This is a genomic window from Bacillus sp. FSL R5-0422, from assembly GCF_038610765.1.
Taxonomy (GTDB): Bacteria; Bacillota; Bacilli; order Bacillales; family Bacillaceae; genus Bacillus; species Bacillus pumilus_O.
This window is the reverse complement of record NZ_CP152014.1, coordinates 344,421-402,091: the sequence shown is the minus strand read 5'-3', so window position 1 is coordinate 402,091 and position 57,671 is coordinate 344,421. Positions and strand designations below refer to the sequence as shown.

Genomic DNA, 57,671 nt, shown 5'->3' with positions numbered 1-57,671 from the left:
CAGTGATGAAATCTTGATGATCTTTCAATTGGAGTAACACTTGATCGCCGTTTGTCAGCCCTGCTTTCCTTAAACCAGACAGAACCCGTTCTGCGTTTGTGAGTAACTCAGGATAGGTTTGGGTCAACGTGCGCCCGCCTTCTTTAATATAGGTTACCCCGCGATCAGGTGACATAAAGGCTGATCGAATTAGCACCTCTGTCAGTGTGACAGGTGTGCCTTGTTTTTTGATGACATCCCCGCCATACACAAGTGCAGGCGGCTTTTCATGGGCGGATGCTTGCTTTGTTTCGCCCGCATCGTCCTTTGAGATCGATACATTCTCTTGCGCCCGCTGCCGATTAGGAAACAGATCATCTAGGTGATAAGGCGTTTGTTTTTCTGTCTGACTTTCTATGAGAGCAGCCGCTTCCTCTACTCCATCTATAGCTTTCGTACGATCTTCTATCTTTCTCAAACTCTCTTCATCAATGATGTCAATCGAAAGCAGTGCTTCTGTATCGACCGCTCCACTTTCTGTCCTTGGCAAGGAAGGTAATAAGACGAGAGCGGCGGGCACTTCATCAGGATGAAGTACGCCTGTCATCAGATCCTCTCTTGTCAGCGAAGGGTCCTTCGCCTGTGCAAATAGCACAAGCGAGAGGCTGCCTTCTTCATTTTTCTTCGGGATGAATGCACATTCCTTTAGCGGAAAATGAAGCATCATGACCTGTTCTAATGCTTTAAGATCAATTCGTTTTCCGTTGATTCTGACGATATGATTTGCTGCAAGTCCTTTTCTTCTACTCATTAACATCGTTCTTCTCCCCCTACACCCAATCCAAAATCTGAATCTTGTTTTTTTCAGTCCAAACGCCGACATCCCCTGTCGGATATAGGTATTCGCCTGTTTGATGTTTGAATGGATGTTGAATTTTATGCGTTTCCATCCAATCGGCAAGCTCTCCGCATAGTGCCTTGATATCCTCTACACCGATAAAAATATCTCCAGGGAATCCTACCGGCATGAGCTGATGCTCCTCGCTCAGGACATAGATTTCTGTCTCACACGAAGGATCATGCACACCTGAGTAGACCTCTTCTTGATCTGGATACAGCACGCTGACTTGTGCATTTTTCGCCCAATCGGTGATCATCCGCCCTTTTTCTTCATTTGTCACGATCGTGAAGGAAGAGAGTGGTGTCTCCACTTGTTCTGTCATGGCTTCAAGTGTGTGGATCAGCTGCTGCATCAGCGATTGTATTTGTTTTTCTTTATATTGATTGAAGCGGTATGTGACCCGAAGCTCCAGCGTATCTCCAGGGACAGCCACAAGGGTCAAGTCATAGTTTGTTTCTTCATGACTGGCTATGTCTAAGATCCGTACACCATAAGGCTCCACTGATTCAATCGGGTAGTTTTCAAACACGACAATGCTACGAAACAATGATTCTCCATTCGAAATTTGGGTCATCTGCTGAATATCTGGGAGTACGGTATACTCGAACTCTCGCATGTGAAAAACTGTTTCCTGCGTTTGGGTCAGAAGCTCAGCGATGGTTCTGTCTGGTGTGATCGGCAAACGAAGCGGCAAAGTGTTAATAAAGAGCCCTGTCATGCTTTCAACCTCTTTTAAGTCCGCAGGCCGACCAGATACTGTGACACCGAACACGACATCCTCTGAGCCTGAATGAAGGTGCAAGAGCAGACCCCATGCCGCCTGAATCAGCGTGCTCATCGTGACCTTCTGTGTCCCTGTCATTTTCTCCAGCTTATGCTGCATTTCAGGCGTCAGTTTGATACTAATCTGATCAATACCTGCTCCTTCATCCGAAGCTTGCTCTCCGTCTCCTGGTAGTGGTGTGGCTTCCTCTACTCCTGACATGTAATGTTTCCAGAACTCTTGTGCCTTCTCTTGATCTTGCTTTTGCAGCCAATCAATAAAATCTTTATATGGACGCACAGCAGGAAGATTGATCTCTCGTTCATCCACAAGCGAGCGATATATTGAAAGGGATTCCTCAATCAAGCCAAACAGGCTCCAGCCATCAATTAAAATATGATGAAAGCTAAAAACAAACGTACATGTTTTCTCATCACGGTTGAATAAAGCGATACGAATGAGCGGTTCAGCCGCATTTTCTAATTCGAAATCCTTTGAACGATCGGTTTGTAAATACTGCTCAATGGTTTTCTTCTGATCCATTTCACTCAGGTGGCACACATCGTGCTGAGTGAGGTGAAGGCTTCCTTCTGATTGGATCAATTGGACAGGCTCCTTTAGCCCCTCCCAAGCAAATCTTGTCCGTAAAATCGAATGACGTTCCACAAGTAGATTCCATGCTTTTTCATAGGCTTCGCCGTCCGTTAAACCTTCGAGTGTCATATGCACCTGACCAAAATACGCCTGTGATGCTTGATCTAACAGTGCATGAAACAGCATCCCTTGCTGCATCGGAGATAGTGGATACACATCTACCACATTGTCTGGAAGCTCATCTATTTGCTTTTGCGTCAGCTGGACCATTGGAAAATCAGATGGCGTAAAGCCGCCTTTTGCCTCTACACAATGCGTCAGAATGTCCTCCATTTTTTCTTTAAATCGTTCAGGTAACTGACGCACCTCTTCCTCCTGAAGCAGTTCACGATTGATCATAAAATTCATCTGAAGCTGACCACCGATAACGTATCCGTACACATCGATCAAATGCTGTCTTTCTGCTTTTGGATCATGCACATGTCCATTTCGCTCATCAGCTATATACAGATTTGCCTCACCATCTACTTGATCTAGCTGTCCAAGGTAATTAAAGCTCACCTGCGGCGCTACCGTTTTAAGTAAACGTGATGCGGTCATGTATTGAAGTAAGCCATAGCCGATCCCCTTTTGCGGCACAGCTCTTAAGGTTTCTTTGACATCTTTAATTTGTCTCTCAACATCGGTTTGAATAAAAGGAATAAAAATAGGATAAGAGCTTGTAAACCAGCCGACTGTCCGTGACAAATCCATCTGTTCAAATAAATCCTCGCGTCCGTGCCCTTCTAGCGTGATCAGTAGTGGCTTTCCAATCGCTTGCGCAAGTCCTGATAAGAGTAAATCGGTCACTTCTGTTCGGTACGCTTGTGATGCATGCCTTAGTAAAATGTCTGTTTGGTCCTTCGTCAATTGAACAGTAAGGATCTCTGCATGTTCTTCTATATTGAAAAGCGCAGGCGTTTGAAAAGGAGAACCTTCTTCCTCTTGATCGATGATCTTTTCCCAAAACGGAACCTGCTCTTGTAATTGATCGGTTTGTACATATTGATCAAGTGCCTCTGCCCACTGCTGATAGGAAGCGGTTTTCTTTGCAAGCGTGATCTCCTGCCCTGCCGCAACCTGCTTCAACCCGTTTAAGATATCTTCTTGTATGATGCGCCACGATATTCCATCCATCACAAGATGGTGGGCTGCGATGAAGAGTTCAGACGTGTAATCACTTGTCTGAAAAAGAATGGCTTTGATCACTTCTCCCCGCTCTAATGACAATGTTCCTTGACAAGCGCTTGTCTCCATGCGGATTTGCTCTAGTGCTTCTTCGTGAGAAACATCCGTCAAATCAAAGAAAGTGACACAAGGAATAATGCCAGGCGCGCGAATGGTTTGAATCCATGTGCCGTCTACATCTTTTGTATAAATGGCTCTCAGCATATCGTGATGATCGACAAGCTTTGAAAGAACTTGCGTTAACTGTTCGGGTTGTATAGATTGCTTGAATTCAATATGCGCTGATAGATTCCAATAATCTTGATTTGTCATCGATTGCTCAAAGAACCAAGATTGGATTGGAAGCAGACGTGCATCTCCCGTAACAGGTGATTGATCATAAGACACAGATACATCTGCTTTTTTCATAGCGTGTGCCAGCTGTGAAATGGTCTGTTTTTCAAATACATCTCTCGGCTGTATGATATAGCCTTCCTGTGCTAGGCGCGCCACCATTTGTATGACAATAATAGAATCTCCGCCAAGCTCAAAGTAGTTATCATGAACACCGATTGAAGGAGTGCCAAGAAGCTGAGTCCACACTTTTTTCAGCACTCGTTCTTCCTTACTGAGCGCTTGATCTGTCGGTTTTTCGGCTTCTTCCTGTCTCCACACGGGCGGCGGGAGACGCTTTTGATCTACCTTACCGTTTGGCGTGAGCGGCAGTTCCTCGAGCTCTATGAATAGGCTTGGTACCATGTAATCTGGCAATCTATCCTTTAATTTTCGGCGAAGGTCTTGCTGGGTCCAAGTACCTTTTTGGACAAAGTAACCGATGAGCCGCTTATGACCACTCTCGTGCTGATGCGGAATGACCGCACATTCTATGATGTCTTCAACACTCAGCATAGTGGCTTCAATTTCGCCGCATTCGACGCGATGTCCGCGTATTTTCACTTGATGATCGATTCTTCCAAGGCAGTCGATGATGCCATTTGGGAGCCAGCGGCCCATATCACCCGTTTTATATAAACGCGCTCCTTTATGGAAAGGATGCGAGATAAATGATTGCGATGTTTTTTCTTCATCTCCAAGATAACCTAGTGCGAGCCCTGTTCCGCCAACATAAATCTCTCCAATGACACCTTGCGGAACTGGCTGCAGCTGGTCGTCTAATACATAGGCTTGTGAATAAGCAATTGGCCGACCGATAGGAACGGTCGTCTGCCCTTCGTCTAATGAACGAATAGGATGCACACAAGAGAACGTCGTATTTTCAGTTGGTCCATAGCCGTTGAGAAGCCCTTCAGGTAAATACGGCAGTGCCTTACGAATATGAGCAGCTGAGAGCGCATCACCACCGACCAATAATGCATCGAATCCAGATAAAGCTTCTGGATGTTCTTCTGTCAATCGGTTGAACAGCGGTACTGTTAGAAATCCTGTAGTGATCTTGTATGATGTCAGCGTGTCAGCCAGTGTATCCATTGATAAAACCGTATGTCGATCGGTGAGAATCAGCCTTCCCCCGTTTAATAGAGCTCCCCATATTTCATACGTAAAGGCATCAAAGGAGAAGCTGGCCATTTGTAAAATGCGTGTATGTTCATCAAGAGTGACATAATCTGTTTCACACACAAGCCGGATGACTGCTTGATGCGGAATTAAAACCCCTTTTGGCTGTCCAGTTGATCCTGAAGTGTAATTGATATAAGCGAGTCCATCAGGTTTTAGGGCAGCAGGTATGAGCTCTGCTTCTGATAAAAATTCTTCATATCCTTCATCAAGACAAATGATTTCGGTTTGACTGATGGATACCTTTTTCAGCCATTCATTTTTTGTCAGTAACAGCTGAATCCCTGTATCCCTCAGCATATAATCAATGCGTGCATCTGGATATTCGGGATCAATCGGCACGTAGGCGCCTCCTGCTTTCACAATCGCCAGCACCCCAAGGATCATTTCAGGCGACCTGTCGATGAGCAGCCCTACTGGTTCATGCGGCGTCACACCTCTCTGCTGTATGGAGGCCGCAAGCCGGTCGACTTTCTCTTGTAACACGCAATACGTCCACTGCACTCCCCCGAATTCGAGAGCGATGGCTTCAGGTGACTTTCTCACCTGCGCTTCAAACCGTTCCGTGATGAGAAGCGAACCTGCAGGCTGATCTGTTTTACCACCCCATTCATAGAGCAGTTGATGCTTCTCTTTTTCTGGCAGGTAATTCATCTGTCTAATCAGCTGTGATGGATGTTCGCAAATACACTCAAGCAACTGCTCGTAATACCGAAGGAACCGGTCCATCGTATCGTCAGAAAATAAGTCCACATCATACTCCAGTTTTAATTGAAGACCCTCTGCTCCTTCAAAAACAAACAGAGATAGATCGAATTTGGCGGTATCGTTATCTTCAATGGCTAAAACAGATGTCGCTTCCCCCATCGGAGAAGCCTCAAGCGGCAGATTTTGCAAAACAAACATGACCTGAAACAGCGGCTGCTTGCCAGCCTCACGTACAATATCCAGCTCATCTACGACCATTTCAAACGGCACATCCTGATGCGCATAGGCGCCCATAGTTGTATCTTTCACCCGTTCTAATAATTCAGTGAAAGCAGGGTTCCCGCTATGATCAATCCGAAGAGCCAGTGTATTAACGAAAAATCCGATGAGATGCTCCATCTCCGTCCGATTTCTCCCAGCAATGACTGATCCAATCACAAACTCATCCTGTGAAGACAAACGGTGCAGCAATGTAGAAAAGGCGGTCAACAGCGTCATATAAAGGGTACTATCGGTTTTTTTAGAGAGCTCAGCCAGCTGATCTGATAGCGACTTCGCCAGTTGGTATTTTTTCGTTTTTCCCTTGTAGGATTGAACGGCTGGCCGCGGATAGTCATACGGCAAAACCAAATCTTCGACAGGGACTGCAAATTGGTCTTTCCAATAGGAAAGCTGCTTCTCCAGCGTCTCTCCAGTCAAATATTCCTTCTGCCATAAAGCGTAATCCGCATATTGAATCGGCAGTGGTAAAAGATCAGGTTCTCGCCGGTCGATCATCGCTGTATACCATTCAGACAGCTCTCTTGCGGCAATCCCAACCGACCAGCCATCTGACACAATGTGGTGAATGGACATCAGCAGCAAATGATCTCTTTCCGACAATCGAATCAGTTTTGCGCGAAAGAGCGGATCATGCTCTAAGCGGAAAGGTGTGCTTGCCTCTCTTTTTGCCCATTCAGCCGCTTTTTGTTCTTTTTCTTCCTGAGATGTCAAATCTGATAAATCCACCACTTCAAGCTCTGGAAGGGTCATATGCTCATGGATGATCTGAACTGGTTCATCGCCGCTCATTGTAAAGGACGTTCTAAGCGACTCATGCCTTTGCACCATTTGCTGAAGACTGCGCTGAAGCACCTTCACATCTAAAATTCCATTCATCCGAAAGGAAATTGTATTATTGTAAAACGGCAGATCAGGCTGTAATTGATAGAGAAACCACTGTCTTTGCTGGGCATAGGACATCGGAATCTCCTGACCCTTTGCTATTTTCCTCATTTGTACCGCTTTATCCACTTTTGCATGCGAATCAATCCATGACGCTAGTTCCCCCAGTCTCGTATGCTCAAAAAGAACAGCGAGCGGCACATCAAATCCCATTCTTTGTCTCACCGCAGACAGCATTTGTGTTGCCTTGAGTGAATGACCCCCGAGTAAAAAGAAATGATCACCGCAGCTGACATTGGAGACATCAAGCAGCTCGGACCAAATGCTTGCCAATCGTTTCTCCGTCTCCGTTTGAGGCGCTCTGCCCTCGGCATCCTGTCCACTTTCCTCAATGAGTGCTTTGAAATATGCTTCATCAGGCATGCCATCCTCTGATTCTTTCCAGTATTCCTCAGGAAATAGATGGACGGAATATTCACCAGATAGATAAGACTGCAAAGACGTATAAATGGACTGATACAGCCGCTCTTCAATGGCTTTTGTTTTGTCGGTTTTGAAATAGACATACACAGCTTTCTCTGTTCGATCCTCGGCATGAAGCATCTCCTGAATGTCCTGCTTCGACCGATCTAATCCCATATAAATGAGAGGTGCATCTGTCATTAAACATGCCAGCATCGTCTGCAAGCCCGCCCGCTTCGAAATTGGAAGATAGCCTCTTTCTTTTAAGATGCCTTTGATCATCGAACCCTCGCTCATGCCGGTTTCATCCCACATGCTAAAGCTAAAGCAGTACGGCTTCACGGTAGATGTCAGCTTCTGATAACGAGCAAATTGTTCAACGAACTCATTGGCAGCGCAATAAGCCCCTACGGTCATCCCACCCTTTAACGTTCGTGCTGATGAGCTAGAAAGAAATAAAACATTCTGCCGTTTAGAAGCCGCTTCATGAAGGGCAATCGTGCCATATACCTTTGCTTCGTACATCGCATGTAAGGACACAGACGTCATGTCAGCAAGCAGCTCTTCTTGAATGATGCCAGCAAAATGAATCACGCCATGCAGCCTTTTTTCATGAGCCACCTCTTGTCTTGAGATCAGGGCTTCAAGGGCTTTTGCATCCGTCAAGTCCACTTCTTCATAATGAACAGTGCCGCCGCGTGTTTCCGCTTGTTTCTCAAGTGAGGTCAATACGTCTTGCTGATCCGCAGTTAACGCTTCTCGTGCCTTTCTTCCAAGCAGCACGAGATGCGCTTGATAGGATGTCAGAAGATGTTCACTTAGCATTCGTCCTATTCCGCCAAGCCCGCCTGTCAGCACGTAAAGCCCGGAGGATTCAAATGGCGGCGTCTTCCTCTTTTGCTCTCTTTCCAGATGAAGCGGCGTTAAAAGAGGAATATAACGAACACCTTCGCGGTAAGCAGCCACTTGATAGCTTGTATCTTGAGTAAGCTCCGTCATGATCGCTGATGCATGGGAATGGTCAGCCGGTTCTGTTAGAGAAAAATCAAGACACCGCACCTTGATAAACGGCCATTCATGCTGTACAGCTGTCATCAAACCCGCTGTCGTTGCTTTTTCCACATGATGTGTTTGATCTTGTGGTAAATTCATCGCATGAGCGGAGACAAAGGTAATCTCTACAGGTTCCTCATAAGCGGCCATGGCTTTTGTTGTATATAATGCACTCATGCTGCCCATTTTCTGCGCTTCCTTCGCCAATGCCGCTTGAAGTATGTCTTCCTTTTTTGTGTAGTTCCAAAGGTGAATGATTTGTTTCACCGAAACGCCATACGAACGGAGCGTCTCAAAGAGTTGTTCGTAATCTGACGGCCGATTCGGGTGGATGATGAAGTGAGTATGTGTGAATTGTGTGAATGCTTGACCCGGTTCAACCGTAATATAGGTTTGTTCATTGTTTGAGAGGGATTTCAATTGATCTGCCAGCCCTAATGCATCTGCAAAGATCACTGTATCTCCTGCTGTTTGCTTTTCAGTTTTATGAAGCGGAGCGGGTGTCCACTTCTTTTGATAACTCCAATCAGGCAAGGTATGTTCATTTTCAAGTCTGATGTCCAGTTCCTTAATGATTTCGTCGAATTCACCTTCCTGCCATCTCGTTTTAAGCTGGGCCCTTTCTATTTTTCCAGAGCTTGTTTTCGGAAAGGCATGCTTCTGAACAGGAATAATTTTTGATGCAGAAAGACCCATTTTTGTTGCAATATGGGTTTTCATATGCTGGCTAGCCCTCATGATATAAGCAGGCTCATACAGCTTCGGTGTAAAAAAGAGAATCAGCTCATCGGATGCAGATGCCTCCATTCGCACGGAGCACGCTGCCACAAAGCTTGTTTCTACGCCGGGTACTTCCTCTGCCATGGCTTCAATTTCATAGTTGTGATAATTTTTCCCGTTGATGATGATCATGTCTTTTTCTCTACCGGTTAATGTCAGCCTTCCTTCATGCAGAAATCCTAAATCGCCCGTGTGGAACCAGCCCTCTGTTTGAAAAACCTCTTGATTCGCTTCATCATTCTTGTAATAGCCCTTCATTGTCGTCGGCCCTTTGATTTGTACGCTACCAATATGATCTTCTGGAAGAAGCTCATGCTCATGGTTGACGATACGAATCGTGATACCCGGAATCGGTTTCCCCAGCTCTGTAAAGCTGACGGTTCCAGTTTCGCGTGCCTCCGCTGGTCTTAACTGCTCTGTCAGTGACGTTTCCTCAAAGGTCAGAACCCCACTATTTTCATTTCCCCGCTCAATCGCAAAAGAGAAAACAACAGCTGATGAGATTTCTGACATGCCGAATGCCGGTCTGATGACGTCTCCTTTTAAACCGTGCGGAGCAAGCAAGTGTAAAAAACGGTGGATTGTCTTCGGTACGACGGCTTCTGCCCCATTGATCATGCACGTCATAGCAGAAAGATCCCAAGACCCTGAAGAAATGTCTTTCTCATAATCATTGATCATCGCAAATGCGAAGTTAGGTGCCCATGTCTTCGTTGCACGATAGCGGTCCATCCAGTCAAGCCAGCGCAGCGGCTGAGCGATGAAGTCATCTGTTCTTGCCCGAATTTGCTCACAGCCTGTATACACATTGACAAGATGGAACATCACAATGCCGCCAATATGATCTAATGGCATCCAGTCTAATGAGACGTCATCTTGTGTAAACCCATTGGCTGCCACTGTTCCTTTGACATTCGCCAACACACTTCTATGAGAATGCTCTACGCATTTGGGCATCCCCGTACTTCCAGACGTTAAGATAAAAAAGACAGAATCATCGGGCGTGACTGGATGTGCTTCAAGATCTCTTTCTAAAGTAAGCATTGGTTCAACGGCTGCAACACGTAGTTGATCTGTATGCCACAGTAAAGCTAATCCTTGCACCTCATCAATCAGCGAGTCATCCGTGAGAATGAGCGGATGCTCCAGCAGGCTCCAAGCGTGATGAAGCTTCTTCACTGAGGCATTCATTTCCCGATAGGTCGGGGCTGCAGATACAAGTGTTGGGACAAATCCGCCTAATACACATGCCCAAAAAGCTGTGACCATTGCATGATTCGATGAAAATTGAAAGAACACAGGATCTCCTGGCTTAAGGCCTAGTGCCCTTAAGCCCGTCAGAACTCGTTCGGCATCCTCCTTTAACTGCGAATAGGATTGCGTGAGTTCATTTTCACTATTGATGATATAAGTCAGTCCATTTGTTGTTTTGGCTGCCTCAGTTAGAGCGTCCTGCAAGGTTTGAGCTCCTGCACGAACATCTATATCCCCTCCATAGGAAATGGCTGGGGGCATGTCTGCTAAAGCAGGTGAAGCCATTTGCGTCTGTTTCCATTCAACTGCGGCCTCCTGCTCCATGTGATGGTCTAGAAATAAATGAGAGAGGTGATATGGCCGAGGTCGAATGGTTTTTTCACGAGAAAAAACAGCGAAGCGTTCGATTTCGTTGGTTTGTAAAATGATTTTCTGTACATCATGTAAAATCGCATCCATTGATTCATGTACATTCGATTGATTAATGATTGATGGTTTCATATGAGTTCCTTCCCTTTTTTGGCAGGCAGGGCTACCAGTGTGCACCCCTGCCTCATCTAAAGTTTACAAGACTGTTTCTCTATTTTTATGATGGACGATTTCATTAATGAGCTGTGCATTTCGGGCAGCACATTCTTTGTTTTTGAACATGTCCGCATGCTGACCATAACCTTGATATTGTCGATAAGCGCCGGTCGTCGCAGCTTCCCAGTGATCCATCCATTCTGGTATCGCAATGTTTTCTTCGGATTGGATGAAATCAATGTCTGCTTGTATCTCTCCTTGATTCACCCCCTTAACAAAAGTTTCATAGTAAGCCCTCGTTTTTTGAGCAAGCTCGTCTTGAATGAGCTCTGCTTGGGCCAGTTCACTTTGCTTCGACTGATGGACGATCGCTGCGATATCGTCATCAATGGATCGTCCTTCTAAATCGCTTTCTCCTATTTTCATATAGGAATCGATCATGATGACCTTTTCGACGGTCCGCCCTGCTTGTTCGAGTGATTGAACAAGCTCAAAGGCTAGGTAGCACCCGCCTGAGTAACCCATCAAAGTCAGCGGTCCTTCAGGTTGAAGTTGCTGGATATGCTGAACGTATTGTGTGATTCGGTCATCAGCTTCAATAAAGTCAAAGGCAATCATACGAACATCATTGAGCGTTTTTGCGGCTTCCTGATAGATAAAGCCATAGCCTGGTAATGGCGGTAGAGCAAAGACTGTTGGCGTTTGAGATTCATTGAATACAAGATAGCCCGCGGCTTCCTGATCCTGCTGTTGAATATAACGGCTGATTGCTTCAATGGTAGGCGTCTCAAACATCAAGTGAATAGGCACCTGAACATCAAATTCCTTCGACACCTTAGATAAAAGAGACATCGCTTTTAATGAATGCCCGCCACTCTCAAAGAAATGGTCATCTGTGCTGATATCTTCTCGCTCAAGCACTTCTCTCCACATCACAAGCAGCTTTTGTTCTACTTCATTAACCGGAAGCTTCACATGACGGTTTCCTTGAGGCGCCTCTGGCTTTGGTAGCTGACGTTTATCAACCTTTCCATTTGGCGTAAGTGGCATTTTCTCAAGCCTGATCAGTTCATGAGGCTGCATGTAAGCCGGAAGTTTTTCCTTTAATCCTGACTTGATCACATCGAGTTTGTCCTTCCACTCCTCCTCACACGTCATATAAGCGAGCAGCCTTGTATGCTGCGTGTTATGCTGATCAGCTATAAGAGCCGCTTGTTTGACACCTGGATGCATGAGAAGGTGGGCTTCAATTTCTGTCAGTTCAATGCGGTGACCGCGAATTTTCACCTGATCATCGACTCTGCCTGCATACTCAATTAAACCGTCCGCTCGAAAATAAGCCAAGTCTCCTGTACGATACAGCCTTTCTCTCGCAGCGAATGGATGCGTAATAAAAGCTTGTTTTGTCAGATCAGGACGATTCAAATACCCCTTCGCAAGTCCTTTGCCGCTCAGACAAAGCTCTCCGACCATTCCAATCGGCTGAAGCTGCCTGTGCTGACTCAGTATATAAGCACCCGTTTGGTTGAGCGGCTTTCCGATTGGAATCGAACGCATGTCCATCGGCAGAGCCTCATCGACTGGATAATAAGTGGCGAATACTGTTGATTCGGTTGGACCGTACACATTGATGAGTCTGCCTTTCCCCATGACAGCAAAGGCTTTCCTCACATGCTGTACCGATGCCCGCTCTCCTCCGAACAGCACTTTACGCACACTGCGCATCCAGTCGGTGTCTTCATCAACGAGGAGATTAAATAATGCTGTCGGAACAAACATGACAGAAATGTTTTCCCTTTTAATCAATCCCGTCAGCTCGTCCATGTTTAAAATGGTCTCTTTTTTCGGCAAGACAAGCTTCGCTCCGTTTAAAAGTGCGCCATACACATCAAATGTAAAGCCATCAAATACGCTGTTGGATAGGGACAGCAGTGTATCTGTTTCTGAAATGGTTAAGTAGTTCGTATTTTTGACCACCCGGGCAATATTGGAATGGGTCGTCATGATGCCCTTTGGCTGACCTGTTGTACCGGATGTATACATGATGTAAGCCGTATCGTGTAAGCCTGCTTCAAGCGGCAGATTCTCTGAGCTCATCAGTGAAATTTCTTGATCATCTGCAAACAGATACGTACCATCAAACGCAAGTGCTTTCACCTGACTGATAAAGGATGAGTGAGTCAGAAGATGTGTTGCCCCGCTGTCTTTAAGCATGTATTGAATGCGGCTTTCTGGATAATCGGGATCAATTGGCACATAGATTGCACCTGCTTTTAAGACAGCAAGTAGACTGACAATCAGTTCAGACGTGCGGTCAGCTATTATGGCGATAACCGTTTGATGCATGACCCCATTTTTTTGCATATGCCTTGCCAATCGGTTGGCTTGTTCATTCAGCTCCGCATATGTCATCGTGTGCTCACCTGCTGATAATGCGACCGCATTCGGCTGTTTGCGGACATTATGCTCAAACCATTTCGACAAATATAGCTGGTCATGCTCAAGTTCAGGCGCATTCCACTCCTCAAGAATGAGCTGCTTTTCTTGTTTCGTGACAAGTGTAAGTGTATGAACCGATTGGTCAGGATGCTTGATCGCCTCACTCATCAGTAGACTTAGCTGTTCCTTTAACCGTTGAACAAATTGAGAATCAAATGCTTTTTTGTTAAAGGCAAGCTTTAATTGCAATTGTTCTCCTGGTGATGCCAGCAAATTGAGATCATAGTTCGATTTTTCATACACATTCATATTTTCCACAGTAAATCCTAATCGCGCCTCTTGCTCGTCCTTCTTTGCGGTCGGGACGTTTTCAAACACGACGATATGATCAATGAGTGGCTGATGACCTGTCTCTGCCTGAATATCATAAATCGGAATATATTGATGCGGCTCGGCCGCAAGAGACTGCTGCTGCGTTTCTGATAGAAGAGTACGGAATGTCATGTCATCTGTCAGCTGAATTCTTCTTGGGATGACATTGATGAACAAGCCAACCATTTTATCAACGCCAGCCAAATCTGCCGGACGCCCCGACACAACCGTGCCAAACAGCACATCATTTGAACGTTGATATCTGCTCAATAAAATTGACCAGACTGATTGAAGAACACTGCTTAACGTCGCATTTTGCTGGAATGCTAATTCTGATAAAGCAGCCGTTTCTTCCTTACTCATCGACCATTCCATTTCGCCTAATTCATGTTCATTCGTTTGTTTTCTCTGTTCTTTAAAAGTGGATTGTCCATCAAACCCGGCTAATGATTGCTGCCAGTATTGAAGTGATGCTTGTTTATCTTGTTTTTCAAGCCATTGAATATATTCTTTGTACGGCTTAACCGGTTCCAGTTTGTAAGGGATGTCATGCAAAAGGGCATGATACATCGCAAATAACTCCTGCACCACAAGCCCGAAGCACCAGCCATCAAGAAGAATATGGTGATAGCTCCATATCCAACGATAGCTTGTAGGGCTCGTTTGGAAAACAGTTGCCCGCATGAGTGCATCCTTCGAAAGGTCAAATCCTCTCAGCTGATCTTGTTGTTTAAATGTCTCAATACGTACAAGCTGTTCGTCTTCAGAAAGATCCTGCATGTCCACCACATCAAGCGTAAAAGGGCGTTTCTTCAGCACAACTTGGACAGGGCGCTTCACTTTTTCGTGGAGAAATAAGGTACGAAAAATATCGTACCGCTCCACGATGACATTCATGCTTTTCTCAAGTAAGTCATGACGCAGTGTGCCTTTTACGTTCATATCCATTTGCTCTACATAAAAGCCCTTTTCTTGGTGATGGAGGGTATGAAACAGCATGCCTTCTTGCATCGGTGACAGATAATACATATCTTGAACTTGATCCCTTTTAAATGAACTCATCCATTTCATCCTCCCTTCCCGTTTTTATGACTGATCTCATGTTGTTAGGTCAATTTCTCCTCAAGCATGTCAAATATATCGTCCATTTCATCCATTTCAAGGTCACCAGCAGAGAAATCACTTGGCGTAAATTCTCGTTCGTGCTGCGCTAAACAATGAGTCATGATGCATTGTATTTTTTCCTTTAGCAATGCCATGAATTGCTGTATCGTCTCTTCTTCATATTCATCTGAACAATATGAACAAGACAACATGAATCGATTGTGTTGAACAAGGCCACTGAGGTTCAGCTTATAGACAGCTTCTGAATCAGGGCTTGCTTGTCGTCCCATATCATAGGCTGATGGTCCAAAGAGTTCGGTCGTCACTTCCTGATCAATCTGGCCAAGATAGTTCAAGCTGATTTCAGGTTGTACGTGCTGTCCTGACGACTCAGTGAGATATTTTAAAATCCCATAGCCGATCCCTTTATTCGGGACACGACGCAGCATCTCTTTCGTTCCTTTAATCGCCTCAGTTATGCTCTGATCCGGCTTTGCTTTCAGTACGACTGGATACATACTCGTAAACCATCCAACCGTGCGGGAGACATCCAGTCCTGATAAAATATCCTCTCTTCCATGACCTTCAAGCTGCACATGTACATGGGACTCACCTGTCCACTCCTGAACAGCAAGACCGAGCGCACATAGAAGAATATCGTTCATTTCCGTTGTGTACGGTAGATGAATGTCGGTCAAAAGATGCTCAGTTTCGGACTCTGAAAGCTGCATCTGTACTGCTTTTGTTTGCGCAACTTTTCTTTTCGTTACTTCATGATCAACAGGTAAAGTGGTCATTGGCGTCCTGTCAATCTCATTCCAGTACTCACTTTGGCTTTTTAATGGCTTGGACTGTGCGTATCGTTCGATCGCCTCTGCCCATTCTTTAAAGGAGTGGGTTTTGGGCGGCAGGACGAGCGTCTGTCCTTGAGCTACCTGCTGATAAAGAGACATAAAGTCCTCTAGTAAAATTCGGCATGAGACACCATCAATCACAAGATGGTGTGTCACGATGAGTAAGTGATCGCCATCTTTTGCACGGAAACAGATCACTTTCATGAGCGGACCTGTTTCGAGATTCAACTGACGCTGATACTCGTTGGCATAGGTGGAAATGGCTTTTTTCACGTCGTTCTCTTTAGAGACATCATGAGAAATCATCGCGATCGGCTCTGTCAGCTCCCGCTGGTTGTATTGCAGGATGCTGCCATTTTCTTGCCTGTACACCATACGCAGTGCATCATGATGTGAAAGTAATTTCTGCATCACTTGTTCCGTCATCGAAAGGTCAAACCCATTCGGCGCATGAAGCATCATCGAAAGATTCCAATGGTGCTGGTCAGTGAACGTTCGTTCAAAAAACCAGCGTTGAATTGGAGTCAACATGACTTCCCCTTCGACAGGTGATTGGTCGACTTTCAGTTGATCCGCTTCTTCGATATATGGGCGTAATTCCGCAATGGTTGGATATTGGAATAATAGTTTCATATCAAGCTTCCAGCCGGCTTGTGTGAGTCTGCTTGCCATTTGGATGCCTTTAATTGAATCTCCTCCAAGGAAGAAAAAGTGATCGTGAATTCCGACTTGGCTCACGCCAAGCACGTCTTCCCAAATGCCACATAGAAGCGTTTCAACTTCGTCTCTTGGCGCTTCGTATGCTGTTTGGCCCGCTTCCATATTTGGTGCTGGCAATGCTTTTAGATCGACTTTGCCATTTGCCGTCATTGGCAGTTGGTCTAGCTTGATGATCCATGAAGGGATCATATAGTCAGGCAACGTACGTTTTAAGCTTTCTTTTAAGTCTTCTGTTTCATTGTCCGTGATGACATACGCGGCAAGGGCATCTTGATCGCTGGCATCTTTGACCGTTGTCACGACTGCTTCTTTGACATCCGCAAGCCCAAGGAGCTGCGCTTCAATTTCTGACAGCTCAATCCGGAAGCCGCGGATGTTGACTTGATGGTCTTTTCTGCCGAGATAGATCAGTTCGCCATCCTCTGTCCATTTCACCAAATCGCCTGTCAGGTACATGCGCTCACCTGAATAAAATGGATCTGGGACAAAGCGTTTCTCTGTTTCCTCCGGAAGATTCCAGTACCCTCTTGCCAATCCTTTCCCCGCAATCACGAGTTCACCCGGTACGCCTGGCGGCGAGAGGTCATATAACGAACCCATAATATAAAAACGAGTATTGGCAATCGCTTTTCCAATCGGAAGCGTGCCTTGATCTGGGTTGATGATCCCACTGGTCGCCACGACTGTGTTTTCTGTCGGTCCGTAATTATTGACGAGTTGATAAGGAACAGGCTTTACCTGTTTCAACTTGTCTCCCCCTGTGAGTAAGTAACGGAGTGAATGATTGTCCATTGACATAAACTGCTCGCATAGCTGTGTTGGCAGGAACGCAATGGTGATATTTTCGTCATTGAAATACGTATTGAGCTTGATCATATCGAGACGAATCGCTTCATCAATGATGTGCAGCTCTGCGCCGGCGATCCATGTAGGGAACATTTCCCAAATGGAGGCATCAAAGCCAAAGCCGGCATATTTGGCGGTTCGATCCGCATTGGTCACTTGGAAGGCATCATTGTGCCAGAACGCCAGATTCACAAGGGACTGGTGCTCAACCATGACACCCTTCGGCTGTCCTGTTGTTCCAGACGTGTAAATCATATAAGCGAGATCAGTTGGTTTGACATGAACCTGCATTTCTTGCGCTTCGCCTTCTATGGCATCTTCTATCAATAGGACATGACCTGTGAAGGAAGTTGGTGCAGTGAGTCCTTTTTGCATGAGAAGAACCTCTGCCCCGCAGTCTTCCAGCATGTAGGCAATACGCTGGTCTGGATAATCCGCATCAATTGGAACGAATGCCGCTCCTGTCTTGAGAACCCCAAGGACGGCTGCCGTCATGTCAAGGGACGGACGGGTGAGAATACCGACGCGATCTCCTCGTTTTATGCCATTTGAGATAAGCCTTGAAGCGACTGTATTCGCACGGCTGTTCAGTTCTTCATACGTCCAGCTCGTTCCGCAGAAAGTCGCCGCTTTTTGGTTCGGTGCTTCAAATGCTTTAGCCTTGATCAGTTCATGAACGGTTTGATCTGACGGTACATTTAGTACAGGTCCTGACCATTCATTGATCAGCTCTTGTTTTTCATTTTCCGTTAAGATCGAAAGCGATGAAATGGGTTCATTTAGCTTCGCCAGCATCTCGTCTATGATTTGTTCAAAATATCGACTCCAACGCTGAATGGTCTTCTTTTTAAACAGCGCCGTTGCATATTCAAAGCGTACGCCCACTTGGTCCTTTTCTTCGAATATACCGAGCGTTACATCAAATTTTGCATGAACTGTCTCTTGCTGCTTTTGCGAAAGCTTGAGTCCATTTAGATTCGGTAACGTCATGTCACGGTCATCCGTTGTCAGCATGACACTAAACAACGGATTGCGGCTCGTGTCTTTCGGCAGATCTAACTGTGCGACCAATTCCTCAAACGGGAAATCCTGATGTTCATAGGCTGATAGACTTCGATCTTTCATTTTTTCAAGCAATTGTGCTGCCGTTTCCTCGAGCTGCACTTCTTGTCGAAGAGCCAATGTATTGACGAACATGCCTGGAACCCGTTCGATTGCAGCATGCGTACGTCCTGCTGTGACAGCGCCTATGACGATATCTGTCTGCCCAGTTAATTTGGAAAGGAAAATAGCAAATGCCGTTTGCATGACCATGTTCATGCTTACACCTTTTTCAGCCATGAGTGCTTTAATGGTCTGCACCTTTTCAGGAGATAACCACCTATCGACTCTCGCTCCTTCAAATGACTGTACATGAGGGCGAGGAAAATCAAGTGGCAGTGCCAAATCTTCAGGTCGCTCTGCGTATTGCTCCAGCCAATACTGACGCTGTTTCTCGAGCAGCGCTCGTTGCTTTTCTTCCTGCTGCCATACCGCATAATCCTTGTAGTGCAGCTGAACTGGCGGTAACGTCTTTTTCTCATACAGCTCTGCCAATTCCTGAATGAGCAGACTGCGTGTGACACCATCCGCGATGATATGGTGCATATCCATCATGAACACATATTTTTCATCAGAAAGCTTCGCCACCTTTGCCCTCATTAATGGTGCTTGATGTAATGAGAATGGGGTGATGAATGCGTCTATGACAGCGTGCTCATGACCGTTCTCTACTTCAACCACCTCTAACGTAAACGGCACTCGGCGATACACTTTTTGAACGGGTACGCCGTCAATTTCTACAAAGGCTGTACGCAATGATTCATGTCGTTCGATCAAAGCCCCCAGCGCTTCTTCGAGCTGTTTTACATCAAGACTGCCTTCCATCATCAAAACGGCAGGCATATGGTAAGTCACTGCTTCTGGATGCAGCTGTTGCAACACATACATCCGCTTTTGAGCAGAAGAGACAGGATAGAAATCTTGCTTCTCCGCCGTCTGAATGGATGTCATATCCGAGGAAACCACTTTTTCTAAATAAGCTGCCATCGCGCGTATCGTTGGCTTTTCAAAAAGGACTTTGAGCGGCACATGTTTGTTCAGCTTGGCTTGCATCTTCGAAATGAGCACCATGCCTTTGAGAGAATGACCTCCCAATTCAAAGAAGTGATCATGAACACCTATTTGTTCAACTCCAAGTACTTCTGACCAAATATCACAAATCGTCTGCTCAAGTGCCGTTTCTGGTGCTACATGCATCGCACGCTTCATATGCGCCTCGTGCGGAAGCGGTAGGGACTTCGCATCTACCTTTCCGTTTTGCGTGAGCGGGATGTGATCGACTTTGACAAAGTACGTTGGGATCATATAATCCGGCAGTGTCTCCGCAAGCTTTTCTCTAAACGTCAGTGTTCCAATTGGTTCAGGCGCAGTGTAATAAAGTGCAAGCTCTGGTAAACGGGACATATGAAGGACTTTGACATACACCTCATGAATGGATAATCGTACACGTGCGGCATGTTCAATTTCTTGCTTCTCAATACGATAACCGCGAATTTTTACTTGATCATCTATTCTTCCAAGAAACTCAATGTCTCCATTTGCATGCTGTCTGACCAAATCTCCTGTACGATACATCAGCTCTTCAGGAAAATACGGATTTTCTAGAAAACGCTCTGCTGTTAATTCAGGCTGATTCAAATATCCTATCGATACGCCTTCCCCCGATATATAAAGCTCTCCAGGTGCGCCATAAGGAACGAGGCGCTGCTGACGATTGAGTACGAGCGCTCTTGTATGAGCAATTGGCTGTCCGATCATAGAGCGATCCTTCAAAGCGCTCGACTCTTGCTTTGTAATCAGCTTAGTCACAGTCCCAATGGTTGTCTCAGTCGGACCGTAGTGGTTCATGACTGCCACACACGGGTGCTGCTCCATAAATGTCTCCACATACTCAGAGACAATAGGTTCCCCTCCAAGTATGACAAGGCGTAAAGCGTTAAATGCATGATCCTTCGAATCTGCCATCATATGAAATAAGGACGGTGTCATTTTGATATAAGTCAGCTCTTGTTCATCAATGAAACGCATGAGTCGAACCGGGTCTGTATACACATTTTCACGAGGCACATATAGTGTCCCTCCTGCCTTCAAGACAGGGAAAATGCTTGTGTAGCCAAGATCGTATGCATAAGAAGAAAGCAGTGCCGTCCGATCGCATTCTTGCAATGTCACCTCATTTGTCAGCCAGTTCACGTAGTGTGATAGATTACGATGCGTGAGCTGTACACCCTTCGGTTTTCCTGTTGTCCCAGATGTGTAAATGACATACGCCAGTTGATCGGATGATGCTTCCGGCAAATCTAGCGTACGGCTTTGTCGTACTGCCTTTTCAACCTGCACGACCTGAATCGACTTGTGATGTTGATAGGAACTTACAAGAGACTCATTTGTTACGATCACTTGTGCACCTGAATCTTCTAATGTGTAATTGATACGTTCCGCAGGGAAGGCTGGGTCAATTGGTACAAATGCACCTCCCGCTTTCATCACACCAAGCATTGAGACGATGACATAGACAGAGCGATCAAGAATCAGCGCTACAGTCTTTTCTTTCTCGACCCCTCGTACCTTCAGTTCACTGCCGAGCGCATTTGACATGTCTTCTAGCTCACGGTAAGTGAGCTTCCGTTGATCATCCATCACCGCAATGGCGTCAGGTGTTTCCTTTGCCTGACGTGAAAACTGGACATGGAAAGGCTCATGACGATTTGTTTGCACTTCGTCTTTTTTCTCCAACCGCTCTATTTGCTCATGCTGATCAAGAATAGGGAGCAAGCCGATCTGTGCCTCTGGGTGTTGAACCGCTTCACGAATAATCGCCAGAAGATGAGTTCCGAATCTGCGGACCGTCTCTTCTTTAAATAACGCCGCTGCATAGTCAAAGCTCAGCTTTAATGCTCCCTCTCGTTCAAATGCTTCTAGAGACAAGTCAAATTTGACTGTGTGATGCTGGATGGCATAAGGCGAAATGCGCAGGTCACCGAGCTTTAGCGCCGGAACCTCCATGTTCTGCATGTTAAATGACACGCTAAAGAGCGGGCTTCGGGTTGTATCACGATCTAACGGAAGACGGGCAATTAACTCTTCGAGCGGATAGCTTTGATGAGCAAAAGCGTCAACACTCGTTTCTTTTATTTCTTCAAGTAGCTGTAAAAATGTCTTTGTTTGCGCTGGTTTTCCGCGCATCGCAACAGTGTTGATAAACATCCCCGGCATGTCCTGTATATCAGGATGTGTCCGCCCTGCAACAGGGGAACCAACAATGATATCTTCCTGACCGCTATATGTGGCAAGCAGAACTTGAAAAGCAGATAACAAGAACATGTACATGGTCGTATCAGTTTTCTGAAGCAGGTCATGAATCCGCTGAGTCGTCTCTTGATCACTACCAAACATGAATCGTTCTCCTGAAAAATCACGTTCCGCTGGACGTGAATAATCCGTTGGCAGCTCTAATACTGGCAAGTCTCCTTCGAATTGCTTTAGCCAATAGGCTTCATGCTCCTTCTGTTTCTCTGTCTCTTCTTCACTTAACTGCCAGACAGCGTAATCTTTATAATGAATGGCTCTTTCTGTAAGAGCTTCGCCATCATAGGCCTTCGCCAAATCTTGAATAAACGTCTTCATGGAGCTGCCATCTGTAATGAGATGATGTGCTTCCAAGACGAGAAGATGACGGTTTTCACTGACCTTTAACAACTGGGCTCGTAATAAAGGCGCAGCTGTTAAATCAAATGGAGATTGATGTTCAGAAAGAAATGCCTCCGCCTCTTCTTCCTTGATGTGATGAACAGGAAGATCAAATGCCGTCCAATCATTCACTCTTTGAACAATGTCTTCTCCATTCATATGAAAACTTGTTCTTAGAATTTCATGCGTTTGAATCAACTGATCAAACGCTGATTTAAGCCGCTGATATTCGAGTGTTCCTTCAAGCGTTAAGACGATGGGAATATGATAATTCGTGCTGTCTGGTTCAAGCGTCTGCAAAATGTATAAACGGCGCTGAGCTGGTGATACCGGATATTCATCCGACTGCTCTGCTGGTAAAATCGGGTGCATCATTTCTTCTTGACCATCCTGATCGATATATACCGCTAATGAACGAATTGTGGGCTTCTCAAAAATCACTTGAATCGGCACTTCCTTTTGAAGCACCTCTTGGATCTTCGCAGACATCATCATCGCTTTGAGAGAGTGCCCGCCAGCCATGAAGAAATGTTCATCTACTCCGACTGTTTTTCCAAGGAGCTCCTCCCAAATTTGAGCGAGTGCCTTTTCTGTCTCCGTATCAGGCGGAATGATTTCCTTTTTCTCCTGATGCGCTTCGTCCGGCTTTGGTAAAGCTTTTCGATCTACCTTCCCGTTCGATGTGAGCGTAAAAGCATCCAGCTTCATCACATGGTGCGGCACCATATAAGCTGGCAGCTCTTGATTAAATAAATTTCGCACCTCTTCTTCTGTCATGGTCCCTGTGAAGTAAGCCGTGATTTCCTTTTCATCTGAGGAAAACGAATGGACAAGCACAACCGCGTCATCTATGCCCGTTTTTTGCTGAAGCATTGTTTCAATTTCACCAAGCTCAATACGGAAGCCTCGAATTTTCACCTGATCATCTGTCCGGCCGAGGAATTCGATCTGGCCATTTGCGCCATACCGAGCCAAATCCCCTGTTCGATACAAACGGCCTGACGGCTTAAAAGGATCTGCCATGAATACTTGATTGGTCAAGTCTGGACGATTGAGATACCCTCTTGCGACACCATCTCCACCAACATACAGCTCTCCTGGCGCTCCAATTGGCTGTAATCGTTGATCATCATCTAAAATATAAGCCGACGAATGGTTGATCGGCTGACCAATTGGAATCGGACTCGTTTCATCTCCTCTTACTTCGTAAATGGTTGAGATGGTTGTATTTTCTGTTGGACCATAGGCATTTAGTAAAACAAGTGCTGGATGATGCTGTTTCACAAGCTCCGCACTCTTCACATTGATCACGTCACCACCTGTAATTAATGTGGTTAATCCTTTGAACATTTGCGGCCGCTGCTGAGCGAGCTGATTAAATAATCCAGTCGTTAAAAAGAGCTTCGTGATCTGATGTGTTTGGATAAATTGTTCGAATCGATGGATATCCAATAAAGTATCACGATCAACAGGATACAGCGTCGCACCACCCAGCAGTGTGTTAAAAATTTCTAAGGTAATGGCGTCAAAGCTGACGGCGCCTGTATGCGCCATACGATCCGATTTGGTCAAGCCTAATTTGTCCTGAGAGCAAGCCAATCTCACAATATGCTGATGCTCAATTTGAACCCCTTTTGGCTGTCCAGTTGATCCCGATGTATACATGATATACGCCAAGTGAGAAGGAGACGTTCTGACGGATACATCCATGTGTGAGTGATGGGGCTTACTCGTCACATGTACTGCCCTGATCTGCTCAGCAATTGGCGGCGGACTATCAGCATGAAGCAAAATGGTTGCGCCGCTATCTTCAAGCATCCATCGGATTCTCTCCTCAGGCTGGGAAGGATCAATCGGCACATAAGCTGCCCCTGCGTTTAGAGCTGCTAAGATGGCGATCACCGCATCAGCTGATCGGTTCATATACACCGCCACAGCATCTCCTGGCTGTACGCCATTTTCAATAAGACTGCCAGCCAAACGACGGATTTCTTCTCCAAGCTCCTCGTACGTAAATGTTCGGTCGCCTTCAACTAGCGCCAGATGGTCAGGCTGCGCCTTCACACGTTCATTGAACAGCTCAGGAATAGACAGATGCTTCGGATAATCCCGCTCCGTCTGATTCCACGCTTTTATCTGCTGCTTTTCCTCTTCCGTGATACATGTCACGTCATGAAGGCGTGCATCAGGGTTTTGGATGATTTGCTTCATGAGATTGGTCAGATGTTTTGATATGTTTTCAATGACTTTTTCTTCAAAAGCTATGGCGTTGTACTTGATTTTCAATGTCCACGTTTCACCTGGATACACAAGGACGTTTAGATCAAAATTCGTTTGTTCAAATCCGTCCTTTACATCAATGGAAAAACCAAGACGTGCAGACATGGTGTCACCAGACAGCTCCTGATCTAAAGGATAGTTCTCAAACCCAACCAAATGATCAAAGAGCTGCCCTCCAGCAGCTGTCTTCTGCTGAATGTCATAAAGCGGCATAAAATCATAGTTTTCCGCTTCTAGTGCATGCTGCTGAACCTTTTGAAACAACTGCTTAAATGTCTGCTTCTGATCCACTGTCACTCGAACGGGTATCGTATTGATAAATAGCCCTGCCATGCGCTCAATTCCAGATACACTTGGAGGTCTGCCCGATACAACGGTGCCGAATGTGACATCATCAGTTGCATGATAGGTGCCTAAAAGAACGGACCAGACAGCCTGAAACAGATTCGGGGCTGTCACTTGGCATTGTCTTGCTACATTTTGAATCGCTTGTATCGTTTGAGTATCCCATGTAAACGTCCATTCCTGATGATCGTATTGTCCATTCGCATCTTTTTGCTCTAGCAGCCCTTGATGCTGAACCGCTCCATCTAGACGCTCCTCCCAATACCTTTCCGCTTCTTGTTTGTTTTGCTTTCCAAGCCACTGGATATAATCTGCATAAGGCTTCCCCTGTGAGCGATCCGGTGTTCGACCGTTCCGATAAGATTCATAGTAATGAAACAGTTTTTTCATTAAAACACCCATGGACCAACCATCCATGATGATGTGATGGTTGCTCCAAATCAGGTGCCAGTTTGTTTCATTTAGTTGAAAAACAGCGACCTTCAATAACAGATCATTTGTTAAGTGAAATCCTTGCTTTCTCACTTGTTTTTTATATTGATCCAGTGCCTTTTGCTGCTCTTGATGATTCAGATGAGATAGATCCTCTCGATACACATCAAGATGACGTTCAGCTAGTACAACCTGACGAGGCTTTTGTAATTGTTGATAAACAAAGGCTGTACGGAGAATGTCGTATGTCTGTATGAGCTCATTGAGACTTTTCTCAAAAACAGCGTGATCAAACTCTCCGCTTATTCCAAGCTCAAGCTGTGTGAAATAAGAGGAGGAATTAGGGTCTAGCATGGCATGATACAGCATGCCCTCCTGCATGGGTGTTAAAGGATATACCTTTTGAATCTTTTGCTTACTCATATGTCCACCTCTTCGTTTGCTTAAAATATATCCATTAGCTTTTCAAGTTCATCCATCGTGAGATCCTCATCCCCTACATCACTAGGTGTCATCTGGGTCTCCTCCTGTGATACGCAATGTGAGATCAACGTCTTCACATTCTTTTCAAGAAGGTCCTTGAATTGTTCCATCGTACGTTCTTCAAATTCAAGTTGATGATAAGAAATCGTCACATGGAGCATGGCTTGTTCGACGAAACCAACAATATCAAGTGCATGAGGTTTCTCTGATTCTGGACTCAGCGATTTTCCTGAATCCCATGTTGAGCGGCTTAACTCACCGGTGATCTGTTCATCAAACTGTCCAAGATAGTTAAAGCTGATATCTGGCGCGAGATCGAATGAGATAGCGTCCTTCATCTTGTCAGGGGTTAAATATTTTAATATGCCATAGCCGATTCCCTTGTTCGGGATGTGCCTGAGTTCCTCTTTTAAATACTTGATCTGATAAGAAAGATCGTCTGCATGCGACATATCTAGTAACACAGGATACATACTTGTAAACCAGCCAATCGTCCTTGAGATATTAACTGCAGGGAGGATGTCCTCTCTTCCGTGTCCTTCAAGATGAATAAAGTGTCTGTCTTCACCTGTCCACTCTTTCATGGACAATCCGAGGGCTGTCAGCAAAATATCATTGATGTCTGTTTGATATGCTTCATGTACATCTGTCAGCAGACTACGTGTTTCCTCCTCAGACAATGTGAAACGAATGGTCTGTGTATGAAGCATCCGCTGATCCTCCGTCACATGATCCTTTTGAAGGGGCGTAACGGAATGCGCAAGTACCTTTTTCCAATAAGCTCTTTCTGACAGCAACTCATCTGACATCGCGTATTCCGTCAGCTTCTGGGCGTATTCTTGGAAAGAGTGTGTTTTTTCAGGAAGTGTCAGGATTTCCCCGCGCTTCGACTTTTCATAAAGAGCCATAAAATCTTCAAGGAAAATACGCCATGATACACCATCGATGACAAGATGATGTACAGCGAGCAGTAAATGATCCCCTTGATCCGTTCGGAAAATGGCTGGTTTTACTAAAGGCCCTTCCGCTAGCGATATACTAGCCTGCACTTCATTAGCCAGCTTTTCAACCTGCTGAATTTGCTCCGACAGTTCCCCTTGTACTTCTACCACATCAACAACTACCAAGTTTTCTTCGATTTTTCGATGACGCTGGATTACGCGACCTTCTTCGAGTGGATACACCATTCGCAAGGCATCGTGATGAATCATGAGCTGCTCCAACACTTTCTGAACGATCGTTTCATCCAAACCATTTGGTGCTTGCAGCATAATCGATTGGTTCCAATGGTGCTGACTTGTAAAGTTTCTTTCAAAGAACCAGCGCTGAATTGGTGTGAAAATGACTTCCCCTTCGACAGGTGATTGGTCGACTGTCAGTTGATCCGCTTCTTCGATATATGGGCGCAGCTCCGCAATGGTTGGATACTGAAATAATAGTTTCATATCAAGCTTCCAGCCGGCTTGTGTGAGTCTGCTTGCCATTTGGATGCCTTTAATTGAATCTCCTCCAAGGAAGAAAAAGTGATCGTGAATGCCGACTTGGCTCACGCCAAGCACGTCTTCCCAAATGCCACATAGAAGCGTTTCGACTTCGTCTCTTGGCGCTTCGTATGCTGTTTGGCCCGCTTCCATATCTGGTGCTGGTAATGCTTTTAGATCGACTTTGCCATTTGCCGTCATCGGCAGTTGGTCTAGCTTGATGATCCATGAAGGGATCATATAGTCTGGCAACGTACGTTTTAAGCTTTCTTTCAGGTCAATCGTTTCTTCATCTGTAATGACATATGCGGCAAGGGCATCTTGTTCGCTGGCATCTTTGATCGTTGTCACAACTGCTTCTTTGACATCCGAAAGTGCAAGAAGCTGCGCTTCAATTTCTGACAGCTCAATCCGGAATCCTCGGATGTTGACTTGATGGTCTTTTCTGCCGAGATAGATCAGCTCGCCATCCTCTGTCCATTTCACCAAATCACCTGTCAGGTACATGCGCTCACCTGAATAAAATGGATCTGGGACAAATCGTTTCTCTGTTTCCTCCGGAAGATTCCAGTACCCTCTTGCCAATCCTTTCCCCGCAATCACGAGTTCACCCGGTACGCCTGGCGGCGAGAGGTCATATAACGAACCCATAATATAAAAACGAGTATTGGCAATCGCTGTTCCAATCGGAAGCGTGCCTTGATTTGGATCAATAATCCCACTTGTCGCCACGACTGTGTTTTCGGTTGGGCCGTAGTTATTCACGAGTTGATAAGGAACAGGCTTTACCTGTTTCAACTTGTCTCCCCCTGTGAGTAAGTAACGCAAGGAGTGATTGTCCATTGACATAAACTGCTCGCATAGCTGTGTTGGCAGGAACGCAATGGTGATATTTTCGTCATTGAAATACGCATTAAGCTTGATCATATCGAGACGAATCGCTTCATCAATGATGTGCAGCTCTGCGCCGGCGATCCATGTCGGGAACATTTCCCAAATGGAGGCATCAAAGCCAAAGCCGGCATATTTAGCGGTTCGATCCGCATTGGTCACTTGGAAGGCATCATTGTGCCAGAACGCCAGATTCACAAGGGACTGGTGCTCAACCATGACACCCTTCGGCTGTCCTGTTGTTCCAGACGTGTAAATCATATAAGCGAGATCAGTTGGTTTGACATGAACCTGCATTTCTTGCGCTTCGCCTTCTATGGCATCTTCTATCAATAGGACATGACCTGTGAAGGAAGTTGGTGCAGTGAGTCCTTTTTGTATGAGAAGAACCTCTGCCCCGCAGTCTTCCAGCATGTAGGCAATACGCTGGTCTGGATAATCCGCATCAATTGGAACGAATGCCGCTCCTGTCTTGAGAACCCCAAGGACGGCTGCCGTCATGTCAAGGGACGGACGAGTGAGAATACCGACGCGATCTCCTCGTTTTATGCCGTTTGAGATGAGTCTTGAAGCGAAAGTATTCGCCCGGCTGTTCAGTTCTTCATACGTCCAGCTTGTTCCGCAGAAAGTTGCCGCTTTTTGGTTCGGTACTTCAAATGCTTTAGCTTCAATCAATGCATGAACGGTTTGATCTGACGGAACGTCTAGGACAGGACCTGACCATTCGCTGAGCAATTTTTGCTGCTGCTTCGGTGATAATAGCTGCATTTGATCTAGCGATTGATCTGGCGCTGATACCATTTGTTCCAATAGATGAAGGAAAAATTCCTTCCACTTTTCAATCGATGACTGTTGAAAGATAGAAGTATTAAAATCGAACACAAGCTCAATGTGATCAACCGATTCATTTCCAGTTAAGGTCAAATCAAATTTGGCGATATTCTCTTCGAATGGCTCTGGAACAACCTGAAGTCCATCCATCTTTAAATCACGAATATCCGCATTTTCCATTGAGAACACCACATCAAAGATTGGATGACGGCTAGTGTCTCGAACCGTTTGTACTTGGTCTACCAATTCTTCAAATGGGTACAACTGATGGTCATTTGCCTCTAACACAAGCTGATGAACATTTGACGCAAATTCTGCAGCTGTCAGATGTCCTGCTGGCTGTGTTCTAAGTGCCAGCGTGTTCACAAACATACCAATGACAGATTGAATATCAGGGTGAGTTCTGCCCACAATCGGTGAACCGATGATGATATCTTCTTGTCTCGATAGCTTGCTTAAAAGGGTACTGTAGCAAGTAAGTAGCACTGTATACGTCGTACTGTTGAGTGCTCTGACAAACTCATCCAATTTCGTTTTAAGCGGCCCATTGATGGTAAATGAGACGCGACCTCCTGAGAATGTTTGCACTTTTGGTCTTGGCAAATCTTCTGGCAGTGCCAGTACAGGCAATTCTCCTTCTAATTGCTTCAGCCAAAACGCCTCTTCAGCTTCTATTTGTGCAGCAAACGTCTCGCTTTTTGACCAAACCGCATAATCCTTATATTGAACAGGTAATTCCTCTAGTTTGTCCCCTCGATACAACGCTGAAAGCTCCTCAATTAAGATGCCCACAGATGCACCATCTGAAATGATATGATGCATATCGATCAGTAAATAATGGACATTTACGGAAGCAGATACTAGACCTACTCTGAATAGAGGCGCCTTTTCTATATCAAATGGACGGATAAAGTCATTCATCAATTCCTGTATGTCTCGTCCGTTCCCTTCGATTGTCTCAATAGCTACGGAGATGTTTGGTTCAATTCGTTGAACAGGTTCATTCTGAACAAAATCAAAGCTCGTTCGGAATGCTTCATGACGTTGGACAAGCTGTTCAATTGCTTTTTTAAATCGCTTTTCATCAAAAGCACCTTCTAGCTTTAAAGCAGCCGGCATATGATAGCTCTGCTCCGCATCGGTCATTTTCTCCAATACAAACAACCTCTTCTGAGCAGATGTCACTGGATAATAGGTCGCTTCTTCTGCAACCTCCACCCGCTTGATCTCCGTTTGATCCGCTTGATCAACCGCAAAAGCAAACGCCTCTAATGTTGGGAATTCAAATAAAGATTTCAAAGTGAGCTCCACATGCATCTCTTCATACAGCTTGTTCAACATTTTCATGCCGCGCAGCGAGTGACCACCGCATTCAAAGAAATGATCGTGCCTGCCGATTCTCGATACTTCAAGAACTTCCTCCCAAATGCGCGCCACGACACGCTCCGTTTCTGTTTGAGGAGGGATGTACTCATTTACCCCTTGCTCACTTAGATCAGGCACAGGTAGCGCACGCCTATCTAACTTGCCGTTATTCGTCAGCGGAAGTTCGTCTAATTGCATGAAGAATGACGGCATCATGTACACAGGCAGTTCACGCCCTGCTTGCTCGCGCAAATCAGTTAATGAGACGGACCCTTCTGCTGTAAAATACGCACATAATGTGTCATTTGGAGCTGCAATGACGACGGCTTCCTTCAATTGCGGATGGCGAAGCAGCTGATGCTCAATTTCTCCGAGTTCAATACGCTGACCTCGAATCTTCACTTGATGATCGATTCGTCCAATGAATTCAATCTCTCCATTTGACAGCCATCGTGCAAGATCACCCGTTTTGTACATGACCTCACCAGGGCGGAAAGGATTTTCCACGAATTTTTCGCTTGTGAGCTCTTGCTGTCCATAATATCCTTTGACCAGTCCATCACCAGCGACACATAGCTCTCCTGCTACACCTGGCGGCTGCAACTGCCCAAATTCATCTACAATATAAACAGCCGTTTGGCTCACTGGCTTTCCGATTGGAATCGATAACGCCTGCTCCTCAATGTAATTCACTGGATAATACGTTGTGAAAATCGTACTTTCAGAAGGACCGTACATATGAACAAGTGTGCCTTCCCCTACCGTTTCAAGCGCAGTCATGACATGAGGCACAGAAGCACGTTCTCCGCCAAATAGAACTTTTCTGATGTTCTTCAGGCTGTCTTTTTTCATATCAATAAGTAAGTGAAAAAGAGCTGTCGTGATCATTAAAATACTGACTTTCTCCTTCTCAATCGCTCCAGAAAGCTCATTCATGTTTAAGATATGATCCTTTGGCAGAACAATCAGTTTCGCACCGTTTAATAAAGCACCAAACACATCGAACATAAAAGCATCAAATACATAGTTTGATAGGCTCATCACCGTGTCTTCCTGATGAATGGCTAGATAATTTGATTGCTTCACTGTTCTCAAAATGTTCCGGTGTGTCACCATATTCCCTTTAGGTTTTCCAGTTGTACCAGATGTATAGGTCAAATTCGCCAAATCCTCTGGCGATAGACGAATCTTTATATTGCTGTCTGATTGCTGATCAATTGCTTGATCTTCTGTTTCGATGATGGTTCCCTCAAAAGAAGCGAGCACCGAGCGTTGGCGCAGCACTTGATGTGTCAATAAGAATTGCGTACCACTGTCTGTTAAAAAGTGCTTCACACGTTCATCAGGAAAATCAGGATCAATTGGTACATAGACGCCGCCCGCCTTAAGTACAGCTAGAACCGAGAGTACCATCTCATTAGATCGTTCAAAGAATAAGGCTGCTTTCATCCCTCTTTCAAACCCATGTTCACGCAAATAATGAGCTAGCTGATTCACACGGTCATTTAGTTCTTGATAAGAAAGAATGACACCTTCACATTGGAGAGCAGGCTTATGACCGTGTGCCTGCACCTGTGCTTCAAACTGTGTCACAATGGTTTCTTCTGCCGGATAAGGTGTCGGTAACGGATTCCACAAATTCAGTTGAGCTTCTGCTTCTTGTTCAGTGAGTAATCGATAAGATCGAATCGCTCCCTCTGGCGCTTGGACCATCTGTTTCAGCAAATACATATAATGATGCAGCATCTGCTCGGCTGTACTTCGTTTAAATAACGCCGTACTGTAATCGAGGACAAAGGATAACCCTTGATCTGACTCCATCGCTTGCAGCGTTAAATCAAACTTTGCAATATGGAAATTGGTTTCTTCAATTTCAACTTGCATTTCTCCAATATGCTGAGCTGCTCCATGATCTGGCATGAGTGTAAAAACGGTATCAAATAATGGATGACGGCTAAAGTCTCTTGGCACATTCAGTTTTTCAAGCAGTCGTTCAAATGGATATTGCTGATGCTCAAATGCATGCATCGTCTTTTCCTTCACTTGCTCAAGCAACTGCGACATGGTTGCATTTGGGTCAACCTCTGACCGCAAAGCAAGTGTCTGGACAAACATGCCGATCATGTCATCCAGGTCTGCATGCACACGCCCCGACGCCGGTGTTCCAACCACGAATTCCTTTTGACCCGTATACTTCGCAAGCAATGTATAGTAAGCAGAAAGCAGAACCGTATACAGTGTCGTATGGTGTTTTGCCGCCAGGTCCTGTAATTGTCCTTTTAACATTCCATCTATTTCTTTGATCACTCGATCTCCTGCAAATGATTGGACTGCTGGGCGCTGATAATCAGTCAGCAACTGTAAAGCAGGAAGATCACCCGAGAATTCCTGTAGCCAGAAAGCCTCTTCTTTTTGAAAATCTTGTTGTTCTTGCCAAACAGCATAGTCCTGATATTGAAGCTTAAATGGATCTTTGACCGATCCCTCGTAAGCATCCGACAGCTCACGCAGCACTAAATCAATTGAAAGACCATCTGAAATCAGGTGATGCATATCGAAAAAGAGCAGGTGCTCCTGATCATGTAATGACTTCAAGCCAATGCGAAGAAGTGGTGCACACTCAAGGTCAAAGGGTCTGACAAATTGCTTCATATTTTCTTCCATCGTACCGCCTGTCAGCTGTTCGATTTGAAATGAAACAGATGGAGCTACCCGCTGACGAGGAACACCTTTCAATGTATGAAAAGACGTACGCAGCATATCATGACGTGTGATCAGTGTTTCAAAGGCTTCAGTCAGCTTCTCTTGCTGCAGCGTTCCTTTTAACCTCACAACAGCTGGCATATGATATGCAGTGCTTTGCTCTAATTGACTCACCATATAAACGCGCTGCTGTGGAGGTGACAATGGATAATGGTCGAAAGCAGGTGCTTTAGGTATCACTGTTTCAGAAGATGTTTCCGCTTGCTCAATGTAAGCAGCCAAAGCAGCAACGTTCTGCTGTTCAAATAAAATGGACAGCGGCACCTCCACATGAAAATCTCGCTGCACATGTGTGAGTACAGTCATTGCTTTCAGCGAATGCCCCCCTCGCTCGAAGAAAGAATCATATACACCAATCTTCTCTTGGCCAAGAATTTCTTCCCACAGACGGACAAGCTTCGTTTCGAGCTCGTTTCTAGGCGCAGCATAAACAGCTTGAACCGCTTTATCACCTTTTAAGGCAGCAAGTGCACGACGATCGACTTTGCCGCTGACTGTGAGTGGAAATGCATCGAGTTCTTTGAAATAGAGCGGCATCATGTAAGCTGGCAGCTGATGTTTGATAGCGGCTTGCAGCATGTCAACTGACACACCTTCATGACGAGCTTGATAGTAAGCACTTAACGCCTTTTCCCCGTCCGCTTCTTCAACAACAAGTACGACAGCTTGATCCAGTCCATCTACCTGCTCCATCACTGCTTCAATTTCGCCTACTTCAATGCGGTAACCCCTTATTTTCACTTGATCATCCATTCTGCCAAGATAATCAATTGTGCCATCCGGAAGCCATCTGACTAAATCCCCTGTTCGATACATCCGCTCACCTGGAGAAAATGGATCTGCCGTAAATACTTTCTCCGTCAATTCAGACTGTTTCACATAGCCTCGTCCAACACCTATCCCTGCAATGCACAGTTCTCCGGCAGCACCCTGTATCTGTAATTGATCATGTTCATTTAAAATATAAAGACGGTGATGACCAAGCGGCTTTCCGATCGACACATAACGCTGCTGTTCAGAGGATTCGCGCAGTTCACTTAGTTCTAGGCGATGAACCGCCGCATCGACACACGTCTCAGTCGGACCATACACATTCCACAAAGTAAAATCAGGCTCACTCATACGAATCGCTTCGATAAGAGAATGTGCTGCTTTCGCAGGCAATGCTTCTCCCCCAACTAACATATGCAAGAGTGACAGCCCTTCTAATTCAGCTGCAAGTAAAAGCTGCACATGCGCCGGTGTTCCATCTGCTGCTTCAATTTGATGTTTTTTATAATAAGCCGCTAATTGAACACCATTTCTCGTTGTTTCTCGCGGGATGATATGAAGCGTATGCCCAAATAAAAGAGCAGTAAAAATTTGTTTCACCGATGCATCAAAATGGAATGGTGCAAGAAGCGCCATTTGAAGCTCACTCGCCTCTTCATAAATCTCATGATGCAAGGCATGAACCAAATGATGCAGCTGAAGATGTTCAATCATGACGCCCTTTGGCTTCCCTGTTGTCCCAGATGTATAAATCATATAAGCCAAATCCTCTGGTACCGACTCATCTACAAGCTGAGGCAACCGTTCATCATCTAATGCGATTTGCTGCAGCACGACCATTTTTTCCGAAAGGGCATGGTATGTTGAAACGAACGTTTCCTCTGTTAACACAATGGAAGCACCAGAATCCTCCACAATATATTGAATACGCTCCTCAGGTAATGCCGGATCAATCGGTACATACGCACCGCCAGCCTTTAATATGCCGAAGATCGCCACCATCGCCTCTGCCTTCCGATCCATTAGGACAGCAACAGGTACATCACGCGAGACACCTTTCATTTGTAAAAAACGCGCTAACTTTTCTGCCTTTTGATACAGCTCTCCATAAGTAAATGCTCCATTTTCCGCTACAACGGCTGTCCGCTCTGCATACTTATTGGCTGTTTCATCAAACATGTGATGAATCGGCTTTACAGCTGGTTTTTCAAACGGTTTTCTCTCAGATAATTGCAGCAGTTCCTTTTGTTCATCTGGTGGAAGTAAAGGGAGTTTCCCGATTAGCTGATCAGGCTGGGAGACCGCCGCTTCTAGTATGATCAAGAATCGCTTAAACATCTGACTGATTTCTTCTTCGGTGAATACATCTGTACGATAGTCCAAATCAATGGTCAATGTATCTGTGTCCCAGCGGTCCTTTACATGAATGGAAATATCATTCATTCCGCTACCGCTAAAGATCGGTTCAGTAATAAAAGATAGATTCTCTTTTTTCTGCCACTGCATGACCTGGTATTCTAAAGAAATATCAAAAAGGCGTCCTGTAAACCCTTCTCTTTCACGCAAATCATTCATGAGAAGATTGTAAGGGTACTTTTGGTGACGCAAGATCTTCATTTGATCCGCCATGACCTGTTTGACGAAATCAAGAAATGATTGCGACCCCTGAACAGATGCACGCATCGGAATGGTGGAAACAAACATACCAATCATCTTTTTTTCTTTGGCATTTGTTCGGTTGCCCATAAAGGTTCCAAGGACAACATCTTCCATACCGCTAAAACGATGCAAATACGTATAAACGGTAGACATAAACATTGAGAGCATACTGACTTTTTGCTCTTCACAAAACGCACGAAGTTTCTCCTTTAAAGAATCTGGAATATCCCCTGAAAATCGCTCCGCATGTAAACTCATCTCGTATCCTTTATGCGGTTTTAAAGAAGCGAAATCTGGAATATTGGCAAATTGCTCATTCCAAAAAGCTTGGTCTTTTTGAAACCGTTTAGAAGTTTCATAGCTTTGCTCACTCGTGATGTGGTCAACGAAGGAAATCTCCTCAACCGGTGAAATGTCTACTCCGTGCAACATGTCCTGGTATAAGTCGATGATGCGATTTCCCATCAAGATTATGGAGATACCATCCGCCACAATATGATGTGCTTTGCAAAACAGCCAGCACTCTTCATCACTGATTTGAAAGACTGTAAACTCAATCAAGGGGCTGTCAATCAACGGCATCGGCTCACGGATTTGCTCATTCGCCCAAGCCCTCACTTCTTCTTCACTCCAGCCCTTCTCCAAGCGAATCGGCTGCTCTTCATAAGGCTTGATATATTGAACAGGTTCCTCCTGCTCATGTCGATACACCAGTCTCAACCGAAGGGAGTCAGTTTGACGAATGTACATTTGAAGCACGTCAACGACCAAAGATGGATCTAAACCCGATACCGATCTCAATCTGGCGAATCCACCCAAATTAGAAATGCTTGTACCTGGATAAAATCTTTCCGTGTAGAATACTCGCTTTTGCGCATGTGTTAAGGGGTAATAAACTGTATTCATTTTCATCCTCCGCCTCTTCTATGTTTTCTCCACCAATGTGACAATCCTGCACCCTCTATATCAAAAGAACCAAGTCTATTTCATTAAAATAGACAGAATACGGAAAGAAGCCCACCCCGAATAAAACGGAGGGACTCCCATTTTGATTCGGTAACCTGGCGACCATAGTAAAAAAGCAACATTTACCTTAGGACATGGCTTTGCGTCTCTACGTTTCCATAGATTTGCCTTTTTCTTCTTTTCTTTTTAAATATTTTCTATTTACGTCCACTTTATATGAAATTATTGTTTTTTTCACCGAAAAATGGGTGTAAAGATTCATGCGTTATGCCGAATGAATCACATAATAATTTACGATATTTACCGAAAATAACTAATAATAGTTGCGTTCAACCGAAAATAATCGACTAAATACCGCAAAATTTTCATGTTTTTCCTTAAAATTTGCAAATATGACCGAAAATGTAGGATAGAGGTCTCCTTTCACCCTCCACGATTTCTTAAATCTTAAGAACTATATTCCCTAAAAAATTGAAAATATTTACCGTAAAAACAATACAAAAAGAGCTGCCATTTCAAATGACAGCTCCCTTGTTTCTTCATTATATTTACATCACCTTAGACAGGCCAATCGTTTTCTCAATAATGAGCAACGCAATGATAGAAATGATAATAAATATGACAGATATCGCATTGACACTCGGATCAAAGGTTTGCTCAATGTAATTAAACGTCCTAACAGGGATCGTAATCGTTTGAGGAGAGGAAACAAACAAACTGATCGATATTTCCCCAAATGACGTCACGGCAGAAAATACCCCGCCTGCAATTATTCCTGGTTTTATCAAAGGCAGTGTCACTCGAAAGAATGTGCGAATAGGTCCTGCGCCAAGATTCATTGAAGCTAGCTCAAGCCTCGGGTCCAAATTCGAGACACTGACGCCTACTGTTCGAACCACATAGGGAAAGCCAATAATGACGTGACCTATGACAAGTGCCCACAAAGATCCTGTAAATCCCATAGCCGTAAACAAATAAAGCATGGCAATCCCTAACACTACTTGAGGAATCATCAGAGGGGACAAAATGAAGGCTTGAATTGCCTCCTTTCCCTTAAAGGAAAGCCTTGCTAAAGCATACGAAGCCATCGTGCCTAAAAGAACCGTAAGAGGCGTTACGATAAATAGCAACATCACACTGATACGCAGAGACTCCATCCATTCTGGATTCGACACGACCTCTTGAAACCAACGAACAGAGAATGAAGTCGGCGGAAATTCAGGGAAGGCATTTGGACTAAAAGCAGATAAGACGATGACAAGAACAGGTATGGTTAAAAAGAGATAAACCAGTGACCCAGCAGTCCAAATCAGGATGGAAAGCAAGCGATCACCAAATGATTTTTTACGCATGCATCCTCGCCTCCCAACGCTTCAATAGATAGCTTAATAAACTGACCACGATAAGCACACAAACCAATAACGTAAAGGACATCGCTGCAGCAAGAGGCAAGTTATACACCTGCATGACTTGCTGATATATAGACAGCGGCAGCAGCGGTTGCATTCTTCCGCCGACTAAGAGCGGAGTGATATAGCTTCCAGCCGCCAGAGAAAAGACAATAATAGCCCCAGTCACCATCCCTGGAATAGTCAATGGAAAGGTTACATGAAAGAAGGTTCGAATTCGTCCAGCTCCTAGACTCATAGAAGCAGGTCGTAAATGACGATCCATATCAGTTAAGCTCGTCGCGATAGGCAGCACTGCAAAAGGCAGCATGACCTGAACATACGCAATAATTACCGCATTCATATTCCACAGCATAGAGAGCGGCTTCTCAATCACATGTAAATCTAATAACATGCCATTGATCAAACCATTTTGTGAAAGAAGGACAATCCATGCAAAGGTCCGAATCACAACGCTTGTCAAAAGCGGCGAGACAAGTAAGATATAGAAAAATGCCCGCAGACGCGGATGAGGTGCCTTGACGAGCACGTATGCTGCAGGGTATGCCATCAATAGACAAATCACCGTTGTCTGCAAAGCGACCCATACTGTACTTCCAATCGCCTTCACATACGCATCTGTCGTGAACACATGAATATATTGAGAAAAGCTATACGTTTGTAATGTATTCATCATTGAATCCACATCGCGAAAACTAAGGACGAACATCATCACGAGCGGCGCTAGAAGAAATACAACAAGAAACAAACACGCTGGCAGCAGCATGAACCAATGAAATCGCTGATTCTTTTTCTTGATACGCATCACGTATGCACCTTCGAATCTAGGAAAACGATATCTTCAGGCTGCCAATTGATATGAATAGCTTCTCCAGCTTTCGGCAGCTCTGGAAACGCTGCATCAGAAGCATGAACAATCATTTCACCACTATTTAGCCCCACCACCAAACGTAATGAGTGACCAATATAACTGACATCTGTCAGCACGCCTGATACATGGTTAGACTGAATGTCTCCCCGCTCAGAAGATATGTTGATTCTTTCTGGACGGAGCATGAGTAAATGCTTCTCCTTCTTCTCTTGGTGTGCCGCTACCTTTAACTGAACATGCTGCCCATTTGACTGGATTAAATGAGGAACGATAAATGCAGCACTTGCTTCATCATAGACTGCCTCAAATAGGTTCACTTGCCCGATAAATTCAGCCACAAATCGATTGTTTGGCTGGCGGTACACCTCTAAAGGCGTCCCAATCTGCTGGATTTTCCCCTCTCCTAAAATCCCAACCCGATCAGAAAGACTTAACGCTTCCTCTTGATCATGGGTCACGAGAATGGTGGTAATCCCGACATTCCTTTGAATATTTCGAAGCTCTGTCTGCATATTTTTTCTTAGTTTTGCATCTAGGTTGCTGAGCGGTTCATCAAGAAGAAGAACAGAGGGCTGAATCGCAAGCGCCCTTGCAATCGCTACCCGCTGCTGCTGTCCACCACTTAATTGATGCGGCATACGTTTCGCAAACGCCTCTAATTGCACAAGAGACAAACTATCCATTACCTTCTCTTTGATTTCTGCCTTCTTTTTCTTTTGAACCTTTAACCCATACGCCACATTATCAAAGACAGTCAAATGCGGAAAGAGTGCATAGCTTTGAAAAACCATACCCGTTTTTCTTTGATAAGGCGGTAAATTCGTCACATCCTGATCCCCAATATAGACGACACCTTTTGTTGGCTCTAAAAAACCACCAATGATGTTTAATAAAGTTGATTTCCCGCAGCCACTAGGACCAAGAAGGGAGAAAAACTCTCCCTCATTCACCGTAAGACTGACATCGTTAAGAGCAATCTGCTCGCCGAAATGCTGGCTGATATGTTCTAAATGAATTCCACTCATACGATCACCTATTTTCCTCCGCCTAATACTTCGTTCCATCGATTTGTCCAATTGCCCAGCTCCGAAGTTGCTGTTTCGTAATCTACCCAAGTCAGCTTGCTATAATAATTCTCTCCAACCTTGACCTTCCCCTTAATCTTGTCACCGTATTTCACATCAGAATTCGACATACCATAATAAGATTTTTCCGAGAAGGCTTCCTGAGCTTCTTTTCCACTTAAATAGTTTAATAGTTTGTAAGCAGCTTCTTCATGCTGACTTCCCTTCGTTAAAGCCCAGCTCGCAACTGCTGCAACAGCGCCTTCTTTCGGATATGAGAAACCAATATCCATACCTTCTTCTTCAAGTGCGAATACTCGTCCATCCCAATAAGGAACTGCTGCGACGTCACCACGTTCTAACAAGGTTTGAATAGACCCTGGATTATCTGGAAAAGCAGCTACATGCCCTTTTAATTGCGAAAGGCTTTTAAAGGCTTTATCAATATCCTTAGGATTTGATTCTGTCCCCCCTTGAGCATGGACAAGCGCAGAGAAAAATTGTAACCCGGCTGAATAAGTCGGAGATGAAATGGCTACCTTCCCTTTTAACTGACTGCTCCATAGGTCAGTCCAGCTGTTTGGTTCCTGCTTTACGAGGTCTTTTCTATACGCAATTCCAAGCTGACCCATACTAAAGCCTGCTGCATATTGTTTTCCATCAACAGTGAGCTTCTTTTGAACAGAACGGTAAAGCTTTTTGACATTCGGTGCTTTCCCTTCGTCAATCGGTGCAAGAACGTTTGCTGCAATGCCTCTTTGAATCGTATCAGGCTGTAAAATAAGCAGGTCATATGGTGGATTTTTACCATTTGACGCTTTTAATTTTGTAAACCATTCAGAATCCGCACCAGAGACGGTTTGGACTTTAATTCCCGTATCTTTTTCAAACTTTTCAAGAATCGGTTTGATATTCTTTTCCCAATCGCCTCCGTATACGCCAACGATCACAGTCTGTTGCTGTTTTCCTTGATCTTGTCCATTCCCACCGCAAGCTGATAGCAGTAGAATCATTGATAGAACACCTGCAAAAATAGTGATTAATCTTCTTCTCATGATTCATTTCCCCCTTTTTGTCCATCCAAATGACGAAGTGCTTGAATGATATCTTTCTTTGTTAACGGCTCATTTCTATGACTGAAATATTGATGAACTGCATGTTTATAATGTGTACGTTCGTTGGCTGGGTAGGAACGCAGAAGCACAGCAAGTTCGCTACTGGCTTCATCCGTCCATACTTTCTCATAAGCTTCTCTGTGTTCTCCGACATCCCATATCATATGAGCAGGATGATTACCCTTTTCACGAAGCTGATTTGTTTGCTCCTCATCAATTTTCCATTCATTTTGGTCTACATACACTTTAACCCCATATTGTTGCAGCGCTCTTTCTTCGCTTAATAAACCTGCTTCCACTTCATGAAGGACTTTTTCTTTCTCTCTTGCAAATGGATTTCCCCAGCCGCCTCCACTTGGTGATGTCAATTGCACAATATCGCCTTTTTCAAGACGCAAGACATCTATTTTCGGCTGGTCTTGTTTTTCACCTTTTGCCGTGACTAGCTTGACCTCACCGATTGCTCCTGCTCGGCCGCCCATTAATCCCCAAGGCTGAAACTTCATCCGTTCCATACCTCGTGCGGTCACCATGGATTCAGGCTTGAGCATTTCAAATTCCAAACCAATCGCATGTCCGCCTCTGTTTTCTCCTGCTCCACCTGTGTTTGGCAAAAGCTCATATCGATGAACATGAATATCAATATGCTGTTCTAAGCTCTCAATGGGTGTATTCTTTAAAAAGCCAGACGAATGATCAATACCATCTACTCCGTCCGTTCCATTTTGAGCACCACCGCCTCCGCCTAATGGTTCGACAACAGACATTTTCCTACCACCTGTTTGATTATCAGGAACAGAGAGAACAACAATAGCAGATTGACCGGCACCTGCTGCCGGCACCGCCTCAGGTAACAGCTTACCAATAGCACCTAATACGACATTGTACAGCCTCATCGTAATCGAATGCCGAATACCAACAGAAGCCGGGTATTCTGGATGCACTAGCGTCCCTTTAGGGGAAATCACTTCAATCGGATATGTGATTCCTCCATTAATCGGTATAAAGGGATCTTGACTAATAATGTAGTTAATCAACCCTTGATATAGGAAGGAATGCTTCTGACCATTGGTAACAAGGTTAAATGCTGTTTTCACTTGAGGGTCACACTCAGAAAAATCAAGTGTCAGCTGCTTTCCTTTCACCGTTAACTTGACTTTCAACCGGATCGGCACATCCGAGATCATATCATCATCTAAATAGTCAGCGAATTCACTCGTTCCGTCCGGAATGGCTTCAATGACCTTTCCTGCACGAACCTCAGCTTGTTTCAGGAGGTCCATCATTCCTTGTTTCACTTCATTTATTCCAAATTTGCCGATCATTTCTTTTAACCGAATTTCTGCCGTATTCACTGCAGCAATCATCGCATTGATATCCCCATCGTTTAAATGACCAGCTCGGCTGTTAGCTCTTAAAAAAGTACGAACGACTTGATTCTCTTTTCCGTCTTCATAAATTTTCACTGGCGGTATTCTTAACCCTTCTTGATGAACATCTGTCGCTGTCGGTGAAATACTCGAGGGCACAAGTCCTCCCACGTCACTTACATGAACAAAAGACCAAGCATAGCTGACAATTTCACCATCTACGAAAATCGGCTTAATGATATGGACATCTGGCAAATGGGTTGCTAAACCATCTGTCGTATAAGGATCATTTGTGATGATAATATCTCCTGGCTGCATCGGTCCGCTCTCTTCAATCGCTTTTTTAAGACTCAGCCCTAAAAAGATCGTGACACCTACTGTCTTCGGATAAACAAAGAAATCTCCAGAAGGCGTAGCTAACGCTGTCGCAAAGTCAGCTGATTCTTTGACGAAAGTCGTAAAAGACGTCCGTTCAATGACATGTCCCATACCAGATGCAATTGCATTAAAATAACTGCGCATCATCTCAAGCTTTGCTGGATCAGTTCTCATGTAAAGCCGCCTCCCTTGAAATCACCAAGTTCCCTGATGGATCAATGCTGCCTGCCCAATTTGGCAGAATCAATGTTGTCGTATCATCCTGCTCAATGATGGCAGGACCATTCATGACAGAACCCACCGACAAAGTATTTCTGCGATAAATAGCTGCTTCATATTCTTTTTCTTCTATAAAGATTCGCCTGAATTCATGTGGCTTCAAAGATTGTCCACTGCTTTCATGAGCATGTGTGAGAGGCAGCCGCGGCGTTTCGCCTATGACTCGAACTCGTAAATGAGTGAACTCGATGTTCGCCTGATCATCTCTATGACCGTATTGACGTTGATGTAGTTTGTGAAAGGCTTCAACGAGTTGATGGATGTCTTGCTCTTGCTTCAGCCATTCAGCTGATAATGGTAATTCAATCTCAAAGGCTTGTCCTTGATAACGTGCATCTGCCAATAATAGAATGGACGTCTGTTTAATATGCTGAATGTTCTGCTGGCTGAACCAATCAATCGCTTTTCGAGAAAGCACCTCATAATCTTGTTTTAGTTGATCTATCGAGTAGTCTTGTAAGCATATTTTCTTCGACAGTACTGCATCATGAATAAAATCAGCGGTCAGGGCACCTAATGCACATAATGTTCCTGGACTTGGAGGAACGACTACGTTTTTCGCATGAATTTCTCGCGCAAGGAAATTCGCTACAACCGGTCCTGCTCCACCAAACGCTAGTAAACTAAAATCTCTTGGGTCAAACCCTTGCTGTTCCATGACATTGCTTAATTCTGTGTACATATTGGCGACAGCTACTTGAATCAGCTGGTCAGCCGCTTCTTCTACCGTTTTGTTGAGCTGGTTACCAATTGGCTGAAAGGCCTTTTCCGCCGCGGACAGCTGTAGTTGTAAATGTCCTCCGGCAAAACGCTCTTGATTAAGATAACCACATATGAGGAACGCATCAGTTAAGGCGGCTTTCGTCCCCTTACCATACGAAGCTGGTCCCGGATGTGAGCCAACTGATTCTGGTCCTGCTTTGAGAAGCCCGCCCTGATCAATCCATGCAACAGAACCCCCGCCTGCCCCTATTGAATACATTGCAACAGATGGAAGAATGATAGGAAAGCCTGAAAGCTGATTTGACTGAGCCATCGTCGGCTGTCCATTTTGAATAATGGAGATATCTGCACTCGTCCCCCCAACATCAAACGTGATCAGATTGGATTCGTTTGCAGAAGCCGCAATTCTTGCGGCACCAATGACACCAGCTGCTGGACCAGAAAAAAGTGTTTTAACAGGTGAATCTGCTGCACTTTCTGCATCCATTAAACCACCATTTGATTGTGTAATGTATGGAGAAATTGGTACACCTTCTTCTTTCAATCGGCTTTTCAATGTTTGTAAATACTGTTTCACCTTTGGTTGGATGTACAAATTGACAACAGACATCACGGTACGCTCGTATTCTCTCATTTGGGGCCATAATTCAGATGAAGTAAGGACTTCTAATTGTGGATAATGGTGTTTGATATAGGCTTTTGCCTGTAATTCATGAACTGGATTTTGATAGCTATGTAAAAAAGAAATGGCAATACCTGCTAGCCCTTTAGATATGACCTGCTGAACAGCATAATCTAATTGCTGCAGATGGAGAGGTTTTTTGATCGTACCATCGTGTATCAACCTTTCAGAGATTGGATATACATGCTTTCGTGGTATCAATGGTTCTGGCAAACGAGAATTGAAGTCATAAGGAATGGGTAATCTTAAACGTTGAAGTGACAATATGTCTTGAAAGCCTTCCGTCACAAAAAGAGCCAAATCTGCTCCTTTCCTCTGCAACAATGTATTAAGACCGATTGTCATTCCATGTACGAGATATTGGATTTTAGATAAATCAACACCTCTGTCTTTTAGAAGTTTTAGCCCATTGATAATTCCCTGAGCTGGGTCGTCAGTCACTGTGGGTGTTTTGAGTTCAGTCAGCGCCCCTGTTGCTTCATTCATCAACGATAAGTCAGTAAATGTTCCGCCTATATCTATGCCGAGCCGATAAGAGACATCCGCCATTTGTACTTCCCTCCTACAATGTAAATAGAATGATATTTTGATAAATTACGACATTTTTTGATATTTGACTCCATATTATTAAAGCATATCGGTCTAGTCAATTTTATTTTTTTAAAATTTCTGCGTGTTAAATTCTTGAAATTAGCCCAAAAAGCAGTGATAAAGCCATTTTGATAAAGCATAATCTTTTTATGAACTGAAAAATTAAAATTTTTATGAATTTTTACAAATGTGAAAAGCAAGAAAACGGATAAAAAACGTTTTTCGAACTTTAAAAGGCGTTTTTTCAAAACCAGGAGAAATTGGTAAGTAATTCTGCTATACTTCTGTTTACAAAATACGCAAACAAGAAAGAGAGCTAGCATCTATGAAACTTCTTAAAATCATTCTCTTGCTTTTACTGATCGTCGTTGGTGTAGCAACAGGCTATATTCAGCTGGAGCAAAGTAAACAAGAGACGACGAACTCATCTTATGACAAGACGATTCACTTCCCATCAGATCGTTACCCCGAGACCGCGAAGCACATAGAGGAGGCAATTGATGAAGGCCATTCATCCGTATGTACGATTGACCGTGAACATAGCGATGAACAAAGAGAACAATCACTTCATGGCATCCCAACAAAGCGCGGGTATGATCGAGATGAATGGCCGATGGCGATGTGCAAGGAAGGAGGAACAGGAGCTTCAGTCAAGTATATTAGTCCTTCAGATAATAGAGGAGCAGGCTCATGGGTCGGTCATCAATTATCTGATGATCCCGACGGCACAAGAATACAATTTATCATCGATTAACGCCATTTCCCTTTTCTATCTTAAAAAAATTTCCTCGTAACTGCATCCAGGTATTTCAAACATTTTTTTCATGCCGATAATCCTTAAGGAGGTTTATCCTACCTTATACCTAAAGGAGTCAAAAAGCATGAAGAAAAAGGGAAAACTGAGGCTTGGTGCCAAAATTTTGCTGATCTTTTTAAGTGTCATCATCATCTTTTCTGCAATTGTTGGTTATGTGGTGAATCGCGAAATGACAGAAAACATCAAGCACATGGCCACTGAAAAAGCAAAAGGTGATTTAAAGCTAGGCTATGCCTACCTAGATGAAAAAGTAGCAGGCTCGTGGCAGATAAAAGATGGAAAGCTGTACAAAGGGAATACCCAAATCAATGATCATGATACATTGGTCGACCATTTAGCAAAATACACCGATGATACGATCACAGTTTTCCAAGGAAATACCCGTGTCGCAACGAATGTCATGTTAAACGGCAAACGAGCTGTCGGTACACAAGTTTCACCAGAAGTGAAGGCCACTGTATTAGATCAAGGTGAAAACTATTACGGCACAGCAAATGTTGCTGGGAAAGACTATCAAACGGCTTATATGCCAATCAAAAATGATGCAGGTGAAACGATCGGTATTTTTTATACGGGCGCCAACCAAAGCATGATTTCACAAATGCTTCAGTCATTCTACATTCAATTTTTCATTGTTCTGTTGTTAAGCTTAATTGTTGCTGTGATCATTATTTCTATTTTTACGAAGTGGATTCAAACCCGTCTCAAGCGCATGGCTTCTGCCATTAAGAGTGCAGGAGAAGGCAATTTAACCATCAATGTGACAGATACAACAGGCGATGAACTGTCTGATTTGGCTAATCATTTCAATAAGATGCGGGAAAAATTAAATCACACCATTCTTAATGTGATGAACACGTCTGAATTAGTGGCAACCTCATCTGAACAGCTGTCAGCTAGTGCAGAAGAAACAAGTGCAGCATCAGAAAAAATCACCCATAGTATTCAAGAAGTCGCTCATTCATCAGAAGAACAGTCTGCTCAAATGACAACAAGTGAGCACACAATGATTCAAGTATCTAACGAATTGGCAAACATCACGAAAAATGCAGGGCAAATGGCTTCAAGAAGTCAATATGCACAAGAAATGGCTTTAAAAGGTGTACAGAATATTGGGGAAGTAAACTCACAAATGACATCTATTGCAAAATCAATAGAGGAAAATGGGACAGCCATTCAAGCATTAGAAACACGTTCGGCTGAAATTGATCACATTTCCCATGTTATTACAGATATCGCTAACCAGACCAACCTGCTTGCTCTTAACGCAGCAATTGAAGCAGCACGAGCAGGTGAGCATGGGAAAGGATTTGCGGTTGTCGCAGACGAAGTGAGAAAGCTCGCTGAAGAGTCTCAAGCATCATCAAATATGATTTCCCATCTCATTTCTGAAATACAAAAAGAGATGACTCATTCAACAAGTGCGATCAATCGGGTAAGAGAAGAAGCGGCTCAAGGGACTGTACTTATTTCTCATACAGAAGAATCATTTATTGATATTCAGCAATCAATGAGAGAAATGGCAGATGGTATTAAGCATTTATCTAGTGCATCTCAAAAAATCGCAGCTTATACAAACGATGCGAAACAATCCTTTGCCACTATTACAGAAGGGGTAAAATTAACAAGTGAACATTCACAGCAAGTAGCCGGTTTAACAGAAGAACAATTTGCTGCAATGGAAGAAGTAACTGCTTCATCAGAAGCTCTTGCCCATTTAGCAGGAGATTTAAAAACAATGGTTTCACAATTTCACATCTAGATTCCTCATATAGAAGCGCAAGACGGCGACAATCGTCTTGCTGCCTAACATTCTCTTCAAGAATCACTCTTTCAACCATTCACATTCCAACGAAAATCTATGAATAAAGGAGTTTTTTTAATGAATAACTTAAACCAAGCCTATTCCCTATCTATCTCCTATCACCAAATCACCGTATACACCGGAAGCAAAACGCCACCTGTGATTGACTGGTCAGATGATGACATTCTTCAAGGATTCGCCATGGGAGATCAGGGTGTGTCCTTTGAAGGGATCAACAACGGAAAAGCCTCTGTTACTGTAACTTTAAATAACGATATCTCCCCAGCCTCGGCTGACAGAACGATCACAATACCTTATACGCATGCAAGTGACCAAGTTTATATCACAAGCGTCATGGCTCAGGTGCTGTCTTTCCCTATACCAAAGGGAGACTATCAGCTCACCTGCTACACTACACAGCAGCCTGATGAAGACCTTTATCATATCCATTTCCAAACGGTGTAGATCACGACTGATCGTACAAATCAAGCCACTTTTCTGCAAAGTCTACCGATTCTCTCACTGGCAATAAATATGAACTGGCAAGCCCGATTTGACCGTGATGATGAGTGCCTCCTGATTTCAGAAAGTCCCGGCCGATCTGCTCAAATAGTTCTTCTCTAGTGATGATATCTTGGTACTCTTTCCATACCCTCCATCCATTTTCTAAGATGGGAGCTCCTCTTGTCATGAGGTCTTGTTGAGGAATGCGATATTCAGCCAAATGGAAAGCGGTCAGACTCTCAAAAGACGTCCCAATCAGTAGCACCTGAGCCTGAACATCATACATGCGGGCTAGAGGAGAATGTTCCCCTAATCCAAAAGAAAGGGCGTGGTGTTTCAGAAGCTCATGTTTCTTTTTCCCCCAAGCCGTGAATGAAAAATGAGGATGATTGCTTCTCGCCACGCCTGGGTATTTCCAAAACGCTTCCGCTACCTTTCCCATTGCAGTTGGTATCGAGTAAGCTGGATCAAATGCAGGCATTGTGTCTTTGATCGATTTCCACCATGAAAAAGGAACAGGCGGATCGATCCAATCGGCGGGATCAGAAAGCTCTAACGTTTGTGCCGGCATGATCAGTGTCCCCTCTTCTGTTACGGTTTCCATCAATGCTTGGATGAGGGCAACAGCGCCTCCGTTTACCCAGCCTATAGATGATAAAGATGAGTGAACACATAAAATCATGCCTTTTTTCACACCAAGTTGAACCAAGTCAGCTTTGATTGTTTCCTTTGTCACCGGTTCAGCTTGATTTTCGATTAATTTTTTCATCGTTTCCTTTTCCTCCTGCATCTCTTCTCTTAATGATGAATGAGACGCTTAACCGCAATAGACAGTTTATAATTTGCGTAATTTGTCAGCTCCGTTAAAAACAGATCGAGTTCATCATGACTTGAGAAATGACCTTCAGCCATATAGCAACCCTCACCACTTATTTTAAATAAATTCTTGATCTCTTCCTGTCGATCGAGAAATGACAGAAGTGGTTCGTGATGATGACTTCGGGTATAGAGCTGCATAAATGTTTGGATGGTCTTTTGCGTCCGCCAGTCAATCGAAATGGTATATGCTTCAATCACACCCTCTTCTTCAAGTTTTAACACACGATTCGCAACAGCTTGACCGGTTAAATGAACTTTTTCACCTAACGCTTTCATGGTCAACCGACTGTTTTTAGAGAGCTCTTTTAATATATCCATATCGGTTTGGTCTAACATTGGCTCACCTCTTTCAAAAATCAAGTCCTGCTGATGAAAGACTTTCATTCCCCTCTGTCAAAAAGGAACTCTTTTAATATACTGTAAACTTAATCAGAAAAAAAGGAGGCCTTTTCATGAAAATCACGCTCATTCGGAATGCTACTTTATACCTTGAATATGGTCAGACAACTTTCTTCATTGATCCCTTTTTAGCAGCAAAAGGAACATACCCACCGTTCCCTCATACAGCCAATCAACATTTGAATAATCCAATTGTTGATCTGCCTGTAAACATTGACATAGACCACATGCTACATCCAGATGCTGTCTTACTCACTCATTTGCACGTAGATCACTTTGATGACGAGGCAAAACAAAAAATAGCTCAAGATCAGCCCATTTATACCCAATCTGAGAATGACAAAAAAGAAGTTGAAGAAGCCGGTTTCGAGCATGTCACATGTATTGAAGATGAAATAGACATTGGTGGTGTTCATATCCTGCGAACAGGTGGACAGCATGGGACGGGAGAAATTGCAAAGCGGATGGGACAGGTCAGCGGTTTTGTTTTCTCTCACCCTGATGAACCTACCCTTTATATTGCAGGGGATACCATTTGGTGTGATGAGCCGAAGGAGGTTATCAATACTTGCAAGCCAGATGTCATTGTGGTCAATAGCGGAGCTGCTCAATTTTTAGAAGGCGATCCGATTACGATGACGAAGGAAGACATTTTAGATGTTCACCATTCTCATCCAACTGCACAAATTGTCGCTTGTCACCTTGAGGCAGTGAATCATTGCTTGCTTACAAGAGCTTCATTACAAACTTACATTCAGGAGCATCAAACAGAAAAAGCCATTTTTGTTCCTAAAGATGGTGAAAGTCTCACCTTCTGAAAAGAATCTTAAACAAAAAAACCGGCACCTCACTGCCGGTTTCATCCTTATGGTCGATGGTGCTGTGGTTTTTTCAGCAATGGGACAAATCCGTTGTTTTTCAAATGATTGTAATGCTCATCCATTCGTTTCGTAATATGTGTACCTTGTTCTTTTGTTAACACACCATATTGGACGTACTTCTCAATCACTTCTTTTCGTTTAGAAAGAATTTGCTGCTCAAGTGTTTCAATTTGTTTTTGTTGTTCTGTCGTTAGTTTTACTTGATGCGTTACTGGACGCTTTTCCATTTGAGGTGTTTCTCCATGAGCTGTTTCCATATAAAAACCGGACAACAGCATCACCGATAATATGAACAAGCCACTTATTCTTTTCATCATGTTCTTCCCTCCTTTATTCGCATTTATTTTGCACTCACTTTCCTTTTTTATACATTATTTCATCACGCAAATTGCACATAATATTCTTACTTTTTCGCTTTTCTTCTGAAAACGTTGTCCTAACAGAAAAAGCGTGCTATGTTTTGTTTTGTATAAAAAATAGAGGAGGATTCTTAAATGAGTCGTTTTTATCATAGAAAATCGATTTGGGTAATGCTTGTTGTGTCTGCTTTCATACTTGTCTTGTCTGCTTGCAGTCAATCAGGCTCTTCTCAGTCTGGAGATTCAAAGTGGGATAAGATTCAAAAGAAAGGGAAAATTGTTGTTGCTACTTCAGGCACCCTTTATCCAACGTCATATCACGATACCGCTAATGGCAAGGATCAATTGACTGGTTATGAAGTGGAAGTAGTCAAAGAAGCATTTAAACGCCTTGATGTAAAAGTAGAATTTAAAGAAATGGGCTATGATGGCATGCTGAGCGCCATTAATTCTGGTCAAGTGGATGCCGCTGCAAATGACATCGACATCACAAATGACAGAAAAGATAAGTTCGCCTTTTCAACTCCTTATAAATATTCTTATGGCACGGCGATCGTAAGAAAAGACGATTTGTCTGGCATTAAAACGTTAAAAGATTTAAAAGGAAAGAAAGCAGCTGGTGCTGCCACAACGATTTACATGGATGTCGCTCGCAAGTACGGTGCGAAGGAAGTCATTTATGACAATGCGACAAACGAGCAATACTTAAAGGATGTTGCTAACGGTCGTACAGATGTCATTCTAAATGATTATTACTTGCAGACACTAGCGCTAGCTGCATTCCCGAAATTAAATATTACGATTCACCCTGACTTAAAATACATGCCAAACGAACAAGGTTTTGTGATGAAGAAAGACAACACAGAGCTTCAAAAAGAATTAAATGGTGTCTTAAAGGACATGAAAAAAGACGGAACTATGAAAAAGATTTCCGAAAAATTCTTTAATCATGCAGACGTCTCAAAGAAAATAGATGCTGATGTCGAAGATGTCGACATTTCGAAATAAGGAGCCGAAAGCGTGGGAGATATTCATTTAGAATATATATTTAATCCTGCACTGGCAAAGGCGTCATTTCCATTTGTCATGAAAGGCATTTGGCTGACGCTGCTCATTTCCTTTGTGAGCATGTTTTTTGGTACCATTCTTGGCTTTTTTATTGCGCTTGCCAGAATGGCGAATACGTGGATGCTTTGGCTGCCTGCACGGTTGTATATCTCATTCATGCGCGGCGTGCCCATTCTAGTAATTTTGTTTATTCTTTATTTTGGATTCCCTTACATCGGGATTGAGTTTACAGCGGTGACTGCTGCCATTATTGGATTTAGCTTCAATAGCGCTGCCTATATTGCAGAAATCAATCGAGCGGCTCTCTCCTCTGTGCCGAGTGGACAGGTAGAAGCTGCCAAGTCACTAGGTCTCAGCTATTGGCAAACGATGCGTGGTGTCATTTTGCCTCAATCCGTTCGCATCGCACTACCGCCACTAGCCAATGTCATGCTCGATTTAATCAAAGCCTCCTCACTGGCTGCAATGATTACTGTACCCGAGCTGTTCCAGCAAGCAAAAATCGTAGGTGGGCGCGAATTCGATTATATGACGATGTATATTTTGGTCGCCCTCATTTACTGGGGCATTTGTAGTGTAGTCTCATTGCTTCAGGACTTTTTAGAAAAACGCTATGCCAAATATCTGTAACAAAAAAAGAGCAGATCCAAGCGACCTGCTCTTTTTTATATTCAGCTTTAATGTATCAGCCATAACCACACATATAACCCCAATAAAGTAAGGATCAAGGTCGGGATGGTGAGGATAATTCCGGCTTTCATGTATGCCCCCCAAGAGATATGGACGCCTTTTTTCTTAAGAACATGAAGCCACAGCAATGTCGCCAATGAGCCGATTGGGGTCATTTTCGGACCAAGGTTTGAGCCGATGACATTGGCATAAATCAGGCCGTCTCTCATGACGCCTGCTGTGTCTGTATGTCCGATTGCAATCGCATCAATTAACACAGTAGGTAGATTGTTCATGACAGAGGAAAGCACTGCGGCAAGCACGCCCATAAACATCGTTCCCGCAAGCAAGCCATGCGATGCTCCTTGTTCGATCCATGCCGCCAATATTTCTGTGAGACCGACATTCTTCAGTCCATATACGACGACATACATGCCAATTGAGAAAAAGACAATCGACCACGGTGCTTCTTTTATGACACGTTTTGTCGCCACTTGCGGACTTCTTCTTGCCAGCCACAAGAAAACAAGGGCAATACCACCCACAATGATGGAGACCGGAATTCCAATAAGTTCCCCTCCAAAATAACCGACAAGCAGACAGCCAAGCACATACCAAGACAAGCGGAACATGCGGATGTCCCGGATCGCTGAAGCCGGTTCCTTCGCTTGTGACAGATCGTATGTTTTTGGAATAAGCTTTCGGTAAAACACATAAAGCACTAGCATGCTCGCTCCAAGCGACACAAGGTTTGGTACGAACATGTTTGCTGTATATTCTAGAAACCCAATATGAAAATAGTCGGCTGATACGATATTGACCAAGTTACTAATGACAAATGGCAAAGAGGTTGTATCTGCAATAAAGCCGCTCGCCATTACAAAAGGCAGGATCATCCGCTCATCTAGGTTTAACGCTCTCACTACAGACAAGACGATCGGGGTCAAAATCAGTGCTGCTCCATCATTCGCAAAAAAAGCAGCCACGACAGCGCCAAGCAATGTTAAATAAATAAACATGCGGACACCGTTCCCTTTTGCGGCTTTTGCCATATGCAGTGCAGCCCATTCAAAAAAGCCGATTTCATCTAAAATTAACGAAATCATAATAATGCCAATAAACGCAAATGTTGCGTTCCATACTATTTGCGTCACTTCCCACACATCGCCCAGATGAACGACACCAAAAGCAAGTGCAAGAATGGCGCCTCCACATGCTGACCATCCAATGGTTAAACGTCCGGGCTGCCAAATGACGAGGACGAGGGTCAGGATGAAAATCAAAATGGCCAAGGTGACTGCTCCCAAAGGTGGTCCCCCTTTCACTCTCTCATAAAATCCTTATCTATCATACAACGAAACAAGGCCGTTGTATGCCATTTTCACATGAAAACCCGCAGGTGATCCCAGGCACCTGCGGATTCCATGACTATTGATCTTTTTTCATTAGCATTAATTCAATAAATAACTCACATCGCTGGCTGAAGTGACTTAAATCGATTGAGGTCATCTCAAAGATTTGTTTCATTCGATAGTTTAATGTATTTTGATGAATAAACAACTGCTCAGCGGCTGGCTTTAGCTTGCAGTTATTCAATAAGTAGACTTCCAGCGTTTTTAAAAATGAGGTTTGGCTGTCACGGTCTTTTTCTTTCAAACGTAACAAATCTGGATTGAAATCATTTTTCTTTTTTTGATGGCTGTAAATCGAGTCTAAGAACCGGAAAACCCCTAGATTTTCGTAATCATATGGAATCAGCTCTTGTCCTCCCACAATTTTCACAGCCTTCACGACCTCTATCGCTTCAAATCGACTTGTACTCATTTTCATGACATCCCGATACTCTCTTCCCATCCCAATATACAAGGGAGAAGGATGGGCATGCGCTTTCGATTGCAGATGAGCGATGACGTCAGCCGCAGTCGCTTTCGGTGAGTGCCGGTCTGACAAGCTGCCCAATATCACCACAATGTCGGCTTGAACGGAGTATACGTGATTCACCTTGTCTTCTAGCTGCAAATACGTCCGAATGACGTCCTTCACATCTTCTGCCGTCTCACTTTTGTTATCGGCAGCGTGTACGACCATGACAGTAAATACAGCTGGCAGCGGGATGCTTAAATTCTCAGCCTCCCACTTCAGTTCTTCTTCTGTATAAAAATGATCATCCATGACCTTTTTGAAAAACTCTTCAATCTTGCCTTCCTTTTTCTCCAGCTGTTTCTTATTTTTATAAATCACTTTCCCCACTTGAAAGGAAGCTTCGTGCAAAAATTGCAGCTCCTCTTGAGAGAGAGAATCCTCAATGTCCTGCACCCAAATAAAGCCGACAACTTCTTGTTTATGCTTGGCGCTCACAGCCACCCGCCGATTAAACCCGAGCTCGTCATGACCGCTCACATAAAAAGGCTTTGACTCCTTGTGAAGCCGCTCGATGACCCCTGTTTTCTTTAACCAATCGACAACAGACCCTGGACATTCTTTTGAGAAAATCGTTTGCTGATTGACTGGGTCAAACTGCTGAATGCTGTAAGAGTTATAAGCAAGGAGCTGGCACTCTGTGCTTTCTAAAATGACTGGTTTTTTTAAATACCCGCTAATAAATGCAATTAACTTATCGACATCAAAAAATGTGTGAAGCTTTTCTAATATCTCTTCCATCCCGATTGCTCCCTGATTAAGTAATACATTTATCATACTTCTTTCCGGACAGATTTGCATAGAAACAAAGTCGTAGACAAGCAAAAAAAGCATGAACCCGTGTGTACAGGTTCATGCTTTTCCAACTTAAAACATTTCACTAATCGTTTTTGCCTGCATGTGTAGAGCTAGGTAATCTGGACCGCCTGCTTTTGAATCGGTTCCTGACATTTTGAATCCGCCGAATGGGTGGTATCCTACGATGGCTCCTGTGCAGTTACGGTTAAAGTAGAGATTCCCTACATGGAACTCCTGCTTCGCACGATTGATATGATCCCGATTATTGGTAATGACAGCACCTGTCAAACCATATTCCGTGTTGTTGGCTACTTCAAGTGCCTCATCAAAGCTAGACACTTTCGAGAAGGCCAAGACAGGTCCAAAGATTTCTTCTTGCATCAAGCGAGACGTTGGCTCAAGATCTGCAAAAACGGTTGGGTGAATGAAGTATCCTTCCGAATCATCACTCGTTCCGCCAGTGACTAATCGGCCTTCCTGCTTGCCCACTTCGATATAATCTGTGATCTTGTCAAAGGACGCTTGATCAATGACAGGACCCATGTAGACATCCGCAGAAAGAGGGTTCGCTGTTGTTTTCGTTTCTGTGATTTCCTTCACTCGCTCAATCACTTGATCATACAGCTTTTCGTGAACGACAGCCCGAGATCCAGCTGAACATTTCTGACCTGAAAAACCGAAGGCTGATGTGAAAATAGCATTAGCCGCTAATTCGACGTCTGCATCCTCATCTACAACCACTGTATCCTTACCGCCCATTTCAGCAATGACACGCTTTAAATGCTGCTGACCTGGCTGTACTTTAGCTGCGCGTTCAAAGATACGTGTCCCTACTTCTCTTGAGCCAGTGAATGTAATCAGGCTTGTTTTCGGGTGATCGACTAAATAATCTCCAACTTCAGCTCCGCTTCCTGGTACAAAGTTCACCACACCCTTTGGAAGTCCTGCTTGCTCAAGCTCTTCCACAAAACGTGCCGCAATGACAGGAGTTGCACTTGCAGGTTTTAAGACAACTGTGTTCCCTGTAACGATTGGTGCTACTGTTGTTCCTGCCATAATAGCAAACAAGAAGTTCCACGGCGGAATGACGAGTGTCACGCCAGTTGGGGTGTATACGTATTGATTGTGTTCTCCTTCACGGCTGTTCACTGGTTTGCCTTTCGCCAGCTCCAGCATTTGACGAGCATAATATTCAAGAAAGTCGATCGCTTCTGCTGTATCTGCGTCCGCTTCATTCCAAGGCTTACCTGCTTCTTTAACAAGAAGGGCTGAATACTCATGCTTTTTACGGCGAATATTTGCCGCAGCACGGAAAATAACGCTGGCTCTTTCTTCTGGAGAAGTATAGCGCCAAGTTTCAAATGCTTTCGCCGCAGCCTGAACCGCTTGTTCTGCCTCTTCTTTTCCGGCCTTTGATACGGTTCCAACGACTTCATCCTTTTTCGCAGGATTGATCGAGACAATTTGGTCTTTCGTTTCGATTCTTTCTCCATTAATCACGAGCGGATAGGTTTGACCCAGTGTTTCTGTTACCTTTGCTAATGCTTGTTCAAACGCTTTGCGGTTTTCTTCCTGGCTAAAATCCGTGAATGGTTCATGTTTGTAAGGTGTTGTCATCTTTGTCACGCTCCCGTTTCAAATTATTTTTTCGTCATTCCTTTTAAAGCAAAGGCAATGTTTGCCGGCCGTTCTGCAAGACGTCTCATGTAGTAGCCATACCACTCTCGTCCATACGGTGTGTAGACCCTCATTTGATAGCCTTCCTTCACAAGTGCCTGCTGCGTTTCTGATCTCATGCCATACAGCATTTGAAATTCGAACTGACTTGTTGGTATATTGTGTTTTTTCACAATATTTTTCGTGAACTCGATCATTTGATCGTCATGTGTCGCAATGGCTGTATAGTTCCCTGTGAGTAATTGCTTTTCGATCAGTTTCTTGTAATTCTGATCAACGTCTTTTTTGTTTGGATACGCCACTTCGGCGGATTCCTTATAGGCACCCTTTACAAGTCGTAAAAATGGTTGCAGCTCATTGAGGTCATCAAGATCCTTTTCTGTTCTGTACAAATACGCCTGCAGGACCGTACTGACATACTCATATTGAGATTTCATCTCTTTAAAAATGTCCAGCGTTTTTTGACAGCGCTGTTCATCCTCCATATCGATTGTCACCATGATACGGTGTTTTTCTGCCGTATCTAAAATACGTTTCATATTGCGATACACAAGGTCATCGTCAATATCCAGGCCGAGTGATGTCATTTTGAGTGACACGTGGGAATTGAGCTTGGCCTCTGCAATCCGCTGAATGGTTTGAATACACTCATCCGTCCGCTCATTTGCAATCTCTGCCTTTGTGACAAACTCACCAAGGTGATCGACTGTAACAGCCATTCCTTGATCATTTAATCGTTTAATGACAGAGATAGCGCTCTCAAAATCTTTCCCACCGATGATTTTCTTAGATGCAACAGCACTTCCCCAATTACGAGCTATATGGTTCAAGAGACTGCTCTTTGACAAAAACAAGAAGAAATTTCTTGTGACCGACTCCATAAAGGGCACCTCCCACTCTTTGTAAGCTATGTCTTTATTGTAAGGCTCATAAGCTGTCCGCTACAATATTTGAAGATGACAAAAATTCTGACTTTTTTTGTGGTTTTATCACAATAAGAGATAAAAAAGAGCCTGCCGCTATCCGGCTGGCTCTTTCCTCCTACGTCCACACCTCA

25 protein-coding genes and 1 riboswitch (2 of these 26 cut by a window edge) are annotated in these 57,671 nt (G+C 44.2%); of the genes, 6 read left to right on the top strand and 19 right to left on the bottom strand.

What is annotated here, in order from left to right; all coding sequences use genetic code 11:
* The 11 genes from MKX52_RS01955 to MKX52_RS01905 all read right to left on the bottom strand — a co-directional run.
* On the bottom strand, positions 1 to 796 hold the beginning of the coding sequence (locus MKX52_RS01955) for an amino acid adenylation domain-containing protein (protein ID WP_342491365.1). Its footprint begins 7,400 nt before the window's first position; the window shows 796 of its 8,196 coding nt (coding positions 1-796); it begins with the start codon at positions 794 to 796; its stop codon lies off the left edge, out of view.
* Positions 797 to 809: 13 nt separating this feature from the next.
* Entirely contained in the window at positions 810 to 10,940 is a 10,131-nt protein-coding gene (locus MKX52_RS01950; RefSeq protein WP_342491364.1) for an amino acid adenylation domain-containing protein, read from the bottom strand.
* 63 nt (positions 10,941 to 11,003) lie between these two features.
* Positions 11,004 to 14,837: an amino acid adenylation domain-containing protein gene (locus tag MKX52_RS01945; RefSeq protein ID WP_342491363.1), complete on the bottom strand. Its 3,834-nt coding sequence runs from the start codon at positions 14,835 to 14,837 to the stop codon at positions 11,004 to 11,006.
* Positions 14,838 to 14,881: 44 nt separating this feature from the next.
* Positions 14,882 to 25,570: an amino acid adenylation domain-containing protein gene (locus MKX52_RS01940; RefSeq protein ID WP_342491362.1), complete on the bottom strand. Its 10,689-nt coding sequence runs from the start codon at positions 25,568 to 25,570 to the stop codon at positions 14,882 to 14,884.
* A gap of 20 nt (positions 25,571 to 25,590) precedes the next feature.
* Positions 25,591 to 36,297 carry an amino acid adenylation domain-containing protein gene (locus MKX52_RS01935; RefSeq protein WP_342491361.1) on the bottom strand — a complete coding sequence of 3,569 codons (10,707 nt, stop codon included), beginning with the start codon at positions 36,295 to 36,297 and terminating at the stop codon, positions 25,591 to 25,593.
* Positions 36,298 to 36,443: 146 nt separating this feature from the next.
* Positions 36,444 to 36,536: riboswitch (cyclic di-GMP riboswitch) on the bottom strand.
* A gap of 369 nt (positions 36,537 to 36,905) precedes the next feature.
* Positions 36,906 to 37,709, bottom strand: a complete 804-nt coding sequence (locus MKX52_RS01930) for an ABC transporter permease (protein WP_041815150.1) — start codon at positions 37,707 to 37,709, stop codon at positions 36,906 to 36,908.
* On the bottom strand, positions 37,702 to 38,571 hold the full coding sequence (locus MKX52_RS01925; RefSeq protein ID WP_088000564.1) for an ABC transporter permease: 870 nt from the start codon (positions 38,569 to 38,571) through the stop codon (positions 37,702 to 37,704). Before MKX52_RS01925 ends, MKX52_RS01930 begins: the two co-directional genes overlap by 8 nt.
* Positions 38,571 to 39,662, bottom strand: a complete 1,092-nt coding sequence (locus tag MKX52_RS01920) for an ABC transporter ATP-binding protein (RefSeq protein WP_342491360.1) — start codon at positions 39,660 to 39,662, stop codon at positions 38,571 to 38,573. Before MKX52_RS01920 ends, MKX52_RS01925 begins: the two co-directional genes overlap by 1 nt.
* An 8-nt stretch (positions 39,663 to 39,670) precedes the next feature.
* Positions 39,671 to 40,756 carry an ABC transporter substrate-binding protein gene (locus tag MKX52_RS01915; protein ID WP_012008883.1) on the bottom strand — a complete coding sequence of 362 codons (1,086 nt, stop codon included), beginning with the start codon at positions 40,754 to 40,756 and terminating at the stop codon, positions 39,671 to 39,673.
* The gene (locus MKX52_RS01910; protein WP_342491359.1) at positions 40,753 to 42,738 is read right to left on the bottom strand and encodes a hydantoinase B/oxoprolinase family protein; all 1,986 of its coding nucleotides are present in this window, start codon (positions 42,736 to 42,738) and stop codon (positions 40,753 to 40,755) included. Before MKX52_RS01910 ends, MKX52_RS01915 begins: the two co-directional genes overlap by 4 nt.
* On the bottom strand, positions 42,728 to 44,797 hold the full coding sequence (locus MKX52_RS01905; RefSeq protein WP_342491358.1) for a hydantoinase/oxoprolinase family protein: 2,070 nt from the start codon (positions 44,795 to 44,797) through the stop codon (positions 42,728 to 42,730). Before MKX52_RS01905 ends, MKX52_RS01910 begins: the two co-directional genes overlap by 11 nt.
* A gap of 367 nt (positions 44,798 to 45,164) precedes the next feature.
* Between MKX52_RS01905 and MKX52_RS01900 the strand changes: the two genes are divergently transcribed.
* The 3 genes from MKX52_RS01900 to MKX52_RS01890 all read left to right on the top strand — a co-directional run bounded on the left by MKX52_RS01900 (position 45,165) and on the right by MKX52_RS01890 (position 47,925).
* Entirely contained in the window at positions 45,165 to 45,593 is a 429-nt protein-coding gene (locus tag MKX52_RS01900; protein WP_088000555.1) for a NucA/NucB deoxyribonuclease domain-containing protein, read from the top strand.
* Between the two features lie 127 nt (positions 45,594 to 45,720).
* A complete protein-coding gene (locus tag MKX52_RS01895; protein WP_342491357.1) occupies positions 45,721 to 47,418 on the top strand; it encodes a methyl-accepting chemotaxis protein in 1,698 nt (565 codons plus the stop codon).
* 120 nt (positions 47,419 to 47,538) lie between these two features.
* On the top strand, positions 47,539 to 47,925 hold the full coding sequence (locus tag MKX52_RS01890) for a competence protein ComJ (RefSeq protein WP_342491356.1): 387 nt from the start codon (positions 47,539 to 47,541) through the stop codon (positions 47,923 to 47,925).
* A gap of 1 nt (position 47,926) precedes the next feature.
* On the opposite strand, the gene MKX52_RS01885 is transcribed toward MKX52_RS01890, so the two are convergent.
* A complete protein-coding gene (locus tag MKX52_RS01885) occupies positions 47,927 to 48,733 on the bottom strand; it encodes an AAC(3) family N-acetyltransferase (protein WP_144470132.1) in 807 nt (268 codons plus the stop codon).
* 29 nt (positions 48,734 to 48,762) lie between these two features.
* Positions 48,763 to 49,179: an Lrp/AsnC family transcriptional regulator gene (locus MKX52_RS01880; RefSeq protein WP_186299672.1), complete on the bottom strand. Its 417-nt coding sequence runs from the start codon at positions 49,177 to 49,179 to the stop codon at positions 48,763 to 48,765.
* Positions 49,180 to 49,295: 116 nt separating this feature from the next.
* Here MKX52_RS01880 and MKX52_RS01875 point away from each other — a divergent pair, with 116 nt between their 5' ends.
* Positions 49,296 to 50,060, top strand: a complete 765-nt coding sequence (locus MKX52_RS01875; protein ID WP_342491355.1) for an MBL fold metallo-hydrolase — start codon at positions 49,296 to 49,298, stop codon at positions 50,058 to 50,060.
* A gap of 47 nt (positions 50,061 to 50,107) precedes the next feature.
* On the opposite strand, the gene MKX52_RS01870 is transcribed toward MKX52_RS01875, so the two are convergent.
* Positions 50,108 to 50,440, bottom strand: a complete 333-nt coding sequence (locus MKX52_RS01870) for a YckD family protein (RefSeq protein ID WP_225970048.1) — start codon at positions 50,438 to 50,440, stop codon at positions 50,108 to 50,110.
* Between the two features lie 177 nt (positions 50,441 to 50,617).
* On the opposite strand from MKX52_RS01870, the gene MKX52_RS01865 reads away from it, so the two are divergent.
* A complete protein-coding gene (locus MKX52_RS01865; RefSeq protein WP_342491354.1) occupies positions 50,618 to 51,490 on the top strand; it encodes a transporter substrate-binding domain-containing protein in 873 nt (290 codons plus the stop codon).
* A 12-nt stretch (positions 51,491 to 51,502) separates the two neighbouring features.
* A complete protein-coding gene (locus MKX52_RS01860) occupies positions 51,503 to 52,180 on the top strand; it encodes an amino acid ABC transporter permease (RefSeq protein WP_088000543.1) in 678 nt (225 codons plus the stop codon).
* 47 nt (positions 52,181 to 52,227) lie between these two features.
* Here MKX52_RS01860 and MKX52_RS01855 read toward each other — a convergent pair whose 3' ends face one another.
* The 5 genes from MKX52_RS01855 to MKX52_RS01835 all read right to left on the bottom strand — a co-directional run.
* Positions 52,228 to 53,526: an arsenic transporter gene (locus MKX52_RS01855; protein WP_012008870.1), complete on the bottom strand. Its 1,299-nt coding sequence runs from the start codon at positions 53,524 to 53,526 to the stop codon at positions 52,228 to 52,230.
* Between the two features lie 121 nt (positions 53,527 to 53,647).
* Entirely contained in the window at positions 53,648 to 54,880 is a 1,233-nt protein-coding gene (locus MKX52_RS01850) for a helix-turn-helix domain-containing protein (RefSeq protein WP_012008869.1), read from the bottom strand.
* 126 nt (positions 54,881 to 55,006) lie between these two features.
* On the bottom strand, positions 55,007 to 56,554 hold the full coding sequence (gene pruA / locus MKX52_RS01845; RefSeq protein ID WP_144457979.1) for an L-glutamate gamma-semialdehyde dehydrogenase: 1,548 nt from the start codon (positions 56,552 to 56,554) through the stop codon (positions 55,007 to 55,009).
* A gap of 23 nt (positions 56,555 to 56,577) precedes the next feature.
* Positions 56,578 to 57,495 (bottom strand): proline dehydrogenase, encoded by a 918-nt coding sequence (locus MKX52_RS01840; RefSeq protein ID WP_012008867.1) that lies wholly within the window; start codon positions 57,493 to 57,495, stop codon positions 56,578 to 56,580.
* A gap of 160 nt (positions 57,496 to 57,655) precedes the next feature.
* Positions 57,656 to 57,671, bottom strand: partial view of a nucleotidyltransferase domain-containing protein gene (locus MKX52_RS01835; protein WP_081112295.1) — the 3' end only. 788 nt of this gene lie beyond the right edge of the window; 16 of the gene's 804 nt are visible here — the last part of the coding sequence; its start codon lies beyond the right edge, outside the window; its stop codon occupies positions 57,656 to 57,658.

Excerpts from the sequence above, each read along its gene's own strand:
- MKX52_RS01910 (WP_342491359.1), bottom strand. The coding sequence starts at position 42,738 with ATGAGAACTGATCCAGCAAAGCTTGAGATGATGCGCAGTTATTTTAAT.
- MKX52_RS01920 (WP_342491360.1), bottom strand. The coding sequence starts at position 39,662 with ATGAGTGGAATTCATTTAGAACATATCAGCCAGCATTTCGGCGAGCAG.
- MKX52_RS01930 (WP_041815150.1), bottom strand. The coding sequence starts at position 37,709 with ATGCGTAAAAAATCATTTGGTGATCGCTTGCTTTCCATCCTGATTTGG.
- MKX52_RS01850 (WP_012008869.1), bottom strand. The coding sequence starts at position 54,880 with ATGGAAGAGATATTAGAAAAGCTTCACACATTTTTTGATGTCGATAAG.
- MKX52_RS01875 (WP_342491355.1), top strand. The coding sequence starts at position 49,296 with ATGAAAATCACGCTCATTCGGAATGCTACTTTATACCTTGAATATGGT.
- MKX52_RS01870 (WP_225970048.1), bottom strand. The coding sequence starts at position 50,440 with ATGATGAAAAGAATAAGTGGCTTGTTCATATTATCGGTGATGCTGTTG.
- MKX52_RS01895 (WP_342491357.1), top strand. The coding sequence starts at position 45,721 with ATGAAGAAAAAGGGAAAACTGAGGCTTGGTGCCAAAATTTTGCTGATC.
- MKX52_RS01890 (WP_342491356.1), top strand. The coding sequence starts at position 47,539 with ATGAATAACTTAAACCAAGCCTATTCCCTATCTATCTCCTATCACCAA.
- MKX52_RS01950 (WP_342491364.1), bottom strand. The coding sequence starts at position 10,940 with ATGAAACCATCAATCATTAATCAATCGAATGTACATGAATCAATGGAT.
- MKX52_RS01940 (WP_342491362.1), bottom strand. The coding sequence starts at position 25,570 with ATGAGTAAGCAAAAGATTCAAAAGGTATATCCTTTAACACCCATGCAG.
- MKX52_RS01945 (WP_342491363.1), bottom strand. The coding sequence starts at position 14,837 with ATGAGTTCATTTAAAAGGGATCAAGTTCAAGATATGTATTATCTGTCA.
- MKX52_RS01900 (WP_088000555.1), top strand. The coding sequence starts at position 45,165 with ATGAAACTTCTTAAAATCATTCTCTTGCTTTTACTGATCGTCGTTGGT.
- MKX52_RS01935 (WP_342491361.1), bottom strand. The coding sequence starts at position 36,297 with ATGAATACAGTTTATTACCCCTTAACACATGCGCAAAAGCGAGTATTC.
- MKX52_RS01905 (WP_342491358.1), bottom strand. The coding sequence starts at position 44,797 with ATGGCGGATGTCTCTTATCGGCTCGGCATAGATATAGGCGGAACATTT.
- MKX52_RS01915 (WP_012008883.1), bottom strand. The coding sequence starts at position 40,756 with ATGAGAAGAAGATTAATCACTATTTTTGCAGGTGTTCTATCAATGATT.
- MKX52_RS01880 (WP_186299672.1), bottom strand. The coding sequence starts at position 49,179 with ATGTTAGACCAAACCGATATGGATATATTAAAAGAGCTCTCTAAAAAC.
- MKX52_RS01925 (WP_088000564.1), bottom strand. The coding sequence starts at position 38,571 with ATGCGTATCAAGAAAAAGAATCAGCGATTTCATTGGTTCATGCTGCTG.
- MKX52_RS01840 (WP_012008867.1), bottom strand. The coding sequence starts at position 57,495 with ATGGAGTCGGTCACAAGAAATTTCTTCTTGTTTTTGTCAAAGAGCAGT.
- MKX52_RS01865 (WP_342491354.1), top strand. The coding sequence starts at position 50,618 with ATGAGTCGTTTTTATCATAGAAAATCGATTTGGGTAATGCTTGTTGTG.
- pruA (WP_144457979.1), bottom strand. The coding sequence starts at position 56,554 with ATGACAACACCTTACAAACATGAACCATTCACGGATTTTAGCCAGGAA.
- MKX52_RS01885 (WP_144470132.1), bottom strand. The coding sequence starts at position 48,733 with ATGAAAAAATTAATCGAAAATCAAGCTGAACCGGTGACAAAGGAAACA.